Source organism: uncultured Brachyspira sp. (assembly GCF_944388875.1).
Lineage (GTDB): Bacteria > Spirochaetota > Brachyspiria > Brachyspirales > Brachyspiraceae > Brachyspira.
Genome location: NZ_CALXKQ010000005.1, coordinates 1 through 57,671, shown reverse-complemented (window position 1 = coordinate 57,671; position 57,671 = coordinate 1). Strand labels below are relative to the sequence as shown.

General features: G+C 27.9%; 53 protein-coding genes (1 of these 53 running past the window's edge). 25 read left to right on the top strand and 28 right to left on the bottom strand.

Features of this window, described 5'->3' with window-relative positions; translation table 11 throughout:
* The 13 genes from Q0J69_RS05515 to Q0J69_RS05455 form a co-directional block, all read right to left on the bottom strand.
* On the bottom strand, positions 1-684 hold the 5' portion of the coding sequence (locus Q0J69_RS05515; RefSeq protein WP_297204970.1) for a pitrilysin family protein. 582 nt of this gene lie to the left of the window's left edge; the window shows 684 of its 1,266 coding nt (coding positions 1-684); its start codon is at positions 682-684; its stop codon lies off the left edge, out of view.
* Positions 685-762: 78 nt separating this feature from the next.
* A complete protein-coding gene (locus tag Q0J69_RS05510) occupies positions 763-1,053 on the bottom strand; it encodes a hypothetical protein (RefSeq protein WP_297204969.1) in 291 nt (96 codons plus the stop codon).
* Positions 1,053-1,829 (bottom strand): hypothetical protein, encoded by a 777-nt coding sequence (locus Q0J69_RS05505; RefSeq protein WP_297204968.1) that lies wholly within the window; start codon positions 1,827-1,829, stop codon positions 1,053-1,055. The genes Q0J69_RS05510 and Q0J69_RS05505 overlap by 1 nt, the downstream gene beginning before the upstream one ends.
* A gap of 13 nt (positions 1,830-1,842) precedes the next feature.
* Positions 1,843-2,487, bottom strand: coding sequence for a HEAT repeat domain-containing protein (locus Q0J69_RS05500; RefSeq protein ID WP_297204967.1), 645 nt, complete (start codon positions 2,485-2,487; stop codon positions 1,843-1,845).
* A 7-nt stretch (positions 2,488-2,494) separates the two neighbouring features.
* On the bottom strand, positions 2,495-5,098 hold the full coding sequence (gene alaS, locus Q0J69_RS05495) for an alanine--tRNA ligase (protein ID WP_297204966.1): 2,604 nt from the start codon (positions 5,096-5,098) through the stop codon (positions 2,495-2,497).
* A gap of 248 nt (positions 5,099-5,346) precedes the next feature.
* Positions 5,347-5,787, bottom strand: coding sequence for a hypothetical protein (locus tag Q0J69_RS05490; RefSeq protein ID WP_297204965.1), 441 nt, complete (start codon positions 5,785-5,787; stop codon positions 5,347-5,349).
* Positions 5,784-6,374: a hypothetical protein gene (locus Q0J69_RS05485; protein WP_297204964.1), complete on the bottom strand. Its 591-nt coding sequence runs from the start codon at positions 6,372-6,374 to the stop codon at positions 5,784-5,786. The genes Q0J69_RS05490 and Q0J69_RS05485 overlap by 4 nt, the downstream gene beginning before the upstream one ends.
* A 449-nt stretch (positions 6,375-6,823) precedes the next feature.
* Positions 6,824-8,335 (bottom strand): Do family serine endopeptidase, encoded by a 1,512-nt coding sequence (locus Q0J69_RS05480; RefSeq protein WP_297204963.1) that lies wholly within the window; start codon positions 8,333-8,335, stop codon positions 6,824-6,826.
* Between the two features lie 206 nt (positions 8,336-8,541).
* Positions 8,542-9,474 carry a lysophospholipid acyltransferase family protein gene (locus Q0J69_RS05475; protein WP_297204962.1) on the bottom strand — a complete coding sequence of 311 codons (933 nt, stop codon included), beginning with the start codon at positions 9,472-9,474 and terminating at the stop codon, positions 8,542-8,544.
* 25 nt (positions 9,475-9,499) lie between these two features.
* Positions 9,500-11,452: a hypothetical protein gene (locus tag Q0J69_RS05470; protein WP_297204961.1), complete on the bottom strand. Its 1,953-nt coding sequence runs from the start codon at positions 11,450-11,452 to the stop codon at positions 9,500-9,502.
* Positions 11,453-11,486: 34 nt separating this feature from the next.
* Positions 11,487-12,266 carry an SDR family NAD(P)-dependent oxidoreductase gene (locus tag Q0J69_RS05465; protein WP_297204960.1) on the bottom strand — a complete coding sequence of 260 codons (780 nt, stop codon included), beginning with the start codon at positions 12,264-12,266 and terminating at the stop codon, positions 11,487-11,489.
* Between the two features lie 163 nt (positions 12,267-12,429).
* Positions 12,430-12,933, bottom strand: coding sequence for a hypothetical protein (locus Q0J69_RS05460; RefSeq protein ID WP_297204959.1), 504 nt, complete (start codon positions 12,931-12,933; stop codon positions 12,430-12,432).
* A 158-nt stretch (positions 12,934-13,091) separates the two neighbouring features.
* Positions 13,092-13,586: a hypothetical protein gene (locus Q0J69_RS05455; RefSeq protein WP_297204956.1), complete on the bottom strand. Its 495-nt coding sequence runs from the start codon at positions 13,584-13,586 to the stop codon at positions 13,092-13,094.
* A gap of 180 nt (positions 13,587-13,766) precedes the next feature.
* On the opposite strand from Q0J69_RS05455, the gene Q0J69_RS05450 reads away from it, so the two are divergent.
* Entirely contained in the window at positions 13,767-15,242 is a 1,476-nt protein-coding gene (locus Q0J69_RS05450) for a leucyl aminopeptidase (RefSeq protein ID WP_297204955.1), read from the top strand.
* Between the two features lie 63 nt (positions 15,243-15,305).
* Here the strand turns inward: Q0J69_RS05450 and Q0J69_RS05445 are convergent, their stop codons facing one another.
* Complete coding sequence (locus Q0J69_RS05445) at positions 15,306-15,905, bottom strand: sugar O-acetyltransferase (RefSeq protein ID WP_297204953.1); 600 nt, start codon at positions 15,903-15,905, stop codon at positions 15,306-15,308.
* Between the two features lie 121 nt (positions 15,906-16,026).
* Here Q0J69_RS05445 and Q0J69_RS14215 point away from each other — a divergent pair, with 121 nt between their 5' ends.
* The 5 genes from Q0J69_RS14215 to Q0J69_RS05425 all read left to right on the top strand — a co-directional run bounded on the left by Q0J69_RS14215 (position 16,027) and on the right by Q0J69_RS05425 (position 20,645).
* Positions 16,027-16,116, top strand: a complete 90-nt coding sequence (locus Q0J69_RS14215; RefSeq protein WP_199745314.1) for an AURKAIP1/COX24 domain-containing protein — start codon at positions 16,027-16,029, stop codon at positions 16,114-16,116.
* Between the two features lie 77 nt (positions 16,117-16,193).
* Complete coding sequence (locus tag Q0J69_RS05440; RefSeq protein ID WP_297204951.1) at positions 16,194-16,463, top strand: NAD(P)H-dependent oxidoreductase subunit E; 270 nt, start codon at positions 16,194-16,196, stop codon at positions 16,461-16,463.
* Entirely contained in the window at positions 16,460-17,599 is a 1,140-nt protein-coding gene (locus Q0J69_RS05435; RefSeq protein WP_297204950.1) for an NADH-ubiquinone oxidoreductase-F iron-sulfur binding region domain-containing protein, read from the top strand. The genes Q0J69_RS05440 and Q0J69_RS05435 overlap by 4 nt, the downstream gene beginning before the upstream one ends.
* Before the next feature lie 27 nt (positions 17,600-17,626).
* Entirely contained in the window at positions 17,627-19,009 is a 1,383-nt protein-coding gene (locus Q0J69_RS05430; protein ID WP_297204949.1) for a 2Fe-2S iron-sulfur cluster-binding protein, read from the top strand.
* 85 nt (positions 19,010-19,094) lie between these two features.
* Positions 19,095-20,645, top strand: a complete 1,551-nt coding sequence (locus Q0J69_RS05425) for an FAD-dependent oxidoreductase (protein ID WP_297204948.1) — start codon at positions 19,095-19,097, stop codon at positions 20,643-20,645.
* Between the two features lie 57 nt (positions 20,646-20,702).
* On the opposite strand, the gene hisH is transcribed toward Q0J69_RS05425, so the two are convergent.
* Entirely contained in the window at positions 20,703-21,326 is a 624-nt protein-coding gene (gene hisH, locus Q0J69_RS05420; protein WP_297204947.1) for an imidazole glycerol phosphate synthase subunit HisH, read from the bottom strand.
* A gap of 73 nt (positions 21,327-21,399) precedes the next feature.
* Positions 21,400-21,996 carry an imidazoleglycerol-phosphate dehydratase HisB gene (hisB, locus tag Q0J69_RS05415; protein ID WP_297204946.1) on the bottom strand — a complete coding sequence of 199 codons (597 nt, stop codon included), beginning with the start codon at positions 21,994-21,996 and terminating at the stop codon, positions 21,400-21,402.
* 124 nt (positions 21,997-22,120) lie between these two features.
* Between hisB and Q0J69_RS05410 the strand changes: the two genes are divergently transcribed.
* Complete coding sequence (locus Q0J69_RS05410; protein WP_297204945.1) at positions 22,121-22,576, top strand: hypothetical protein; 456 nt, start codon at positions 22,121-22,123, stop codon at positions 22,574-22,576.
* A 40-nt stretch (positions 22,577-22,616) separates the two neighbouring features.
* Here Q0J69_RS05410 and speB read toward each other — a convergent pair whose 3' ends face one another.
* The 8 genes from speB to Q0J69_RS05370 all read right to left on the bottom strand — a co-directional run bounded on the left by speB (position 22,617) and on the right by Q0J69_RS05370 (position 32,103).
* Positions 22,617-23,564 carry an agmatinase gene (gene speB / locus Q0J69_RS05405; protein ID WP_297204944.1) on the bottom strand — a complete coding sequence of 316 codons (948 nt, stop codon included), beginning with the start codon at positions 23,562-23,564 and terminating at the stop codon, positions 22,617-22,619.
* Positions 23,565-23,629: 65 nt separating this feature from the next.
* On the bottom strand, positions 23,630-24,757 hold the full coding sequence (locus Q0J69_RS05400; RefSeq protein ID WP_297204942.1) for a glycerate kinase: 1,128 nt from the start codon (positions 24,755-24,757) through the stop codon (positions 23,630-23,632).
* A 156-nt stretch (positions 24,758-24,913) separates the two neighbouring features.
* Entirely contained in the window at positions 24,914-26,428 is a 1,515-nt protein-coding gene (garD, locus tag Q0J69_RS05395) for a galactarate dehydratase (RefSeq protein WP_297204940.1), read from the bottom strand.
* Positions 26,429-26,463: 35 nt separating this feature from the next.
* Positions 26,464-27,357 (bottom strand): 4-hydroxy-tetrahydrodipicolinate synthase, encoded by an 894-nt coding sequence (gene dapA, locus Q0J69_RS05390; RefSeq protein ID WP_297204938.1) that lies wholly within the window; start codon positions 27,355-27,357, stop codon positions 26,464-26,466.
* Between the two features lie 23 nt (positions 27,358-27,380).
* Positions 27,381-28,793: a gluconate:H+ symporter gene (locus Q0J69_RS05385; RefSeq protein WP_297204937.1), complete on the bottom strand. Its 1,413-nt coding sequence runs from the start codon at positions 28,791-28,793 to the stop codon at positions 27,381-27,383.
* Between the two features lie 45 nt (positions 28,794-28,838).
* Positions 28,839-30,167, bottom strand: a complete 1,329-nt coding sequence (locus Q0J69_RS05380; protein ID WP_297204935.1) for an enolase C-terminal domain-like protein — start codon at positions 30,165-30,167, stop codon at positions 28,839-28,841.
* Positions 30,168-30,195: 28 nt separating this feature from the next.
* Positions 30,196-31,080 carry a 2-hydroxy-3-oxopropionate reductase gene (gene garR, locus Q0J69_RS05375; protein WP_297204933.1) on the bottom strand — a complete coding sequence of 295 codons (885 nt, stop codon included), beginning with the start codon at positions 31,078-31,080 and terminating at the stop codon, positions 30,196-30,198.
* 27 nt (positions 31,081-31,107) lie between these two features.
* A complete protein-coding gene (locus Q0J69_RS05370) occupies positions 31,108-32,103 on the bottom strand; it encodes an NAD(P)-dependent oxidoreductase (protein WP_297204932.1) in 996 nt (331 codons plus the stop codon).
* A gap of 270 nt (positions 32,104-32,373) precedes the next feature.
* Between Q0J69_RS05370 and Q0J69_RS05365 the strand changes: the two genes are divergently transcribed.
* Positions 32,374-33,486: a sugar diacid recognition domain-containing protein gene (locus Q0J69_RS05365; protein ID WP_297204930.1), complete on the top strand. Its 1,113-nt coding sequence runs from the start codon at positions 32,374-32,376 to the stop codon at positions 33,484-33,486.
* On the opposite strand, the gene Q0J69_RS05360 is transcribed toward Q0J69_RS05365, so the two are convergent.
* Positions 33,477-35,240 carry a tetratricopeptide repeat protein gene (locus Q0J69_RS05360; RefSeq protein ID WP_297204929.1) on the bottom strand — a complete coding sequence of 588 codons (1,764 nt, stop codon included), beginning with the start codon at positions 35,238-35,240 and terminating at the stop codon, positions 33,477-33,479. The genes Q0J69_RS05365 and Q0J69_RS05360 overlap by 10 nt on opposite strands.
* A gap of 219 nt (positions 35,241-35,459) precedes the next feature.
* Here Q0J69_RS05360 and Q0J69_RS05355 point away from each other — a divergent pair, with 219 nt between their 5' ends.
* The 6 genes from Q0J69_RS05355 (at position 35,460) to Q0J69_RS05330 (ending at position 41,025) form a co-directional block, all read left to right on the top strand.
* Positions 35,460-36,077 (top strand): carboxymuconolactone decarboxylase family protein, encoded by a 618-nt coding sequence (locus Q0J69_RS05355; RefSeq protein WP_297204928.1) that lies wholly within the window; start codon positions 35,460-35,462, stop codon positions 36,075-36,077.
* Between the two features lie 71 nt (positions 36,078-36,148).
* A complete protein-coding gene (locus tag Q0J69_RS05350; protein ID WP_297204927.1) occupies positions 36,149-37,348 on the top strand; it encodes a DUF262 domain-containing protein in 1,200 nt (399 codons plus the stop codon).
* 44 nt (positions 37,349-37,392) lie between these two features.
* On the top strand, positions 37,393-37,596 hold the full coding sequence (locus Q0J69_RS05345; RefSeq protein WP_297204926.1) for a hypothetical protein: 204 nt from the start codon (positions 37,393-37,395) through the stop codon (positions 37,594-37,596).
* A gap of 24 nt (positions 37,597-37,620) precedes the next feature.
* Positions 37,621-39,657: a DUF262 domain-containing HNH endonuclease family protein gene (locus tag Q0J69_RS05340; RefSeq protein WP_297204924.1), complete on the top strand. Its 2,037-nt coding sequence runs from the start codon at positions 37,621-37,623 to the stop codon at positions 39,655-39,657.
* Positions 39,654-39,905 carry a DUF167 domain-containing protein gene (locus Q0J69_RS05335; RefSeq protein ID WP_297204923.1) on the top strand — a complete coding sequence of 84 codons (252 nt, stop codon included), beginning with the start codon at positions 39,654-39,656 and terminating at the stop codon, positions 39,903-39,905. Before Q0J69_RS05340 ends, Q0J69_RS05335 begins: the two co-directional genes overlap by 4 nt.
* A 76-nt stretch (positions 39,906-39,981) precedes the next feature.
* Positions 39,982-41,025 carry a DUF3298 domain-containing protein gene (locus tag Q0J69_RS05330; RefSeq protein WP_297204922.1) on the top strand — a complete coding sequence of 348 codons (1,044 nt, stop codon included), beginning with the start codon at positions 39,982-39,984 and terminating at the stop codon, positions 41,023-41,025.
* A 158-nt stretch (positions 41,026-41,183) separates the two neighbouring features.
* Here the strand turns inward: Q0J69_RS05330 and scpB are convergent, their stop codons facing one another.
* Positions 41,184-41,828 (bottom strand): SMC-Scp complex subunit ScpB, encoded by a 645-nt coding sequence (scpB, locus tag Q0J69_RS05325; RefSeq protein WP_297204921.1) that lies wholly within the window; start codon positions 41,826-41,828, stop codon positions 41,184-41,186.
* Positions 41,829-42,024: 196 nt separating this feature from the next.
* On the opposite strand from scpB, the gene Q0J69_RS05320 reads away from it, so the two are divergent.
* Both Q0J69_RS05320 and flgN read left to right on the top strand, forming a co-directional pair.
* Positions 42,025-43,317, top strand: a complete 1,293-nt coding sequence (locus tag Q0J69_RS05320; protein WP_297204920.1) for a hypothetical protein — start codon at positions 42,025-42,027, stop codon at positions 43,315-43,317.
* Positions 43,318-43,410: 93 nt separating this feature from the next.
* Positions 43,411-43,920 (top strand): flagellar export chaperone FlgN, encoded by a 510-nt coding sequence (gene flgN / locus Q0J69_RS05315; RefSeq protein WP_297204919.1) that lies wholly within the window; start codon positions 43,411-43,413, stop codon positions 43,918-43,920.
* Positions 43,921-43,988: 68 nt separating this feature from the next.
* Here flgN and Q0J69_RS05310 read toward each other — a convergent pair whose 3' ends face one another.
* Positions 43,989-44,480: a GNAT family protein gene (locus Q0J69_RS05310; RefSeq protein WP_297204918.1), complete on the bottom strand. Its 492-nt coding sequence runs from the start codon at positions 44,478-44,480 to the stop codon at positions 43,989-43,991.
* 21 nt (positions 44,481-44,501) lie between these two features.
* On the bottom strand, positions 44,502-45,233 hold the full coding sequence (gene trmD, locus Q0J69_RS05305; RefSeq protein WP_297204916.1) for a tRNA (guanosine(37)-N1)-methyltransferase TrmD: 732 nt from the start codon (positions 45,231-45,233) through the stop codon (positions 44,502-44,504).
* A 214-nt stretch (positions 45,234-45,447) separates the two neighbouring features.
* Between trmD and Q0J69_RS05300 the strand changes: the two genes are divergently transcribed.
* The 9 genes from Q0J69_RS05300 (at position 45,448) to Q0J69_RS05260 (ending at position 57,538) form a co-directional block, all read left to right on the top strand.
* Entirely contained in the window at positions 45,448-46,746 is a 1,299-nt protein-coding gene (locus Q0J69_RS05300) for an MATE family efflux transporter (RefSeq protein WP_297204914.1), read from the top strand.
* Between the two features lie 507 nt (positions 46,747-47,253).
* Positions 47,254-49,218 carry an ankyrin repeat domain-containing protein gene (locus tag Q0J69_RS05295; RefSeq protein WP_297204913.1) on the top strand — a complete coding sequence of 655 codons (1,965 nt, stop codon included), beginning with the start codon at positions 47,254-47,256 and terminating at the stop codon, positions 49,216-49,218.
* A 139-nt stretch (positions 49,219-49,357) separates the two neighbouring features.
* Positions 49,358-50,935 carry a tetratricopeptide repeat protein gene (locus Q0J69_RS05290; protein WP_297204912.1) on the top strand — a complete coding sequence of 526 codons (1,578 nt, stop codon included), beginning with the start codon at positions 49,358-49,360 and terminating at the stop codon, positions 50,933-50,935.
* 42 nt (positions 50,936-50,977) lie between these two features.
* Entirely contained in the window at positions 50,978-53,248 is a 2,271-nt protein-coding gene (locus Q0J69_RS05285) for a tetratricopeptide repeat protein (RefSeq protein WP_297204911.1), read from the top strand.
* Positions 53,249-53,390: 142 nt separating this feature from the next.
* On the top strand, positions 53,391-54,716 hold the full coding sequence (gene flgE / locus Q0J69_RS05280) for a flagellar hook protein FlgE (RefSeq protein WP_297204910.1): 1,326 nt from the start codon (positions 53,391-53,393) through the stop codon (positions 54,714-54,716).
* Between the two features lie 61 nt (positions 54,717-54,777).
* Positions 54,778-55,002, top strand: a complete 225-nt coding sequence (locus Q0J69_RS05275; protein WP_297204909.1) for a flagellar FlbD family protein — start codon at positions 54,778-54,780, stop codon at positions 55,000-55,002.
* 36 nt (positions 55,003-55,038) lie between these two features.
* A complete protein-coding gene (locus tag Q0J69_RS05270; protein WP_297204908.1) occupies positions 55,039-55,830 on the top strand; it encodes a motility protein A in 792 nt (263 codons plus the stop codon).
* 17 nt (positions 55,831-55,847) lie between these two features.
* Complete coding sequence (locus tag Q0J69_RS05265; protein WP_297204907.1) at positions 55,848-56,648, top strand: OmpA family protein; 801 nt, start codon at positions 55,848-55,850, stop codon at positions 56,646-56,648.
* A gap of 17 nt (positions 56,649-56,665) precedes the next feature.
* The gene (locus Q0J69_RS05260) at positions 56,666-57,538 is read left to right on the top strand and encodes a class I SAM-dependent methyltransferase (RefSeq protein ID WP_297204906.1); all 873 of its coding nucleotides are present in this window, start codon (positions 56,666-56,668) and stop codon (positions 57,536-57,538) included.
* Positions 57,539-57,671 lie beyond the last annotated feature (133 nt).

The window sequence follows — 57,671 nt, the reverse complement described above, 5'->3', positions numbered from 1 at the left end:
TTTTTCTTTAGTTATTGTTTTATAGTAAAAAGGCAGACTTTCATTAAGCGTTTTAGATTTTTTTTCTAACTGTATTTTTGATAATCTTTTTACAGCATATTCTACATCAAAATTTCCAGCTACTGATATTATCAAATTATTTGAATTAAAATGTTCTTTAAAATAACTGTATACTTTATCTCTGCTTATTTTTTTTATATTGCTTATATTTCCTCCTATAGGAAAACTCATAGATGTTCCTTTATAGGCATTTGCAAAAAATTGATTTGCTGTTATTTCCTCAGGAGTATCATTTGACATTTTTAATTCTTCTATAATTACTTTTTTTTCTTTTTCTATATCATCTTCTCTAAATGCTGAGTTCATTATAACATTTTCCAATGTATCTATGGCTCTGTTAAAATATTTAGATATTATATTTATATAGAATGTTGTTAAATGTCTTGAGGTAAAAGCATTAAATATTCCGCCTACGCCTTCTATATGTCTTATTATATCTTTAGCTGTAAGATCATGAGTTCCTTTAAATAGCATATGCTCTATAAAATGAGTATATCCATTTTCATCTTTAGATTCATTAGCACTGCCTGTTAGGAATACGAATCCTATTGATACGGTGTCAAGCATAGGCATTCTCTCAAGAACAACCCTGATACCGTTTTTAAGTGTAAGTCTTTTTACCATATTTTTTATACCATAAAAAATTATTATATATTAATTTTAGAATTTTCGGCAATATTAATTATAAAAATAAAGTTAATATTATAAAATATCGCATATAGACTTTATAATATTAACCTTCTTTCTTTCTCTTTCACTTAAAGGAGCATATTTTGATTTGTACATAACATCATTAGCAAGTACTATAAATTGTTCCTTTAGCATTTCTGCCGCCTCTTTAGGAGTTTTTCCGTTTCCCTTTATAGCCAAGTCATCATTATTAATAACAAAGTGATCGTCAGCTATTTTAGTTATATATCCTTTTAAAGGAGCTTTAAAATGAAAATCATCTACATCGCTGAAGTTTAATTCAACTTTTTGTTTTTGTGCCATTAATTTATACCTGCCTTTTTTGCATAATCTTCATTGGTTAAACTAAATGTTTTTTGTGTAAATAAAATATCATTGGTGTTAAATGCATACGGTGTTTTGCCTTTGAGTTTGCTTACACCATTCGATATAGCTTGATCTATAATGATATATAGCTCTTCGGCATGTCTTTGCTGATATTTCATTACATCTGCAATAACTATTTCATAAGCCGTCTGCCTTGTAGGAGCTCCTGTGTCGCCTATAATATGATATGAATCTCCATCCAAGTAATCTATCCATAAATAGTTACCCTCATTATCATAAATCTCAAAATCTATATTAACCTTCTGGGACCAAAAAGACATAGAAGCATGAGCATACATTAGACCGTCAATATTTTTTTCTTTTAAAAGTGAAAAAACATCGCCGTCAACTGCAAGCGTTCCAGTAGCCGCCACATAATCAGACCCTAATACATAATAATAATCACTAGGAAGAGATGCAAATTCATCATCTCCTATAGCCTCTTTTAAGGTTACAAGTTTAACCATTTCATTTTGAGAATTAAAATTGCTTATGAAACTGTTTAATACAAAATCTGTATAAATTTCTGTGTTTAAATATTTAAGTCTGTCATAATACTGATTTGTCATGCTTTTTGGAAATGTAAAAGATGCAACTGCAATTGTTCTTTGTTTATTTATAATCTCATCAACTCTCACATAAGAATATTTGCTGGCACATGAAACAAATATAAATAATGCTGTTATAGCTAATATATAAATTTTTATCTTCATTTCTTATTATTTCCTATTCCTCTGCGTTATTATTATTTTCTTCTCTATAGCTTATAACCTGTTTTATTAGAGCTCTAACAGCTATATCCTGATCAGTAGAAGACAGCAAATTAAGAGATCTGTCAACTCTGGCATCATCATAATCTTTCAAAGCTTCAATAGCAGCCATTCTAACCCATTTATTTTTACTTGATAAACTTTCAAGTATTGGGTTTAAAAGCTCATTAGCCTGCAAACGTCCTGCAACTTTTAATCCCTCTATTTGTACCTGCAAATCTGTATCAGAAATCGCTCTCTTTATCCTATCTATAGCCTCAGCATTTTTAGCATCTAATTTTCCAAGCCCAAGCACAGCTAAGCATCTTACATTAAAATCAGGGTCTTCAACACTTGCACGCAGAAAATCACTATAAGCAATATCAGCCTCTATATTTCCTAAAAGCCATACAGCCTCAGCACGCACCTCTCTCCCGCCATTTTGTGCAGCATTAATAACTTCTAATATAACCTCTTCATCATTTGGGTTTTTAGCAAGTTTTTTCTCCGCCTTATGAACATCATCAAGCCTTCTTAAAGTAACATCCTTTTCAGAACATGATAATAACAGCATAGAAGCTATTATGAAAATTAAAATACTTAAATTCTTATTTATAATCATCTATATTTTATAACCATTTACTTTTTATTTTGTTAATCTCATCTTTAGCTTTTTGTACATTCTCTATAGAACCTTGTGCAAATGTATCTTTTCCGCCTCCGCGTCCGCCTGCAGCAGCAATAATATCTTTTATTATATTATTTGCTGATATATTTTTTTCTTTTAAAGCTTTTCCAGTAACCTGTACAAGTATAGAGTTAGATGAATCAGTTTTGCTTATCATTATACTAATACCATCTTTTACCCTTTCTTTTATAGTATCAGCATAAAGTCTTACACCTTTTATATCTTCATTAAACTCCAAGTTATAGAATCTAATTCCATTTAAATCTTCAAAATTCTCCATAAATGAAACAGCAGAAGCTCCTGAAGTTTTTAACTGCTTATTTTCTTTTTGAAGTTTTTTTACTTCATTTTGTAAGTTTTCAGCTCTTATGCTGAGTTCATCTACTTTAGTAGCACCAAGTATATGAGTTAATCCTTTTACTTTATTAAATAATTTTGTAGCTTCTCTTGCTGCCTTAAGCCCAGTTATAGCTTCTATACGTCTTACTCCGCTTGCCACAGAACCCTCGCTGACTATATGGAAATAACCAACTTCGGATGTATTTGTCAAATGACTTCCTCCGCAAAGCTCAACTGAAAAACCATCTCCAATATTGAGTATTCTTACAGTATCAGGATATTTTTCTCCGAATAATGCCTTAGCACCGCATGAAATAGCTTCCTCTTTAGGCATGTATTTTATAACAGCAGGCATTGATTTAAATACTACATCATTAACCTGATTTTCTATGATCATTAATGTATCTTCTGATATGGAGTCTGGATGAGTAAAGTCGAATCTTAGATAATCCTCGCATACAAAACTTCCAGCCTGATTTACATGGCTTCCAAGAGTAAGTTCAAGAACTTTCTGTAATATATGTGTTGCTGTATGATTCTTTCTTATAGAGTTTCTTCTGTCTATATTAACGAACAGCTTTACTTCTTCTCCTACTTTCAAAGTATGATTATCGCAATCAACTATCATTATAACAGTGTTTTCTTTTTTCTGTGTATCTACAACTTTTGATATTTCTCCTTTAGAGTTTTCTATATATCCGTTATCTCCAACCTGTCCTCCCATTTCTCCGTAGAAAGGAGATACATCTGTAATTATAACAGCTTTAGAACTTGAAGTACTGTCCTTCTTATTTCCTTCTTCATATATTGCTTCTATTTTGGCATTGATACCTTTAATCATAGCCTGATAATCTTCGCCTACATATTTGGTTTCGATTTTTTCTACATATCCAAATTTAGATTTTTTATCGCTGTCTGCACCTCTGCTTCTTTTTTTCTGCTCTTCCATAGCCTCTTCAAAGCCAGCTTTATCTACAGTAAAACCATGATCTGAAGCCTCTTCTTCTGTTATATCAAGAGGAAGTCCATAGGTGTCAAAAAGCATAAATGCATCAGAGCCTTTTATTATTTTACTCTCTTTATTTTCTTCCATTACAGCATAAAGTTTATTCATTCCAGCAGATATTGTATTTATAAATTTATTTTCTTCTTCTTTTAATATTCTTTTCACATTTTCTTCTTCTTTAGGAAGATTATCATATATAGTTCCGTATACTCCGACAACAGAACCAGTAAGCTCATTCAAAAAATCAGACTTATAACCAAAATCATTAGCCGTTTTTAAAGCTCTTCTTAAAAGTCTTCTTAATACATATCCTCTGCCTTCATTGGACGGAGTGCATCCTTCAGCTATTACAAAAACCAATGCTCTTAAATGATCAGCTATTAAATTAATTTTAGTTTTATTTTTATCATCATATTTAACATTTAATTTTTTTACTATAGCATCAACTATAGGCTTCATTACATCAGTTTGATAATTGCTTTCTACTCCCTGCGTTATATAGCAAAGTCTTTCAAGTCCCATTCCAGTATCTATACCTACATTTGGAAGAGGCGATAAGTTTCCATCAACATCTTGGAAAAACTCGTTAAATACCAAATTCCAAAACTCCAAATATCTCTCACAATCGCATCCAACAAAACAATCAGGTTTTCCGCATCCTTTCTCTTCACCCATATCAATGTAAAGCTCACTGCAAGGTCCGCAAGCTCCAGAATCCCCAGCAGGTCCCCAGAAATTATCTTTTTTGCCAAGTCTTACTATTTTTTCTTTAGGAACTCCTATATGCTCATTCCAAATCTTAAAAGCATCATCATCCTTTTCATAAATTGAAACATATATTTTTTCTATAGGAAGTTTTATAACCTGAGTAGAAAATTCCCAAGCAAATTCAATAGCCTCTTTTTTGAAATAATCTCCCATAAAGCAGAAATTACCAAACATCTCAAAAAATGTATGATGTCTTGCAGTTTTTCCTATATTTTCTAAATCAGAAAGTCTGAAGCATTTTTGTATAGTAGCAACCCTTGAATAAGGAGCTTTTTTTATCCCAGCATAGTACGGCTTAAATTGAAGCATTCCTGCAGTTGTAAATAAAAGACTAGGGTCATCTATTGGTATTAATGAAGATGATTTTTCTATAGCATGATTTTTACTTTTAAAAAACTCTTTAAATTTTTCTCTTAATTCTAAATGTGTCATATTTTAATTCTCCCCATTATATGAACACTATAATAATGTTTTTATATATTAATTTCCTATTAATAATATACTAAATTAATTATGAATGCAAGTAAAAAGCTAAAAATAGTTAACATAATTTTTTGATTACTAATTAAAAAGAGCTTCACAAAATACATTGCAAAGCTCTTTATATACAATTAATACTCGTTTCATAATGATTTCTTTAAACTAATATATAATTTTTTTTATATTACAAAATATGAATTTCATAATCCAATCTTTTTATATAAATTATCCCTAAATTTATCTCTTAATTTTCTAATAGGAATATACCAACATATTTTATTTATTATTTCTTTTATTTTTTTAGAAGATTTATCAAAATTATTCTTTATATCCTCTAAATATGTTATATACTCATCAGCATTTTTTAAACTAAATCTATAATAACATACATATTCATCTATATCTGTATTAGTTTCTATCACTTTTGGATGATTTATTGTATCTATATTATAGGTTTCAGTATTACCTAAATAATGATCTTTATATTTGCAATGAACACTATCTATTCCCCAACCTATATTACTTACTAAATTAATATTAGGATCTATACATATACCGTCATCTTGAATTATTGAAATAGTCCAAGTATATGACCAACTGTCAATTTTTCTCTCTTTTTGTACTTCAGGATGTTTCATCATATAAACTTATCTTTCCAGTACATTCTCATATATGCATCTTTATAAATATTATCTATTTTTTTGCATATATCTTCATAACTATATTTATCTAAATTTGTATCATAATGTTTCCAAGCTCTTCTCCAAGTAGCCCAGCCCCAGCACTGCATTATAGATGAAAAATAATAAGTATATTCTGAACAAGGCTCTCCATAATGAAATCCTCCTATACTCATAATTCTTTCATTATCTTTATAATAATCTAAAAGTTCTTCGCAAAAATAAAAAAAAGACTGACTAGGCAGACAATCATCTTCAAGTATTATTCCATCTTCTTCATTTTCAAAAAACCAATTAATACCTTCTGATATAGATCTGCGGCAGCCTATATTAACATCTCTAAATAAAGTTTTTACTTCACAATCCCAATCAACTTTTTCAATAATTTTCCTAGTAGCCATACACTTTTCATATTCATTTTCTACATTATTTCTAGGACCATCGGCTACTACGTATAAGCGAGGAGGTTTTGCTTCTCTTATAGCTTCAAAAACTCTATTAGTTAATTCCTCTCTATTAAAAATTAAAAAAAGCACAGGTTTATTCATATAAGAACTCCGATATTATAGCCTATATATTTTTCATAACAATAAACTTTGCATTTATAAATATATCATTTACTGCGATTCTAAAAACTTAATTATAACAAATTTACTTTGTAATTATAAATAAATAATATATATTTGTCAACGAGCAGCAGATATTAATATTTTTCATTTTCTTTTGCATATAAAATAGATTTCTTAAATACACATTGAAGTACTATTTAGTTATATTTCATAATTAAAAATTTATTTCTATTTTTTATTTAAATATTAACTCTATTAATAAAAAATCATACTTAAATAATTTTAAAAAATTTAAATTACATATGAACGCCTAATAATTCATATATATATAATTATTAAACATTTACTAATAAAAGTAAAAACATAAGAAAAGGGATTTACTTATTATAAAATTAGCAAATCCCTTTTTTATTATATTAATTTAATAACTATTCTATTATTATTACATAAGTCATTCTAGCACGTTTAATTGTTATAGTGAAAGACTTATCATTGCCGTAAGATTTAACAAACTCATTATAATCATTAGTATTAGATATTGTTATTCCATTTATAGCTTTAATAACATCACCTGGTCTAAGTCCAGACTGATATGCTTTAGAGTTTTGAGTCATATTAAGTACAACAACACCTCTTTCATTGCTTCTAATTTGAAGTCTTTGAGATATTTCAGGAGTTATATCAGAAACATCTAATCCCATCCAAGAACGTGCATTGCCTTGTCCGTTATTTTGCAAAGTTCTGTTAGGAACAACTGCTTCATCATCAACTCTAGCTTCAATAGTTACTTTAGTTGATCTTTCTCTGCCGTTTCTTAAATATTTAACAGTAACCTCTTTTCCTACTTTTGTAGTTGCTACTTTATTGAATAAATCACCTGATCTAGTCATTTTTTCGCCGTCAAATTCTATAATTATATCACCGTCTTCCAAACCGCCTTTAGAAGCAGGAGAATCAGGTATAACTTCGCTTACATAAACACCGCTGTTTTGCTTAACATTAAGTCCTCTTGATAGATTTTCATCAATATCCTGAAGGTATATACCTAAATATCCTCTAGTTACTTTTCCGTTTTCTTTTAAATCTGTCATAACAGAAGTGGCAAGATTAATAGGGGTAGCGAAACCTATACCAATACTTCCGCCTGAAGTAGAGTATATTAAAGTATTAATTCCTATAACCTGACCATGAATATTAAATAAAGGTCCTCCTGAATTACCAGGGTTTATAGCAACATCAGTCTGTATATATCTTTGGTATTTGTTAGCTCCTACATCGCTTCTTCCTTTAGCACTTACAATACCGAATGTTACAGTATTATTAAGACCATAAGGGTTTCCAATAGCAATGGCAAACTCACCTGGCTCTATAGCGTCGCTGTCGCCTAAAGCAACATAAGGGAAAGTTCTGTTATCAGCTTCTATTTTTAATAAAGCTAAATCATAAGCTTCATCATACCCTATTAACTGTGCAGGAAGCTCTCCGTCCTCTCCATAAAGAGTTATCATTATTTTAGTAGCACCTTTAACTACATGATAATTAGAAAGCACATAACCATCTTCATTAATTATAAAACCGCTTCCTAAAGATTTTTGGCTTCTTCTTTGTCTAGGTACCTGATCTCCAAAGAAGAATCTAAAGAAATCATCAGCATATCTGTCTTGTTCAGTCTGACCTGCTTCAATTTCTGTGGATATATTAACAACAGCAGGCATATTTCTATCAACTACATCTCTTATAGCACTTTCAACTTCTAAAGCTCCATCTAATGAACCAGAAAAAGCTGTTTTTTCAGGTGCTGCCTGTGCATGAACCAAGAATTCATCTTTCTTATAATTTTTTTCATAAGAAAAAATAAAGAATGAAATTATGATTCCAACTAAAGTAAAAGTAAGTCCAAGATTTAAAAAGAACATAAAAGAACGTTTTTTTTGCTCCATATATGCATAACCTCCATAAATATATAATATATATTAACCTTTTTTAAATTACTAAAAATTATATGAATTGTCAAATTTATAACAGTTAAAATTAATATTTATAAAAAAATTATATGAAATGTAATCCCCTAAGAAACAAAATAATGACAATCATATCAGTTTTAGTATATAATATAAACCTAAATCAAAAAAACAAGGTAAAAATATTATTTATAATTATTATTATCATAAAATATTTCAGGTTCGCCTTTTGGTCTTGTATTCCACCTAGTATGAACCCAAAGCCAATTTTCAGGATGCTTAGCAATAATTTCTTCCAGCTTTTTTGTGTATCTTTGCACATTATGTCTTAATGTTTCTTCTTTTGTTTCTTTTTCTTCTATATACATAATATCATAAACTATAATTTTATGATGTCCGTATCTGTCTGGCAAATCATAAAGTATAGCCATAGGAAGTTTTGTTTTCATGGCTATTGCAACAGGTCCAACAGCTGTTGCACATGGATATCCAAAGAAGTCTACAAATATTCCTTGTGTATAATTTTGATCAGATAAAAAAGCTACAGGAGTATTTTTGTTTAAGGCATGAAATATATCTCTTAAATCTCCCCATCTTGATATGCATGTCATGCCTCTTTTTTCTCTCCATGATTTCATATAGGCATCTAATTTAGGATTATCAAGAGGTCTTACTATAACACTTGGATCATATCCATGTATTGCAAAATAAAATGCTATATATTCCCAATTTCCAATATGACCTGTAATAGCTATGATTCCTCTATTCTTTTCATGCATAGCTTTATCAAAAATATCCTGACCTTCTATCTTTATACGTTTTAAAATCTGCTCATTAGACATTCTTGATGCTTTTATAAATTCGGCAAAAGTCATAAGCATTGATTCCATAGAACGCTTTGCAATTCTTTTTCTTTCATGAAAACTTTTTTCAGGAAATGCCTGCTTCAAATTTATTAAAGCTACCTTTCTGCTTTTAAAAGCAAAAATATACATTAATATGCCCATTAATTTAGCAAATAATACAACAATTATATAAGGCATAAATGATATTATTTCCATTAGTATGCGTAATGGAACATATTCAAGCATAATAACTTTTGGTGATTTATAAGCCAAAATAAAACCTCACATCAGCACGAAATTATTTTTTATCTTCTTCACTTTCATCAAATCCATCCCCTGGTTCATCTTTTATCTGTTCTTCATTATTATTTTCTGTGTCTTTATTATCATCATTATCTTCTGTTTTAATTTCTTCTTCATTATTACTATTGTCATTTTCTTCTGCTTCTTTTTCTTCTTTAATAGTTTCTGTATTTGCAGAATTTTCTTCTTTTACAGAATCATCTTTTATAGGCTCATCTGTTATAGATCCAATTATAGGCTCTTCTTCATCAGCTCCCTCAATTAATATCCCAGCTCCAGATAATTCTCCCTGAGTGATTAAGTAATTAAAACCAGATATAAAGTAATAGGCTTCAGTTAATGCTTTCATAACATTATAGCCTTGTATTCTTTTTTTGCTTTTACCTATATCAGCAGAGAAAGTTAATATATCATTAGGATTTTCTATTATTCTTTCTCTTTCCTCTTTATCTAATAAAAGTTTATCTAATTTTTTCTTGAACGGTGTTATTATAGAAACAAAAGTATTTCTTAGATTTTTAGCTAAATATGAACGCTGACCATTTTTATCTGAAAGCATTGATACTCTTTGCTCAAAACGCATAGTTTTATCAGCTTCTACTTTTTCTATTGTTTTGCAAAGTTCACTGTATTCATTTAATCTAGAATTAGTATCTGATAATGACAAGAATATATTATTAAAATCATTTTTATAATCTGTTCTAACCTGATTATCATACACTAAATTATATCTAACCTTATTAGATACAAATACAGCAGAATATTCTCTGTCCAAGAAATCTATTAATACTTTTATTCTGTAAATTTTATCTTTAGTAGAAACAACAAAGAAAGGGTCTGCTTCATATTCTATTCCATTGTCTTCTTTCTTGAAAGATACGCATTTATTGATAAGTTTAACACCTATAGATTCAACTTTGCTTAATTTATCTTCTTCTGAACCTTCTTTATTTTTTCCTATGTTTTCTTTTGCTTCTTCTATTTTTATTTCCTGAAGTTTTTCTTTATCTTTTTTCAATTTTGTGTGATATCCTAATATATCAGCTTCAGTAATATTAAAAAATCGGTTAAAATCATTTATAGTTTCAAGTTTTTCTTTAGACGCATATTGTAATAAAGCAAATAACTTAGGATAATATTTTGAATATATAAGCTCAACAGCTCTTTTGAATGCTGATATTCTTGAATTTACTATTCCTTTGCTGATATTATCAACCATAGCATAAGCAAACATTGCCTTTTCCCCAGCTATCTTCATTCTTGAAGAATAAGTATGAAGTACATATAATGGTCTGAACATAGCTTTTATTTCTTTTACATAACTTTCAGCCATAACATTAGTATTTAGTTCTTTATATGGTCTTAAAAAATCTTTATAAAGTTTTTCATCATATTGATCTTTTATTCTCTCCAAAAGCTCTAAATCTTCCAAATCTTTGGCAAACTGAGATACTATTTTATCATGCTTAATCTTAGAATCTATATTTGAAGATTCAACAGGATTTAAAGCATTAAAAATTAGGGTATCCATTTCAAGTAAAGCAGCTATTACATTTTTATCTATAAAGTTTAGAAATTTAGGATTAACATTTCCTCCTACAAATGTAATAACACCTGCACTAAGAGCATTGAACCATAATTTCATATTATAAAATACGCCGTTATCTTTTTTAAGAGTAATAGTATTATTAGAAGCAGATGTTTTTGTTTTTGCTTTATTATCAGAAGGCAAAGATCTATTATTAGAAGATGAATCCGATTTTCCTCTTGAATCTGATGAAGTACTGCTTCTTCTTCTTGAGCCTCCTACTACCCCTGTATTTACTTTCTTTTTATCTGCTATTACCTCACCGCCTGCATCGACAAATTTATTAAACAAGTCTTTTCTTGTATTTTGTTCAAGATTATCTAATTTTAATCTATCTCTAGTATTGTCTATATCACCCATAGAAAAATAGCTCCCTTTATTAATAAATTATATTTTATTTTTCTCTATGTATTATAGTAGCAGTACCTTGGTTTTCTGCCATAATAGTCATGCTTGATATTTGAACATGACTTTTGCGAGTTAATACATACTCTATATTATCGGCTATATCTTCAGCATATAAAGGATTAAATCCTTTATACACATTATCTGCTTTTTCTTTATCACCCTTAAATCTTACAGTAGAAAATTCTGTATTAACGGCACCAGGCTTAATATTTGTTACTTTTACAGGTTTATCTATTAATTCAACTCTTATACTATCTCCAAACATCTCGACAAATGACTTTGTAGCACAATATATAGCTCCTCCGCTGTAACCTTCATCGGCAGCAGTAGATGATAAATTTACTATATGTCCATGTTTGCTTTTTATTATGAAAGGAAGAAGCATTCTAGTTAATACTGCAAAGCCTTCGCAATTAACTCTTATCATCTGTAAAACATCTTCCATACTATTATTAGAATATACATCTTTTCCTAAAGCTAATCCAGCATTATTTATAAGTATGTCAATATTTTTCCACTCATCTTCAAGATTGTTCACAGCATTAATTATTTCATCTGTTTTTGAATAGTCAATCTTTATTACTTTTACTTTTATATTATAATTTTTTTCAAATGATGATTTTAATTCATTAAGTTTTTCTATTCTTCTAGCAGTTAAAATTAGATTAACACCATTAGAAGCAAGCATTTTAGCAACAGCCTTTCCAATACCCGCACTAGCACCTGATACAAACGCTAATCTTCCGCTTATATTTTCTGTATACATTTATGACTCCCAATTTTTACTATAAATTTAATAATTATTTGCAGTATTATATATTTTGAATGCTATATTGCAATAGCATATAAAAAATATTTTTTATTAAACAAAAAGGGATATATTTTTATAAATATATCCCTTGTATTTTTATACATAGTAATGATTATTATTATTCATAAGTTCTAACCATGCCTGCAACATCCTGAGCTGTGTACTGCATTCCAACTTCATTTAGGTATTTAGAAACCAAAGCATCCATTTGACTTTTAAGTCCTTTAGAATACAATTCCATAACTACAGTACAGTTCTGCTGAGAATCCCATTTGCTTTCTACAACAGAAGCTCCTCTTATTCTTCCGCCCACTCTTTCCTGTATAACATATTCATCTATCATACCTTTTTCTGTGGAGCTTAATGATTCTACATAAGAACCTACTATCTTAGCTACTATTTTATTTTTTGCATCCAATTCAGCAGCCTGTTTAGAAGTTAATTCTCTTCTAAACTTATCAGTTGATTCTATATCAGCAGCAGGAGAACCCATTCCCATTACTCTAAATGTATCATCATTAATCCATCCTTCAGGGCTGCTTTTGCTTATTCCTGTTCCGCATGACATTATAAATAATGATAGTGCTAGGGCAGTAATATAGTATTTTATATGTTTTTTCATAAAACTCCTCCTTTCTCAAAACTATATTATTATATATATTATATATTATGAATATTATATTGCAATAGTAATTACAAATTAATATCTATAGTATAATATAAATATGCATTATTTATCGGATTATTTTAAATTTATTTATAAAAGATTATTATTTGCTATTACTCATAAGTTCTAACCATACCAGCAACATCCTGAGCCGTATACTGCATTCCAACTTCATTAAGATATTGAGAAACCAACTCATCCATCTTGTTTTTAAGACCTTTAGAATACAATTCCATAATAACAGTACAGTTTTGCTGATAATCCCATTTGCTTTCTATAACTGATAATCCTCTTACCCTTCCTGCGACTCTTTCCTGTATAACATATTCATCTATCATGCCTTTTTCAGTTGAACTTAATGATTCTATATAAGAGCCTACTATTTTGGCTGCTATTTTGTTTTTTCCGTCTAATTCAGCTGCCTGTTTAGCATTTACTTCTCTTCTGAATTTGTCTGATATATCTTTTGAAGGAGAACCCATACCCATTACTCTGAAAGTATCATTATTTATCCAGCCTTCTGGATTGTTTTTACTGATACCAGTTCCGCATGAAGTTATAAATAATAATGAAGAAATAAAGATTATAATTAATATTTTTTTTATCATAAGTATCTCCTATTTATTAAGATTATATGTATAATTAATCTTTAAATTATGTAAATTATATATTTTTAATATCATATTTCAATATGGTTTATTAGAATTTTTAAGATTATAATTGACATAAAATAAACATTATATATAATTATTAACTAATATTATCTTATTTAAAATCAAGGATCTAAAATGAAACTCAAACATACAATCAATTTTATTAAAAAACATACTGTAGCTGTTTTTGTAAAAGTTGAAAAAGAGGAACCTAAAGTATGTACATTCAATGAAGAATATATAAAGTTATTTAATAGTTTGGTGAAAGATAAATATTATACAACTTCTACTCCTTTTGCTTTCGCTTTTGCAAGCAATACTAGAGTTATTTTTATTACATATAAGGAAGTAAAAAATTATATGTATGAAACTTGGAAAAATGCGGGAGCTTCTTTAATAAAAATAATGAAAGATTTGCATATTGATGATATAGAAGTTGATATGGCTGAATTGTTTTCTGAAATAGCTTCTGAGGAATCTTATATACAGTTTTGTTTAGGAATTATACTTTCTTCATATAGTTTTGATAATTACCTAGGTGATAAAAGATTAAAAGAGCAGACTCCTATAAAAAATATTCTTTTGGTTTCTGAACATAAAAAAGATACTGAAAATGCAATAGCTAAGGCAAGTCAGATAGCAGATAATATATTCTGGGCTAGAGATATGATTAATGAACCAAGCAATGTTATAAACTCATTAACATTCGCAGACAGAGCTAAAAAGCAGGCTGAAAGCAGAAAAATTACAACAACGATATTAACAGAAAAAGAATTAAAATCTGCAAATATGAATGGAATATTAGGCGTTAATGCTGGAAGTAAGAATCCTCCTAGAGTATTTATAGCACAATATAAAAAAGCTAAAGCAAAAAGAAATATTTTATTGGTTGGAAAGGGAATAACTTTCGATACAGGCGGAATGTCATTAAAACCTGCTGATAGTATGCTTGGAATGAAGGACGATATGTCTGGAGCTGCTGCTGTATGCGGGGCATTATTTTTAATATCAGATATGGGATTGGATGCCAATGTTACTGTTATATGTCCTTTAACTGACAATAAAACAGGAAGCGGAGCAATAAATCCTGGAGATATATTAAAAATGCATAATGGCGTAACTGTAGAGGTTGTAAATACAGATGCTGAGGGAAGACTAATACTTGCTGATGCTTTATCTTATGGAATAAAAAAATATAATCCAGACTTTGTTATAGATATAGCTACTTTAACAGGTGCTTGCTCCATAGCTTTAGGTAAGCATGCCACAGGTTTAATGTCTAATGATAAAGCTTTGGCAAATGCTATAAAAGAAGCAGGCGATGATACTTATGAAAGAGTTTGGGAACTTCCTATGTTTGATGAGTATAAAGAACAAATCAAATCGGATATAGCAGATATAAAAAATACAGGCGGAAGAGAGGCTGGAACTATTACAGCAGCACAATTCTTATCATATTTTACAGAAGGTTCAAGATGGGCACATTTGGATATAGCATGCACATCATACAGTAATGCATCAAACAAATATATTACAAAAGGCGGTACAGGTGTTGGGGTTTATCTTCTTGCTAAAACAGTAGAAAAACTTGTTGATATAGATAAATTTTAATTAAATAACAAAATATATTTTAATTTTTTAAAAAATAATCATAGCATAATCAATTTGTTATGATTATTTTTTTATATTTTCCCAATTTAAGCTTTTTTCTCTATCTTTATCAGTTATATCCCTAATCACCTTGCAAGGATTTCCAAAAGCAACTACATTATCAGGTATATCTTTTACAACAACACTTCCAGCACCAATTACAGCACCGTTTCCTATTTTTACCCCGCCCAAAACAATAGTATTAGCACCAATCCATACATCATTCCCAATAGTTATAGGGTAAGCATATTCTATATAGCTGTTTCTTCTTTCTATATCTAAAGGATGACCTGCTGTATAAAAACCGCAGTTTGGTGCTATAAAAATATTATCTCCGAATTTCACATTTGCACAATCTAATATTACACAATTATGATTAACATAAAAGTTATTTCCTGTTTCTATATTAAATCCATAATCACAATAAAAAGGTGCTGTAATAAAAAAATCTTTTCCTATTTTACCGAATAACTTTCTTATAATATCTTCTCTTTCCTTTGACTGATTTGATTTTAAAAAATTATATTCAAGACATAAATCCTTAGCCTTGTTCCTCATTTTTTCTAAATCTTTATCTGAGCTGTAATACTCCATTCCTTTAATCATTTTTTCTAATTCTTTCATTTCTATTTGCCCTCCTAATAATAATTATAAAAATAAAAATTAGTTTTTCAAGTTTAAACTTGAAATTATTTATGTAAAATGTTATAATGAATGTTCAAATTAGATAAAAATGGGAGTGTATATGCCTTCAGGAAGAAAAAGACTTCGTCAAAAGATGGCTACGCATAAACGCAAAAAACGTTTACGCAAAAATAGGCATAAAAAGAAATAATATATTTTATATAACATTATACTCAATATAATGTTTTCATCTCTTGAATTTATAGTTATTTATTGGGAAAGAATATTATGGCAGTTAATGTAAATACTGTTATAGAAGTATGTGTGGGGCTTCATTGCTCTATGAATGGTGCTTATGCTCTTTTAGAGGCTATTCGTTCTCATTATGACTTAGAAATAGGCGTGCCGTCTTCCGATGGTATGCTGCTTAAAGAGATGGAATGTATGCATGATTGCCGTAATGCCGTGCCTGTACTTGTTAATGGTATGGAATGTACAAAATCGTCTTATAAAAGTATTATAAAGTATATAGAAGCTGTACATGTAAGAAAAAGATGAAAGAGTTTGTACTGCATACCCGAAATTGTATCAATAATATTAGTTTATACAAAGATCATTTTGGGGATTATTTGATAAATGAAGTGCTTGTTGAAAGCATATTGAAAGACCTTGAGAATTATCCTATATTTACTAGGGATATTTTTCAGAATTCTCTATATGAAATATTAATAAAAGATAATGGCAGCAAAAAAGAAGATAATATTTTAATAAATGCCTGTTCATTTGATTATTTAGTTTTTAAAGATAAGTTTTTAATAAAAAATAATCCTCATCTTATTTTAGACGGTTCAGTATTCATAGCTAAGATGCTTAATATAAGCAATTTAGATATAGTATTAAAAGATTATTATTTAGAAGAAAAAGATATATTATTAAAGGCTATTGCTGAATTTGAAGATGCAGATTTTAAATATAAAATAAATATTTCTATATATGATGAAGATTCATATTATAAAGATAAAAAAATCAGAATAACACCTTCATATTTAGAAAGCAAAAAATATGTATTTGATTTAGAAACTATAGCTCAATTTACATATTTAGCACATATAGGAGAACTGAGCGGTTCTTCTGATATAAAAGGAACATATATACTGTCTTTATCAGGAGATATTAAAGAACCAGATATATATGAATTTGAAATTGGCAGATCATTTAAGGATATAGTAAAAACTGCAGGAAATTTTGATAAAGATTACAGTATAAAGTGCGTATTTACAAATGGTTTTTTAAATCCTCCTATGGATATTGATACATTTTTAAAAATGAATTTAGACTATAGCTTTAATACAATTATTGGAAATGGCGGTATATGCTTTATAAGAGAGGACAGATGCATGATAAGGGTTGTATTAAAGATAGTTAAATTTGCCAAAAGTATATCATGCGGCAAATGCATGCCTTGTAATTATGGTTTTGATTTATGCGAGTATTATATCAATAGAATACTTTTAGGGAAATCTATTTTTAGTGATTATTCAAATTTAAAAGATACTGCTGCAATGATACATAATATGTCATCATGTTTATATATAAAATCTTTAGCTCATTGTATATTATCAACTATAGAAATGTTTAAAGATGAATTTCTTTATGCCGTAGAAAATAAGATAACTTTGTATAGTTTTATATAAAAAATCATTATTTTTGGGGATTTTATTATGATAATAAAATTTACTGCAGATGGAAAAACAGTTTCTGCCCAAAGAGGATATACTATATTACAGGCTTTATCATACGCCAATATAGATGTACCGCATTTATGTTCATACAAGATAAACAGCACTAATACTTTTGAAGAAAAAAATAATTTGCTTAGATGCAGATTATGTGTTGTTAAGGTAAAAAAAAAGAATGAGGAAAGCTATAGTTTAAAATATGCATGCAATGAGATAGTTGAAAACGGCATGAGCGTATTAAATAATAATGATGAGGATATAATAAAATACAGAACGGCATTATTAAATTCAATACTTTATATGCATAAGCCTATATGTGAAAGCTGCGATGCTGATTATATTTGCAGATTAAAAAAATATTTAGATATTTATAATATTTCTATAGAAGCATCAGAAAATGCATCTGCTGATAATATCAATATAGATGAAATAAAAAGTATTATATCAAATATAGGTTTGCCTGAATATATTAAGGCAGATTATGACAGATGTATCAGCTGCGGAATATGCGAAGATTATAAAACTATATGCGGTTATAGTTCTATGATAGCAGATTTTTGTCCTACTCATGTATTTTATGCAGTAAGACCTATAGACGATAAAATAAAAGATGATTTAAGCAAACCTAAAAGCATAAGAAGTTTTTGTATAGGATGCAATAGTTTATGCGATGCCGATTATATATATATTAATAACAGTATAAAGGATATTTCTTCTCCTTTTGGTAAAAAGTACGGATTATGCGATTACGGAAGAAAAATGGATTATTATTCAAATAATACATTTGAGCTTCCTTTAAATAATGGTATTCAGTGTAATTTTAAAGATGCTAAAGATATGTACCTAAAATTTATGGAGGATATAGATATTGATTCATGTTTGGGTATATATTCGAGCATGTATCCTATAGAGGATATTAAGGCTTTTGATGAATTGATTTATTCTAACGGTATACTTAATATTATTTGTAAAAAAAATAGAATGGCTACAAATTCTGAAGTTATAAGAGATAATTATACAAATATTAATGATTTTTCTATCAAAGAGTTAAAAAATAAGGATTATGATGCTAATATTAATGATGATAAATACAGTAAATATATAATACTAGGAGATGTTTTGGATGATAATAATGATGAAATAATATCTTTTTCCAAGAAGCATAAAGGAAATTATATAGTATTTAGTCCATGTTTTTCTGTATTGGCGTATAATGCATATTTAGCTTTTCCAATATCAGGTTTAGGAGAGTTTAGCGGACATTATATAGACAGGCATGGAAAGAAAAAAGAAATGCCTTCATTTTTGAAGATTAATAAAAATAGATTAAATTTAAGAGATTTGTTAAAATATTTGTATTTATAAAAATTTTGTTCTATACTATATACTAGAAGGTTTATGATATATTAGATTAATTTTATTGTGTTTTTATATAAAAGGAGATTCATTTATGGCAAGAACAAGGTCTGATATACTCCATAATGATAAAAATTACGATATCATTATTATAGGCGGAGGTGTTATAGGTGCTACAGTGGCATTAAAAACATCACGTGTAGGAATTTCAACACTTCTTTTAGAAAAACATGACTTTTCTTACGGTGCTTCTTCGCGTACTTCTAAGATGCTTACGGGCGGATTCAATGATATGAACAGCAGGAATATTATATCTACCGCTTTTAAAGTTAAAGAAAGAAATAATCTAATGTATAAAAGTTCTTTTGGTTCATTTGGAATTGTAAATCCTATATATGATCATGGAGGAAGCGGAATATTTAGAGAAGAAATTAAAGCTTCCTTATATGATGTATTATCATTATTCGGAAAAACCAAAAGGCATGTTTCTCACAGCAGAAATTCCACTTTAGAATGTCTGCCAGACTTAATTAATAATGATGTAATAGCTTCTATAGAGTATAACGAAGGTTTACTAGATGATTCTAGATATGTTATGGAAATACTTTTAAAGGCTGAGAGTTATGGTGCTGATATACTGAATTATGCAGAGGTAAAAGCATTTGAATATAATCAAAAAGAGATACAAAATGTTGTATTCAGTGATAATGTTACTAAAAAAATTTATACTGCTTCTGCTAAAACTATACTTATAGCTGCTGGAGCTTGGGGAAATAAGATTAGCTCTTTAGTTCCTAATGGATATTTTGAGAATAGGGTTTCTTATGTCAAAGGTACTCATTTAATTATTGACAGCGATGCTATTCATATTAATAAGGCAGTTGTGCTTCCTAAGATAAAATCAAGACCTAATGTTTTTTTAATGCGTTGGAAAAATACAACGATAATAGGTCCTACTATAAAAAAATATAATTCAGATTTGGACTGCATATATGCGGCAAGCGATGAGGCTGAGTATTTGCTTGATGTTTATAATACGTATTTTAGTTCTATAGTTAATAAAAATCATATAGTAACCACTCAGTCTGGTATGATGCCTGTAAATCCTTCAGATATAAGAATACATGCTCACCCTAATTATAGGTTATTTTTGGTTGAAGGCGGTAATTTTACAACTTCGTCTTTAGTTGCAGTTAAGACTTTAATAAAGATGTACGGAAAGCCTTATAAATGGTTCAGCAATCAAAAAATAATGACAAATAAATTAGAAAGGAACATTGAATGGGTGCTTAATGACGGCATTGTGAAATTTTTAATAGATTATTACGGCTCTGTTGATTTGGTGTTACGCCTTAATGATTTTTGCAAAAATGATTCTTCTTTACTTGTTGAAGTTGGTCTTGATTATAGAATCAATAGGGGGTTAATAAAGTATTTTGTAGAAGTTGAACATGCTGTTCATTTAGATGATATTATGATGAGAAGATTAAGATTTATATTGACTGAAAATGACTGCGGAACATTGATAGCTGAACATATTGCAGAAGAGATGGCTAATATTTTAGGCTGGAGTAAAGAAAGACTTGAATGGGAAATAAAAAGATACAGAACAGAAATAAAGAGGGCTAGAGTTTCACTATTTTAATATTATAAAAACTATAAAAGAGCAGAATTATAATCTCTGCTCTTTTTTATTATTTTATTATATTAATTCTTTAAAGCCTTTTAATATATTAAGACCAGTACTTCCGCTTTTTTCAGGGTGGAATTGTATGCCGTATACATTATCATTTTTTACTACAGCAGGTATATTTATTTCATATTCGCTGTCTGCTATTATGCTTTCTTCACAGTATTTTCCATAATATGAATGAACGAAATAAACGTATTCCATACTATTAATGTATTTGAATAATTTATCTTCTTTTTTGATATTTAAATTATTCCATCCCATATGAGGCACTTTTAGAGATTTATTTTTTAAATCCTTATCTATAGGACAAATGCTTCCTTTTATTAAACCAAGTCCGTTATATTCACCATATTCATAGCTTTTATCAAAAAACATCTGCATACCTAAACATATACCTAGAATTAATTTTCCATTTTTAGCTTCATCTATTATAGTGTTTTTAAGAACTCCGTTATTTCTTTTCTCTAATTTTTCTATGGCATCCCTGAAAGCTCCTACCCCAGGAAGTATAATTGAATCAGCATTTTTTATAATTTTTTCATCATCTGTAAGTTTGGTATTTATTCCAACATATTCAAGTGATGACATAAGTGAAAATAAATTTCCAACTCCGTAATCTATTATAGCTGTCATATTAATGTCCTAATTGTTAATTAAAATCTATTTAAGCTATTATACTGAAATAAAATATAAAAGTCAAAATCTATTAATTATTTTCAATCATTCCTTTTGTTGATAATACTTCATCCTTATATCTTTCATCTATTTCACAAGCCTGAGCCAAAGCACGTGCCACTCCTTTAAAAATAGATTCTATTATATGGTGAGTATTTTCTCCATGAAAAGTTTTTATATGCAAAGTTATATTCATAGAGTTTACAAAAGCAGTAAAAAATTCTTTTACAAGCTCCGTATCAAAATCTCCGACTTTTTCATGTTTTAAATCGCTTTCAAAAACTAAATGACTTCTGCCGCATATATCAACAGCAGCCAATGTTAAAGCCTCACACATAGGCATGCAGAAATTGCCGTATCTTTTTATACCTTTCATATCTCCTAAAGCCTCAGAAAAACATTTTCCCAAAACTATTCCCACATCCTCAACAGAATGATGATAATCCACCTCTATATCTCCAAAGCATTCCGTATTTAAATCGAATCTTCCATGTTTTGCAAATAAATCAAGCATGTGATTAAAAAAACCGATATGTGTATTATTCTCATATTTACCTGTTCCATCTATATTTAATTCAATTTTGATTTTTGTTTCTTTTGTATCTCTTTCAATATGTGAAGTTCTCATTTTATTTTAATCTCCTAAAATAATATTATTTATTATATAATATAATGATGCTTTAATTTTTTTTCAATATCTATATATAAAGTTTTATAGATTTGATATATAATTATTATATTAGGAGTTAATAATGGGAACTTTAGAAAATTTTAATGTACATGATTTAGGAAATTACAATTCAAGAATGACTAAGGAGCAGGTTAGGGATAAAGTTTATAAAGATAAAAATATTGAGATTGCTATAAAAGATGGTGTAGAAAATTATTTGGACTCTATAATGAAGCAGCTTTATCCTAGTACGGCATCTGCAGAATATGAATATTTAAGCGATTATACTCTTATTACAACAGAAATTTTTGAAGAAGGTTATGTTATTTCAGATGTTCATATAGATGTTAATATGATTATATATGATTATTCAAGTAAGGATGATAATAAAAAAGAGAGATATATTGCCTTAAATAATAATTATTTAATGGGACTTAATTTAAAATTTACATTAAGGAATATAGATGATGATATAGAAGATATTGAAGTTAGATACTTTAATATATACGGTTTTACAGATAATTTGAAAAATAATTAATAGCTGATAACTTATAAAAAATAAAGCTATCAGCTGTAATTTAAGATTTAGTTTTTTTCTTCAAAGCAAGTATTGAAATAAACTCAAAAGCTATATTGGCTGCTAAATAAGAAGTTATTTCAGAACTGTCATAACAAGGAGCAACTTCTACTACATCAAATCCCACATAATTAACATTTGATAAAGCTCTTATCATAGTTAAAGTTTCATAAGAAGTAAATCCTCCAACTTCAGGAGTTCCAGTACCTGGGGCATAAGCAGGATCAACAAAATCTATATCAAATGTTAAGAAAGTTTTATTATTTCTTACTCTGTTTAGTATTTCCTCATTTAATTTTTCAAATCCCATTTCTCTTACTTTATGTGCTGGTATGAGTTTTAAACCAAGTTCAGCGGCCTTTTTAAACTCATCAGGATCATACAAAGAACCTCTCATTCCTATTTGTATAGATTTATGAGGATCTATTAAATTTTCTTCTATAGCACGTCTAAAAGGTGTTCCATGATTATATTTCTGTCCGAATACCAAATCATTTATATCAGCATGAGAATCAAAATGTATTAATGATACAGGACCATGTTTTTTAGCTATAGACCTTAATTCTGCCAAAGTAATGCAGTGATCTCCTCCGAGTGAAATAGGTATAACATCATTTTTCAATATTTCATCCATTTCGGATTCTATATTTTTATAAGTTTCTAAAATGTATCCAGGTATTATATTAATATCACCATAATCAGCACCATTTAATTCTTTTAAAACGTTAACTTCAAATATAACATTATTGGGCTTAATCATTGTTGATATTTGCCTTATAGCACTAGGACCGAATCTTGCTCCTGTTCTGTATGAGCATGCAGTATCAAAAGGTATGCCTATTATAGCAAAATCTAAACTGCTTAAATCAGAAGCTTTAGGAAGTCTCATAAAGTTTCCTGTATTGCAGAATCTAGGAGAACTTAATGCACTTAATGGTTTATTTTCCATAAAAACGTCCTTAAAATGAAAGTAATTATAGAAATAAAATTATATTATAAAATATATTTTGTCAATTATATATTTATAGATATAAATCGGCATGCTCTTTCTGCGGCATCTTCTATTAAAAGTTTAGAATTTTTTATAGCTTCTTCCAATGGCATAGCTCTTTTTAAAGCAGGCATAATTGAAGCAATACCCATATTATAAACAGCTTCAGCACCGTCCCTTATATCTCCTACTATAGCAATTACTGGTATTCCATTGGCTCTTCTGGCAACACCTACAGGAACTTTTCCTTTTTTAGTTTGTCCGTCAATAGCACCCTCTCCAGTTATAATAAGAGAAGCATCTTTTATTTGATCCTCAAAATCTATAATATCAAGTACAGCATCTATACCGCTTTTTAACTCAGCATTGCAGAAAGCTAAAAGTCCGCCTCCAAGTCCTCCTGCAGCACCTGCCCCTTCTATATAATCTATTTCTTTACCATATTTTTCTTTTACAACTCTAGCTATATTTTTAAGACCATTATCAAGTATATCAAAACTCGCTTCAGTAACTCCTTTTTGCTTGCCATATATTGCAGTAGCTCCGTTTTCTCCGTAAAGAGGATTTTTAACATCGCATGCAGCACTTATTTTTATATCAAATATTCTTTTATCTACATTGCTGTCATCTATAGCAGAAACTTTTATCATATTTTCAGCAATAGCATCAAGTTCATTGTTATCCTTATCTAAAAATCTATAGCCCAAAGCATTAGCCATTCCGATTCCGCAGTCATTAGTGGCACTTCCGCCTATTCCTATTAATATTTCTTTTATATTATTATTAATAGCATCCTTTATAAGCTCACCAGTACCATAAGTAGAATATTTTAAAGGTTCTCTGTTTTTATCATCAACCAAAGTAATACCTGATGCTTCAGCCATTTCTATAACAGCCTTATCTTTATTAATAATACCATATTTAGCTTCTACAATTTTTCCTTCAGGATTTTTTACTTTTATTTTTCTTATATTTCCTCCTGCAGCATAAAGTATTGAGTCAACTGTGCCTTCACCTCCGTCTGCAACAGGTATTTTTTTTATATTGGCATCATTAAACACCTTTAATATACCTCTTTCTATACAATCGCAAACTTCCATGCTGCTTGCACTTCCTTTAAATGAATCTGGTATTATTATTATCTTTTTCATTATATTTCCTCTTAATTATAATTAATAATCACTATTATTTTATCATAAGTTTTATTTTTTCATAATATTAGAATAAAATTTATTATAAATAGACTTGTTTCATACTAATTAAGATATCATAATTATGAAACAAGTCTTATTAAACTTCAATATTAATTAAGTTATAGGTGCAGGATTAAATATACACATATCATTAGAAAGATGATATTTTTCAGCAAATGTCTTCTTTGTTCCGCTTGCCACATCTATTATTTCATTAAACAGCTTCTCTCCAACTTCTTTTATATCAGCATCTCCAGTAACAATATCTCCAGCACTAAAATCTATTAAGTCGCTCCACATATCTCTCAAATCATTTCTTGAAGATACTTTTATAACAGGAGCTTCAGCCAATCCGTATGGAGTACCTCTTCCAGTCATAAATACCTGTAATGTAATTCCAGAAGCCAACTGAGAAGGACCGCATACTATATCGCTTGAAGGAGTAGCAGCGTATATTAAACCATGCTTGGTAGGAACTTCACCAGGAGAAAGAACTTCAATTATAGGAGCAGTTCCAGATTTAGCAATAGAACCTATAGCCTTTTCAACAATATTTGCAAGCCCTCCCTTTTTATTTCCTGGTGTTGGGTTTGCACTTCTATCTGCTTCTCCAACAGATAAATATTCATCATACCATTTCATCTCTGAAGCTAATTTTTTTCCTACCTCATCATTTATACATCTTTCCGCCAATATATGAACACCATCTCTTGCTTCTGTAACTTCTGAAAACATAACAGTAGCACCTCCAGATACAAGCATATCCGAAGCATAACCTGCTGAAGGATTAGCACTTATTCCAGAAAAAGCATCACTTCCCCCGCATTGCATACCTATGCAAAGTTTAGATAAAGGCAAAGATGTTCGCTTTCTTTGATTTAATCTATCAAGTTTCTTTTCTGCCATTTCCATAATAGAGTTCATCATACTATGAAAACCTTTTTTATCCTGAAGTATAATAACATTATCATCATTTATCAATTTTTCATCTAATAACTTATCTACAGTAAGCTTTTCACAGCCTAATCCTATTACCATAACTTCAGAACCAAAATTAGGATTTTTTACTAAATTTCTTAAAGATCTTATAGGAATATCTGAGTTTTTGGCATTTATTGCTACACCGCATCCATAAGCATGATTAATAGCTACAACATCATCAACATTTTTATACTTAGGAAGAAGTTTCTCTTTAATCTCTTTCAAAGCAGCATTCAATACTCCAGCAACGCACTGCACTGTAGTACTTATAGCAAGTATATTCCTAGTACCTGCGAATCTGTCATCACCATTATCATAACCATAAAATGTAGTTCTTGAAGGCTTAGGCAATTGAGTAATAATATTTTTGGCAAATACTAAATCATCTAATTTAGGTGCAGAAGGAAGCCTCAATATATGTTCATTTACCCAATCACCTTTATTTATGTCTTTTAAAGCATAGCCAATACAAATACCATATCTTATAATAGGCTCATCTTTTTTTATATCTCTCAAAGCTATTTTATGGGACTGAGGTATATCATCGTTAATCTTAAAGCCGTCATCTATATAAGAATCTTTTTTCAAATCCTTAATTGCTACAACTACATTATCATTTTCATTAATTTTTATAAAAGACTTTTTCATTATCGCCCTCTTTTAATAAATCAATTTAATAATAATTATTTTATTAATCCTGCTTCTCTTAATACAGCTCTTAATTTTTCTATCTCATCATCTTTAAGTCTTTGTATAGGGTCTAAACATTTTCCAACATTTATTCCTTGCTGTACAAGACCTTCTTTTATAACAGCAGGGAAAGTACCCATATTGCTTATTATTCTGATAGGAGCAAGAGCAAACTGAGCATCCAAAGAGCCTTTTAAATCTCCTGCCATAAACTTATCATATATATCAGCAGTTAGTCTAGGAGCAACATTAGCACATGAAGCTATAGCACCTTTAGCTCCGCAGCATAATCCAGCATATATTAAAGTATCTCTTCCTAAAAGAACACTGAAATTCTCATTATCTCTAGTTAAACGTATATATTCTGTTGTATTAGTCATATCCCCAGTACTATCTTTTACACCTACTATATTTTCTATTTTAGCAAGTTTAACAACTGTACTAGGCTCTATAGTAATATTGGTTTTAGGTTTATTATTATACATTACTATAGGCAATGAAGAATGAGAAGCTATAGTTTTATAATGCTGATATAATTCATCTTGTGTTTGAGATATAAACATAGGTGTTAGTACAGAAATGGCATCCATACCTACATCTTCACATATTTTTAATAATCTTAAAGCACCCCTTGTAGATATGCTATTAACCCCGCCGTAAACAGGTACTCTTCCAGCCGCTGCTTTTTTTACAGTTTCCAAAACTTTTCTATATTCTTCTTCATCAACAGCATAAAACTCTCCTGTAGTTCCCATAGGGAATAGACCATGAACACCTTCTTTTATTAAGTGATCAGATAATTCTTCTAAAACTTTATAATTAATATTTCCATTATCGTCTATAGGAGTTACTATAGGCGGAATAATTCCTTTTGGTTCAAAACTCATAATTATATCCTCCGAATAATTTTTTATTTAACAAATATCTGCATTATGAATAATACTGCCAAAGCTAATATTGACATTATCATAGATACAGCAAATTTACACATAACTTGATCTTTTAATTCATTTATACCAAACATACCATTAAATACCCAGAAACCGCTGTCATTAAAATATGAGAAAGATATAGCACCAGCACAGCAAGCCTGAGCCAATAGTATAGGAGAAGCTCCTAAACTAGACATTAAAGGTGCTGTTAGAGTAGCTGCAGTTGTAATTGCAACGGTTGCAGATCCTAAAGCTATTCTCATTAATGCTGCTATTACAAAAGGTATTAATAAAGCAGGTATTGGCATATTAACTACAGCATCTCCCAATACATCTCCTAATCCGCTTACTTTTATTACATTACCTAAACATCCGCCTGCTCCTGTAATAAGCATTATCATACCAGTGGATTTTACTGAATCTTCCAAAACTTTTAATACATCTTTTTTACTGTATTTAAAAGCAAGCCCATAAATAGCTATAAGAGTTCCTATCATCAAAGCTACTATAGGACTTCCTAAAAAATCTATAATACTATTTAAAACACCTGCTTCTATATTTGCTACATCAAAGATAGTTTTAGCAAAAATTAATATTAAAGGCACTACTATAGGAGCTAATGACATAATAAAAGGAGGTAATTGTTTAGTTCCCATTAGTTTTTCAAGTTCTGACATAGAACGTATATATTCTGCTTTGAATTCTTTTCTGTCAAATCCGCCTTGTTCATTTGGAACTTGATATATTTTTGTACCAAGCCATTTTGTATAAAATATAGCAGCAATAAGAGGAACAATAGATACTATAATACCTGTAAGTATCATAGCTCCCATATCTACATTAAGGAGTCCTGCTGCTGTAAGAGGTCCTGGTGTAGGCGGTATTAAAGAATGTGATAATTGAAGTCCAGCAGCCAATGAAAGTGCTAAACCTACAACTGATTTTCCAGTAACCTGCGACATACCCTTTAATAAAGGTGTAAAAATTAAAAGTGCTGAATCAGCAAATACTGGTATAGATACTATTAATCCTGTAATACCTAAAGCCCATTCTTCTTTTTTCTTTCCGATAAATTTTATAAATGTAAATGCAAGCCTTTCAGCTCCTCCTGATTTTTCTAATATACCTCCCATCATAACACCTAAACCTATAATGATTCCTGTGCTGGATAAAGTACTTCCAAAACCAGATTGTATAGCTGTTATTAATCCTGTTATTTTTTTGCCGTCGGCATTTGTCATATCAGTTATAGGCATGCCTCCTATTATACCTGTTATCATAGCTGCTATTAATAAAGCTATGAATGTATGTATTTTTGTGCACATTACCAAAAATATCATTATGCCTACACCTAGTATAAGACCTAATATCATTCTTGTTGCTTCATCCATATTAATACCTCTTTAATAATTTATTAGTTTTTTATTAATTAGTTTTTATCTTACTAAGCAAGGTTTTTTAGGGTTGAATTTCCAATTAGGAATTAAATACTGCATTCCTATAGAATCATCTCTAGCACCTAAGCATTTTTCTTTATATAGTTCATTTGCTTTTAATATTTGATCCATATCTGGTTCTATTCCTAAACCAGGTTTTTTAGGTATATTCACATATCCGTTTTCTATTTTTAAAGGTTCTTTTGTAAGTCTTTCTATACCTTCCTGCCATATCCAATGAGTATCTATAGCATTAATATTTCCAGGTACAGCAGCTGCAGTATGAGAGAACATAGCTAGAGAAATATCAAAGTGGTTGTTTGAATGCGATCCCCAAGTCAAGCCGAAATCATGGCAAAGCTGACCTACTCTTACAGAACCAGACATAGTCCAGAAATGAGGATCTGCCAAAGGAATGTCTACTGACTGAAGTATAATAGAGTGGCTCATCTCTCTCCAGTCTGTAGCTATCATATTAGTAGCTGTAGGAAGACCTGTTGCTTTTCTAAACTCTGCCATTATTTCTCTTGCTGAAAATACGCCTTCAGCTCCGCAGGGATCTTCACAGTATGTTAATATTCCATGCATATCTTTACATATTTCTATAGCTTCTTTTAAAAGCCATCCGCCGTTAGGGTCTAATGTAATTCTTGCATCAGGATATGCTTTTTTTAATGCTTTTATAGCTTTTATCTCTTCTTTGCCTTCTAAAACACCGCCTTTTAATTTGAAATCATTAAAGCCGTATAATTCCTTTGAGGCTTTAGCTAATTCTACTATAGCTTCAGGTGTAAGAGCTTCTTCATGTCTGATTTTATACCATTTGTTAGCAGCACTTTCATTATGATAATATTCTAAATCTGTTTTCTTTCTGTCGCCTACATAAAATAAGTAGCCTAACATTAATACTTTATCTCTTAATTGTCCGTTTCCCAAAAGAGAGGCAACAGGAACTCCTAATGTCTGACCTAATAAATCTAATAAAGGAGCTTCTACGGCTGTCATAACATGAACACCTGTTCTTAAATCAAATGTCTGTGCTCCTCTTACATCATTTTCATCTTTTAAAGAATTTTGTATTTTTATAAGAGTATTTTTATATTCTCCTATACGGCTTCCTTCAACTATTGATTTTATGCTTTCAAGTCCCTTAGTGATTTTTTCTCCGCCTGGAACTTCACCAACACCTATTTTACCTTCGCTGTCTTTTAGTATAACTACATTTCTTGTAAAATATGGAGCATGAGCACCGCTTAGGTTTAAAAGCATACTGTCTTTACCAGCTACAGGGTATATATCCATTTTTTCAATTTTTATATCAATACTCATAATATTTTATCCCCCTAAACTTTTTTATTTATTTTTTTAAAGAAACATTTGTTATTTTTTCATAGTATTTTAATATGGCACTATGGTCATCAGCAGCACAGCCGTCAGATTTTAAATACTGCATTATTTCCATAACTTGAGCAGTTAAAGGCGAATAAGAATTCACAGCATGAGAAGCATTTAAAGCATTATTTAAATCTTTTATATGAAGTTCAATTCTAAAACCAGGTTTAAAATTATATTCAAGCATCATAGGAGCTTTAGCATCCATTACTGTAGAACCAGCAAGTCCGCCTCTTATAGCTTTATAAACTAATTCAGGATCAGCACCTAATTTTTTAGCTAATATTAATGCTTCTGAAACAGCTGAAATATTGATGGCAACTACAACCTGATTAGCTAATTTAGCAACATTACCAGAACCTAAATCACCAACATAAACAACAGATGCAGCCATAGGTTTTATTAAACTTTCAACTTTATCAAATATTTCTTTTTTACCGCCAACCATAACAGATAAAGTTCCGTCTATAGCTTTAGGTTCTCCGCCAGATACTGGTGCATCTAAAAGTTCTATGCCTTTTTTAGCAAGTTCTGCCCCTATAGCTTTTGATTCTACTGGGTCTATTGAACTCATATCTATAACTATAGTTCCGTTTTTAGCTCCTTCTATAATTCCATTTTCAGCTAAACAAACTTCTCTAACTTGAGGTGAGTTTGGAAGCATAGTTATTATGATTTCGCATTCCTTAGCAACTTCAGAAGGATTATTAGCTGTTTTTGCTCCTTCTTTAGCAAGCTCATCCATAGATGCTTTTGATCTGTTATAGACAACAAGTTCATGTCCTGCTTTTATTAAATTTTTGCTCATAGGTTTTCCCATGATTCCTAGTCCTATAAATCCTATTTTCATTTTGTACTCCTTTTTTATTTATTTTTTTTATTTAATAATTATTTCATTTTGGCAGTTATCTGTTTTTAAAAATGCTAAAACATTATTTAATGAAGTTTCTATTTGATTTCTTACAGCCTCATCTGTAAAAAATCCAATATGCGGTGTTACAATAATATTAGGATGTCTTAAGAGTTTTGAGAAAATATCATCTTCTATGTATTTTTCTCTGTAATCGAATCTAAAATATTTATTTTCATTCTCATAAACATCCAATGCCATACCTGCTATTTTTCCGCTTTCTATGGCATTAAAAGCATCTTTAGTATTTAATATTTCACCTCTTGAAAGATTTACTATAAATACTCCGTCTTTCATTTTTGATATAGAATCAGAGTTAATTAAATATTTAGTTTCTTTTAATAATGGAACATGATAAATTATCACATCGCTATTATTGTATAATTCATCTAATGATACATATTGAGCTATTGATTTTAATTCATCTTTTTCAAATGCATCGTTTATAAATATTTTTTTGGGAGAAAATCCGCTTAAAGTTTTTACAGTAAGAGAGCCTATCTTTCCTGCACCTACAACACCTATAACCTGATTTCTTATTTCTTTTGCTAATAAATTTTTTATTGTGAAATCCTGATTTTGAACTCTCAATATGTATTTGTTATAATTTCTAAGTAAAGAAAGAACACATAAAACAGCGTACTCACTTACAGAATTAGGAGAATAGCTTGGAACATTAGCAAATCTTATACCAAATTCTTTTGCCGATTTCAAATCTATATTGTCAGTACCAGCAGATTTTGTTGCAGCAAATTTTATATTAAAATCATGCATACATTCTATTACGTTTCTATTTACATTTCCTGAGCCTGTAAATATTACAGCATCAAATCCTTTTGAAGCATTAATACTATTTTCATTTAAATGATCTGTTACCAGTTTTATTTCTAAATTTAATTTGGAAGAAATTGAATTAAATATTTCTATTTCTTCTTCACGAACGGAATAAGCTATTATTTTCATTTTTATGTCCATTAAAAAATCTTAATTTTATAATTTTAATTATATTCAAATCGGACATATTATCTTTATACATTGTATATAATAATTGAAGTGTTTTTTGTATGATATATACAAATTAAGATAAAATTACATAATAATAATATGTATTTTTCTTTTTTATTATAATGACTGGTTATATTTTATAAGGAATGTCTATATATAAAATCGATTATAAGGAACAATTATTATGTCTATTGATATAAAAATAGCACAAAGATTATTAAAAAAATAATGGATAATATTAATTATGAGGTAAATATTAATATTATGAATGAATATGGGGAAATTATAGCAAGCGGAGATGAAAAGAGAATAGGCAAAATACATTTGGGGGCATTAGAGGTGATAAAGAATTCTAAAAGTATGGAGTATTTTGATTATATAGATAATGATACAGAAAGCAGCAAGCCAGGTGTTAATATACCATTGTTTATAAATGGTGAAATTATTGGTGTTGTAGGTGTTACTGGAAATCCAAAAGAAATTAGATTAATAGCAAATATGGTTAAAATGATTACTGAAATATTGATAGAAAGGGAAATAGATATAGATAAGCAGATATTAAAACAAACCACTTTAAATAATTATATATATAAAATTATTTCAAAGGAAAGTCATAATTATATATCTTCTATCAATATTTGGGCTGAAAATAATAACTATTCATTTTCTATAGATAGAACTGTATGTTTAATAAAAATTGAAAAAAATGATAAATATGATATGTACAAAATATCAGAATATATAATAAATAAACTTCAAGTTATAAAATATTTTTATAAACAAGATATTATAACATATATTGGAAATAGACAATTTATTATAATAAAAAGTTTCAATGATAAAGAGAAAATACATGATAAAAAAAAGATAATTATTTCATTTTTTAAGAGTCTTAAAGAAGCTGTAAAAATAGATATTAAATTTTCTGTTATGTGCGGATGTATAGTAAATGACTTGGAAGGGATACATGATAGTTTTGAACAGGCTAATTTTCTATTTAACTATATAGAACAAACAAATAATAAGATTTATTTTATAGAGGATTATGTTTTGGAGTATATTATTTTAAATGAGGGATATTTTAGTTCTAGTATGATATTAAGAAATATATTAAATATTATAAATAAAAATATGACATTAAAAGAAACTATAATAACTATGAGTAAATTTGATATGAATATAAATAAAACTTGTGAAAAACTAGCCGTTCATAGGAATACTATTCTTTATAGGATGAAAAAGATTAAGGATGTATTGAATATGGATCCTATTAATAATCATTTAGATAGAATTAAATTTTATATAATAGCTACTATCTTGAAAAATAATAATTATAGATGAGTTGTTATTAAATTCATAAGTATATAATAAAGTTCTATATCATATTTATTATAATAATTCTGCATAGAATTTAATATACACTCTGATATATATTGGAATAATTCTTCTATGTTTTTTATAGTTTCTTTTATATGCTTTTCATTAGATTTTATTTTATAATCATCATAAAAGTTCGGAGTGATATTTTTTATAATACTTATTTTATTATCATTTGTGAAATTTTCATTTAGAGTATTTTCTATAATATTTTTATAAGATAGAAAATTATCTATATTGAAATCATCAAAATTTATATAATCTTTTTTTTCTGTGTTTGAAGAATACAAATTGTATAAATCAGAATCTTCTATTCTTTGAAATAAAAAATTTATAAAGTATATTATATCTATTTTTTTTGTTTCATTGAATGACATTATGCTGTTAATAAATTCTGAAGAAGGGTTATTATGACTTACATTTTCATTATTAAATATAATACTGCTTTCAGATTCGGAATCAATTTTTTTAAAATCATCGTAATTTTTTCTATCTTGCTTTTCCTGCTTTAATAATTTCTTATATATATTTATATATTCGTTGTATTTATCTTTTTGACCAATGGACATATATATTTTTGCTATTGATTTATGAGTTTCTGCTTCATCATATTTTAGGTCTATGGATCTATTTAAATTAAATAATGCTTTTTTATGATTTCCTAATTTAAAATAGGAATTTCCTAGCCATAGCCTATTTAAATAATTATCTTTGTCATCATTCAATTTTATTGATTTTTCTAAGTATTTTATAGCCTCTTCATATTCGCTGTCTATATAATTAATATATCCAATCCAGTAAAATGCTAAATAATTGTTTTCATTATCATTTTTCTCATTTATATCTATTGATTCCAAAAGATGATGTACAGCATCCTTATAGCTTTCTAATCTTGCATAGCAAATACCAAGATATAAATGATTTAAGTACTCATTTTCTTGTACTTCCATAAGTCTTGTAAAACATTCAGCTGCTTTTTCTATATCTTCATATTCTAGAGCAATATTTCTTGCTTTTTCAAAGCATTCTTTTGATAGAGTGTCATCTTCTATAACCTGATAAAGTTCTCCTATAGTAAACCAAGTATCAAATTCATCATCCTTCAATCTTATAGATTCATTTAAATGTTTTAATGCTTTGTCATATATTTGAAGAAGAAAATAAGCTGAACCTAGATAATATCTTATAAGATAATCATCATCTTTTAATGAAACAGATTTTTCTAAATGCATAACAGCTGCATCATAATTCTTCAATTTTATATGGCAGTATCCCAAATATCCGTATACTAGATAATCTTCTGAACCTAATGACATTGACAAATATATTAAAGCATTATTATAATCAGCATTTTTAGCATAAGTGATGCCTAGCCATAATGTATAATATTTGTTGGAGGAATCCAAATTATATGCCTCTATAAAACATTCTAATGCTTCTTTATGTGAGTGAAATATATCATAGCATCTTCCTATATAGTATTTGTATATAGCTTTGTTTCTAGAATTTTTTTCTAAATATAGAACTTTTGTAAAGTTCATCATTGCTGTATCATATTTCTGCAATTTATAACAGCAGTATCCTGCTTTAAATATAGCTTCTATATTATTAGAATCGATATTATCTAAAACATTATTGCATAAGGTAAATGCATCATCATAATTTTTATCATTTATAAATTCATCTATTTCTTGCAGATATTTATTAATATTTTTCATAATCTCACTTTCATCTAATAAAATTATATTATAAATGATTATTTAGAAATTTAAACCTTTTAAGTTTTGTAATTTTATACAATTATTAATAATATACAAATTTTTGTATAAATTACAACTTAATAATATGTATGATATGTTGTTTAAATATTTATATTAGAATAATTTTAATAAAATGTTATATTTTAGGTATAGAAAAACATATTAGGATAAGAAATAATGAAGAGTTTAACATTTTTTAAGATTAAAGACAAAGACAACTATTTTGAAAGCGATATAGATGCATATATTAAACCGCCTAAAAAAATATCATTCTTTTTAAGACTTCCAATGTGGATAGCGAAAAAGAAAGTAAAAAAAGATTTGCTTCTTCCAAAGATTTTAGCTTGGAATCCCAAAACCGCAATAAGCTCTGGCATAATGGAGGCATTAATTACACATGATGATAAGGAAGTACCTAAAAGACTTTTAAAACTTATAAGAATACAAATATCTATAGACATAGCCTGCCCATTTTGTATAGATATGAACAGCTTTGAATACGATAAAGAAAATGTAACTGAAGAAGAAATAAAGTATTTACAAAATAAAGATATAGATTCATGTCCTACAATGTCAAGCAAAGAAAAGATTGCTTTAAAATATATTTCAGCCATCACAAAAACACCAGTAATAATATCAGAAGAGTTAATAACAGAAATAAAAAAAGAGTATTCAGAGCGTGCAATATTAATACTAGCCTCCACTGCCGCACAGGTAAATTACTGGGCAAGGCTTATAAGGGCTTTGGGAGTGCCTACTGCTGGGTTTACAAATATATGCAAAATTAACAAATAAAGCATAAAAACATTGACTATAAACTTAAAATTTACTATACTTATAGCATTATATTAAAAAGGTTTTTATATATGAATGATGAAAAAATAAAAAAAGATATTGATGTAAATGTTGTAACTTTAAAAAAATTATTGAGAAAAAGATTAGTTATTCCTGAATACCAAAGATTTTATGTATGGGATAAAGAAAAAATAAAAGAACTGATAGATGATTTTAAATACTTTTTTGAAAATAATAAAGGAGATTTTAATAAATATTATTTAGGTACAATTTTACTTCATTTAGAAATTAAAAAAAATACCAATAAAAGAATATATAATATAATAGATGGGCAGCAAAGAATAATAAGTTTATTAATAATTGCTTATATTTTAAAAAAGAAGAAATTTAAAATTACAGCCAAATTTAATGCTAATATTACTTTAAAAAATATTAAGAATAATTTTAATTATCTATGTTCAGAAAAAATTGAAAATATACTTCCAAAAGAATTTTTAAATAGAATAGTGTTTACAGTAATATATACAAAATCAGAAGATGATGCTTTTACTTTTTTTGATACTCAAAATGGCAGGGGGGTAAATTTATCAGCTGTTGATTATTTAAAAGCATATCATTTAAGAGCAATAAAAAATACAGATTTGTTAAATGACATAGCACAAAAATGGGATAAAAACAATAGAATAAAAAATGATAGGGAAAATAATAATCTTAACATATTATTTTATAATATATTATGGAGAGCAAGAAAATGGAAAGGAAATAATCTTTATTTTGAAAGTAAAGATGAAATATTAAAAGAATTTCAGAAAAACACACATAAAAATTATGGAGATGATAAAATTAGATATTGTTATCAAATTAATAATTTGTGTGATTTTTATAAAAATCAAAATAAATTATGTGTAGAAAATAGTATAACTGATTTTAGTAAAAATGATAATGAAAAAGAGTATTATTTTATGTTAAGACAGCCTATAGTAAAAGGTATTAACTTTTTCTTATATACAGATAAATATAATGCTATACATGATTATCTATTTAATTCTAATGAAAGTAATGATAAACAATTTCAATACTTTTATAATTTATATAATCATGTTTATAAAAATAACATAAGTAATTATTTTAAATATTTTTTTGAGATGCTTTGTGTTGTGTATTATGATAAATTTAAGGAAAATGATTTTTTAAAATTTGCTTTATATTGTGATTATCTAATAGGAAATCATCGTATAATTAAAAAAAGATATATAAAGAAAGTATTATAAAAATAATAAAAGACAGCAGTGAAAATATTATAGATGTTATATTTATGGCATTTGACACAAAAGATATTATATCTTTTATTAAAGAGAATATTCCAAAAATTACTAATTACTTAGAAGTAACTGATAAAGGTGTAATAGGGCAGTATAGAAAAAGTTATATTAATTTTATAAATGATATAGGTATAAATTTAGAAAATGATTTAGATAAAGAAAACATTATTAGTACAATCATTAGTAGTATCAAATAAGTTATAATTAATGGAGAATTATTTATGCATGAATTAAGCTCAGAGCAATTTTCTTTAGATAAAATTATCAAAGAAAAACAATATTTTTCAATTCCTATTTACCAAAGATTATATGTTTGGAAAGAAGAGCAAATATTAAAACTTTTGCAAGATATAAAAACTGCAATTGAAGATAAAAAAGAAAATTATTATATAGGATCTTTAATAATATTAAAATCTGATGATAAAAGGTATGATTTAATAGATGGACAGCAGCGTTTTACAACAATATTTATATTATTTAAAACTATAAAAGAAATATTTACAGATAGAATAAATGATAAAAATTTATTATTTATTAATAATTTTTTATATGGAGAAAATAATGTTAGATTATTATTTAGAGCTAGAAAATTTGCTGATGATTTTTTTAAAAAAGTTAATATAGATGATCAAAACAACAGCAATGAAGAAAAGGAATTGTTATCTCCATTTTTTCAAGCTATAAACGTAATAAAAGGTTTTTTTGAAGATACAAATAATAATATTAATTTAAATGACTTTATAGACTTTATTTCTACAAAATTAATATTTATAATAACCCAAATGCCTGAAAATACAGATGTTAATAAATTATTTGAAACTTTTAATAATAGAGGTGTACAATTAAAGCAACATGAAATATTGAAAGCCAAATTATTAGAAAAAATTGAAAAAGATAAAAAATATGTATATTCTATTATATGGGATTGTTGTTCTATAATGGATAATTATATTGAAAAGAATTTAAAAGATGCTCTAAATATTACTTGGAAGGAGTTTATCGATAGTAAACAAAAAATTATTAATACTTCCAATATTAAGGCAAATAGTGAAAGGGAGGAAGATATATCTGATAATATAAAATATGTGAAAGATTTAATAAAAAGCAGTAATATAAATAATAATCCCAATAATTATAATTTATATGAAATTTTAGATAAGAATAATGATTTTTATTTTGACAAAAATGAAGATGATGAAAATGAATATGAAGCACCAAATATAAGAAGTATAATAAGTTTCCCAATGCTTTTATTACATACTTTAAGAATTTTTGTTCTTAAATATAAAATAACAGATGAGTTAATTGATGTAAAAGAAAAAGAACTTATTAATATATTTAGAAAGGTATTTACGAAGAAAACTAAAAGCAAAGATATCAAAAATTTTTTAAAGCTTTTATGGAAAGTTAGAGTAAGATTTGATAAATATGTAGTTAAATGGGTATATATAAATGATAAAGAGGTGTTAAATATTAGTAAAATATATTGTGTAAAAAATGATAATTCCAAAGTAATACAAAGAAGACATAATATAAATGCAGATGGATTTACTATGCTTCAAACTATGCTGTATCATTCACAGGAATATATAACACAGTATTGGTTAACACCTTTTTTAAATAAAATGCTAAATAACGATACAAATGAAGATATTTTATATAGATATTTAATGAAATTAGATAATTTATTATATTTTTATGAGAGTGATAAAAATTTAAGTGAAAGAACTAGAAATATGTGTTCTGAAAAAATTAATGCCTACTATAATAAGAATATTGATACAATAAAAGCTCTATTAATAGAAGAGCTCAAAATGCCAAAAGGATTAAAATTTTATAGATATTGGTTTTACAAATTAGAATTTATTTTATGGTATTATTGGAATAAGAATAATGATTTTTTTGAATATAAGAATAATAAATTAAATGATATACTCCCAAATTTCAGAATTACAGCTAAAAATTCTATAGAACATGTATATCCTCAAAATCCTGAAAACTCACCAAAATGGGAAGATATATATTTGGATAATTTTGGGAATTTGGTTCTTATTAGTCAAGGACTTAATTCAGAATATAGTAATAAACCATATCATGAGAAGTTAGCTAAATTTATAACTAATATCCTCGATAAAGGAAATATAGAATCATTAAAATCATTGTTGATATTTACAAATAAAGAATGGAATGAAGAAACTTGTGAAAAACATTTAGAAGAAGTTATTAATTTATATGTAGACTATTATACAAAATTATGAATATAGAAATTAAAGTAACAGCGGGAGCTAAATCCAATAGTTTTAAATTCGAGAATGGTGCCTATTCCATTCGTATTATGGCTAAGGCTATAGACGGCAAGGCTAATAAGGCTATAATAGATTTTTTGGCTGATGAGCTTAATATAAAAAAAAGAGATGTTGAAATATTAAAGGGAGAGAAAAACAGCAAAAAACTCATTTCTATTAATATAGATGAAAAAAATCTTCAAAAATATTTGAATAAATAGTGAATTTTTTAAATTGCTATTGATTATTTTGTATAATTCTATATATTAAATGTTATAAAGAAATAGAGGTTTGTATATGCCTAAAAAAATTATATATTTATTTGCTATTATGTTTTTAATTTCATGCAATAATAAAACTGAAACAGTTTCTAAAATCGATGATAAATCAGAAATACAAAAATCAAAATTCTATTTGCTTTCTGGCAATATATCAGGCGAAGATGCTTCAATGTATTTATATGTTAATAAAAATAATAATTCTGTAAGCGGATATTATTATACAAAAAATAAAAAAGCAATGATTACAGGAAAAATTAATAATAATAAGCTTAATTTGCAGGAAATAGATGAAAATAATAATATACATGCAAGCATAAAGGGAAGTTTGAGTGATAATATAGATTTTAATGCTGAAATAAGATACGATGAAGATAATACTGTAAAAGATATGTCATTTTCTCTAAATAGAAATATCCCAGTATATTCCGCTGATATAGCTGATTACTATAAAAATGAAAGCGAAGGCAATGCAATATTTTCTTATCATAGAACTTTGCTTTTATTTAGTAAAAACAATGATAATAATTCATTAGATATGGAATCATCTATTAATTATGCTAAGGAAGAATGTGAAAATTATTATAATGAATGGAAAACACTTTTGGCAGACGGAGTTAATTCCAATACAACTTATGAGATAGATAATACTGTGAATGTAGGCTATATAGACAGCAGAGTAATAGCTCTTGATAATTATTCATCAATGTATACAGGCGGAGCACATGGAGAGAAAGCAAATATTCAGGAAGTATATTCTTTGGAAAGTTCAAACCTTATTACAATAAGAGATTTAATTTCAGACTTTAATAATACTAATTTAATATCTGTAATGAGAGATAAAATACTTAAAACAGGAAGTACAAAAGAGGATTATTTTGATTTTAATTCTATAACATTAGAAAGCTCAACATTTAGAATACTTCCAAATTCCATTAATTTTGTATGGCAGGCTTATGATATAGCTCCTTACTCTACAGGTGTAACTGAGATAAGTTTTACTTTTGATGAGTTAAAACCTTATGTTAAAGAAGACTCTCCATTGTATTATTTGTTTTTATAAATTTTATGCGTAAATATTTTTTTATTTAATATACTGTTTCAAAAGTACTTGATAAGATTACCAAATTAGAATAGTATAATTTATCTATTAATCTAGCTTTGAAACAAGTTTAATAAACTATGAACATATTTTCAATTTATTTAAATTAAAAACTATAATTATTCATTTTTATTGAATTCTAAATCTTTTAATTCTCTTAATTTAGGAAGATCATCTAAACTGTTTATACCAAAATGCATAAGGAATTTATCAGTAGTTCCGTATGTTTGTCTTTTATCTAAATAATTCTTTCTTCCCTTCCAAGCTATAAATCCGTCTTCCATAAGTGCCTTTAAATGATAACCGCTGTCGCTTTGTCTTATATCATCTATCTCAGCTTTTGTAAGAGGCTGTTTGTATGCTATTATTGATAGGGTTTGGAGCATTGCTTTAGATATTTTTTTCTTACGTTTTTTATCATAAATTGCAGATAATGTACCAAAAGTTGAAGGTATTATAGTCATAATAATAGAATTTCCAACTTCAAGTATTTCTATAGCACTTCCTGCATTTCTGTATTTTTTGTTAATATTTTCTATATAATTTATTATATCAGAATTTTCACATTTAAAAAGATTTCTTAATCTGGCTATATCTATACTGCCTTCCACATATATTACAGCTTCCATTACTCTTTCAAGCTCTTCCTTATTGGATAAAACAGAGTCATCTATTTCTAAGGTATTTTTTTCTGATTGAACAGCAGCATCTTCTTTTTTTTCAGCTTCAGCAACATTTTCAGCAGTTTCTTTTATATCATCCATAATATTTCCAAAAATCCTTTTTTATTTTGTATTTTTAAATTATAACATATATAAAAGTTTTTTCAATGGTATATATAAGTATTTCAAATTCCTGTGTTTTATGCTGTAAATTGGTATAATTATAAAATAAATGTTGCTAAAATAATAAAAAATGTTATTATATTTTAGTAAAATACTAAAAAAATAGAATATATATATGAATATAGAATTTTTACTTTCGGCTAAATTTGATAATAGAAGGGTTATTCCTACGCAAGACAGATTATTCAGAGCAATAGTATCCTCTTTAAATGAAGTTAATATAAACCCTTTAGTAATGCTGTCAGAGTTTTCTATAATAGAGGATGGCAATACATTAATATACTCTTTTCATCCGTCATCAGACCCTATATATTTTGAGTTCAAAAATGATACTATTTTTATAACAATAAGTACTGGTACATTCGGTGCTGGATATCATAGATTTATAGTAAGTGTTTTAGACAGAATAGCAAGAAGACTTGATATTGAGTTTAGAGAAGATGATGCCCATAAAGACCCTAGCGGATATTTTAGGGACAGAGATTTTAAATCCTTGCAAAGATTCTTTATAAACTCATTAGCAAGTTATGCCCAAATGCTTATAGCTCATCATGACAACGGCTTCAGCAATTTTATGATATCAATGCCTTATGATTATCCTATGATAGAAAAAGAGTATTTTGCTCTCTCATCTTTGGGATATTGGGGCAAAAGTTGGTTTACAGATTTAATAGAAGCAAATGAAGAAGACAGATTAACATTAGCTGAAGATTTCTTTATATGGAATACTGAAGAGATGAATGCTAATTTTTGGTTTAAAAGTTTTATTAGTATGATTTGGCTTTATTTTCCATTTAGAGAAATTATAGATGACAGAGAAAGAACCATGTATAAAAAGATTATGTATTCTTTTCAAGAGGCATATAAAAAAGACAGTAATTTAAAATATCCATGGGACATACTTATCAGTATAGCTAATTATTTAGATGATGAAAACATGGTTAAATTTATAGAATCTAAGAAAAATACTCATCAGCCTAATATGGAAATAGGTTTTAGACTTGAACAGGCACGTTATTCAATAGCAGCAGGATTTAGTATAAAACTTCCTATGCGTATGAATGTATTTAAAAATGATAAAACTTTAATAGAGTTTAAAGATATAAATGTATATATAGCCATGCAGGTTTATTCTTTTGCCAATGAAGAGCTTGATGTTATAATGGAATATGTATTAAAACAAATAGATATAGCAGGAGAATATAAAGGCGATGCTATAGATGTTAAAATAGAAAGCAGCAATATAGAGAGTTTAGTTTATGAGAAGAGTCTTGAAGAGGATGATTATATGATTACTCTTGCTGCTGTTACAAAAAAACTAGCATTGCTTGCTTGGTTTACTTATTCAGGTAAAGAAAACAGGGACATCTGTATAGAAGCTATAAAATCAATAGAGATAGAAAATTAAGAAAAATTATGTAAAGTAATCATAACAAATACCGAGAATTTTATTATAGTTAACTAATAATTAGGTTGGCTATTAACTTAAAGGTGGTATTTTATGTTTAACTTATATGAAGAGCTTACAAAAATAGAGATACTTCTTTCTAAAGAAATAGAAGTTTATAAAATTATATTGGATGATGAAGAAAAGAAGGTTAATTCTATCATCAATACTAGACTGCAGGATATACATTTATACTGCGATCATCAGAATGAAAAAATGACAGAGGCTAATGAACTTAGAAAATTAAGAGAAAGTGTTATAGATTTAATAGTATTGAATAAATTTCCTCATCTTTCAGAAACCGCAACATTATCAGATATCATTAGAAGAATACCTCTAAATAAAACTGCAAAAATATCTGCATTGCGTCTTGAGTTAGTAACATTGATGGCACGTTTAAGACATTTAAACAAATTAGCTCCTAAACTTTTTGATGAAGCTTTGGATCTATTTGCAAATATGAAAGAAGTTTTGCATGAAAGTAAAAAAGTGGGATATAACAATAAAGGCAAAGAGCATGTTGTTAATAGAAAATTATCAGTATTAGTAAATAAGCAAGTTTAATATAGAATATTTATATCTTAATAAAAACACATAGCATTTTTATGTTATGTGTTTATTTTTTTATTTAATTATTTAACTTTTTGAAATGCTATTCTCTCATCATTATTTCTTTGAAGTTTAATTATACCGCATTTTATGAATCCTTCTTTCTCCAAAAATTTCTGCATAGGTATATTATCTTTATGAGTATCTATTCTTATATTATTATGAATATTAAAACAATAATTTATACAAAAAGAAGCAGCACCTTTTCTTCCATGCAATGATGCTATTCTGTGTACAACAGCATATTTATCATTATTAAGCCAAGCACCATTGTATATATTATTATAATTATTATCTATTCCAATATAAAAACAAAAAGTGCATATTATATTATTGCTGTCATCCAAACATACATAACTATGTCCTTTATCTATATCTGACTTTATGTCATCTTTTGAAGGGTATCCATTAGTCCATTGATTTGGATTATTATTTTCTTTCATAAATTTTCTTGCATATTCAAATATTTCTGATAATTTATCAATATCTTCATAATTAGCTTTTCTTATTAACATGTAATTATAATGCTCCTGATATTAAATATTTTTATTTTTTAAATAATCAAATATAATTTTTAAATCTTTTTTATTCAAATCTATTTTTGAAAACAAATCAGCCCTATTTATAAATGTTTTTATCAAACTTCTCTCTCTTCTATATTCATCTATATTTTTATGATTTCCAGATATTAATACTTCAGGTACTTTCATATTATCTATTTCAGCTGGTCTTGTATACTGTTCATATTCTAAAAGTCCCATAGAATTTTCTTCAAAAGTGTCGCTTGGTACAGATGCATCATTATTCAAAATTCCCTTATATCTTGAAATTGCATCTACAATAAGCAAAGCAGGTATCTCACCTCCGCTTAATACATAATCTCCTATACTTAAAGCTTCATCAGCGTATTTATGTTCAACTCTATAATCTATTCCCTCATAATGCCCAAGTATCATTGTTATATGTTCTTTATTAGAAAGCTCTTTTATTTTTTTTTGAGTAAGAGTTTTTCCAGAAGGAGAGAAAAATAAAGTATATCCATTTTTATTATTGTCAAAGTATTTTTTGAAAATATTATAAGTCATAATCATTCCAGGTCCGCCGCCGTAAGGATAATCATCGCATCTTTTATAATTGCCTTCGCCATATACTCTCATGTCAATAATATTTAAATTTATTTTATTTTCTTTAACGGCACTTCCTATCAGTCCCACGGAAATAGGGCTTTCATAGAATTTAGGAAAAAGTGTCAGAATATCTATTATCATTTACTTATTATACTTAATTAATATTAATTAGGCAAGTTAACAATATAATAAAAAAAATTGACTTATATTATTTGTTGTTATATAATAATATTATTAAATAATTTATAGAAATAATAAAATTTGTCGCCGGATAAATTTTTTTTAACGTTTGTATTCATACCGTAGGCCTTAGAAAGTATGAACGCAAACGTTTTTTTATTATGGGGTATTTTTTATGAATATATTAAATTTATTTATTAAGTATGTATCTTTAAATATAATAGGAATGATTGGTTTATCATGCTATATACTTGCAGATACTTTTTTTGTTGCAAGAGGTACAGGTTCTGAAGGTCTTGCTGCTTTAAATATTGCTATACCTATTTATAATTTCGTTAATGGTTTCGGTCTTATGATTGGTATGGGTTCTGCTACTAAATATTCAATACTAAAAACACAGAATAAAAATAATGAAGCTAATATAATATTTTCTAATGCTTTTATTTATATTATATTTTTCTCTGCATTCTTTATTATTGCAGCCGTTTTTTTTACTCAGAAAATAGCTTATGTTTTAGGGGCTAGGGATAATGTTTATATTATGACTGATATATATTTAAAAGTAATATTGTTTTTTTCACCTATGTTTATGCTTAATAACTTGCTTCTTGGATTTGTAAGAAATGATAATCATCCTAAACTTGCAATGCTTGGAATGATTATGGGTAGTTTATTTAATATAATATTTGATTATGTTTTTATATTTCCTTTTAAAATGGGAATATTCGGCGCTGCTTTGGCTACTGGTTTTTCTCCTATTGTAAGCATGTTTATTTTATCAATTTTATTTATAAGAAGGGAAAACACTTTTTCAATTACAAGGCCTAATATAAATTTTAAAAAATTTTTTGAAACGGCTTCATTAGGAATTTCATTTTTAATAACAGAAGTTTCTTCAGGATTTGTTATAATAGCTTTTAATATTGTAATACTTAAAATAGCAGGTAATATTGGTGTTGCAGCTTACGGTATAATAGCAAATATTGCCTTGGTTATTATAGCTATATTTACTGGAACAGGACAAGGTATACAGCCTATAATAAGCAGCAATTTTGGAAACATAAAAAATATTAATAAAATATATAAATATGCTTTGATTTTATCTTCATCTATTGCGGTAATAGTTTATATAATAACATCTGTATTTGCTGATGATATAACAAGTGCATTTAATAAGGATAATGATATGGAGCTTCAAAGAATAGCAGTTGAAGGACTTTATTTATATTTTACTGCTTTTATATTTGTAGGATATAACATTATTACATGCGTATATTTTTCTGCTATGGATAAAGCTAAGCCTTCATTTATAATATCTATGCTTAGAGGTTTTATATTTATAATGCCTTCTATATTTATCCTCTCTTCAATCTTTAATATGATAGGTGTATGGCTTTCTTTTCCTGCTGCTGAAATTTTAACTGGTATTTTTTCTTTTATATTTTTTATAAATTTTAATAGTTATAAAAGATAATAAAATTGACTATTTTTTCATTGATATGTAATTATCTCACTAATAATGTATAATTTTATGCTCAAACAAAAAAACAATATTTCTATACATTCAAAAGTTTTACTTTATTAAACAAACCTTTTTTCTGTAAAATATGATAATATACTATTTAGAAAATATGTATTATTATTTATTGGTATTTTATTTTTGAAACAATACCTAATAAGTAAAACTTAAATAATTTTTTATAGTGTCATAAACATCTTTTAAGAAGAGTTAAATATTATTATCTTTTAATGATTTTGAACTATAGATAATGAAAAGTCAAAAGTATAATTTTTACTCATAGCAGTATACTTACTTTAATTTTATAAGCAAGAATACTATAATAAGTATATTATTTTTTTGTTTTAAAAAATCCATAAAAACTCATACACCTCAACAATAAATTTATTGATGTACTTGATATTTATTTATTATCTAATATACTTATAAAAAGTATTATTTTCTGAGATTGGAGTATCAAAGGTGAAACATATTAAATTTTTAGCGGTATTTTTAATTCTTAGTTATTCTATATTTGCATTAACAGCAGATGAGGAAAAATTATTTCAGGCTATTAATTCTAAGAATTCCGCCGATGTATCAAGTATTTTATCAGCTTCTAGTGATATAGATATTAATATATTAGATAATGAAGGATATAGTCCTTTGCATAGAGCAGTTTATAACAGTGATATAAATACTATAAATGAACTTTTAAAAGTAAGAAATATAAATATAGATTCCAAATTGGATATGAAAGTAAGTATAGATAATTGGTTTTTAGGCGGTTCTACCCCTATGATATTGGCTGCATTTATGGGGAATGCTGATATTGTTTCTTTGCTATTAGATAATAAGGCTAATATAAGAGCTAGAGATGGCGTTGACGGAGCTATGGCTATACACCTTGCTGCTGCTAATGGAAGAAATGATGTAATAAAAGTTTTGCTTGCTAAAGATCCTCAATTAGTGAATATAGTAGATAATAGAGATAATACTCCATTGCATTGGGCTGCTATGAAGGATAAGAAGGATACTATCGAGCTTTTAATGGAAAATGGTGCAGATATAGAGGCTAAGGATGCTGACGGATGGACGCCTCTTCATTATGCTGCAGCTTTTTCTTCTGTTGATACTGTTCAGACTCTTGTTGATTTGGGAGCTGATAAAGAAAGTAAGGCAAAAGACGGAAGCAATCCTATGGACTATGCAAGACAAGATGATGTGAAAAATTATTTAGCTGGAAATGATAATATAAAAAGGGAAGATGCTGAAGAAGAAAATTTGGAAGAAGAAACTGTTTTAGCTGATAATAATACTGCAGAAGAGGAAATGGCTGAAGAAGAAATAGCAGAAGATGAAGAAATGGCTGAAGAAGATGTTCCCGATAAATCCATACAGGAAGGCGGAGATACTTATGCTAAAAATCAGGAAAATCAAACTCTTGATGTTAAACAGCTTGAACTTTTAGTTGCTGTAAAAAATAATGATATAATAGCATTGAATAATCTAATAAAAGAAGGAGTTAATCCTAATTTTGCTGATGAGAATGGATATTATCCTCTTCATTTGGCTGTTATTAATAATAGTCTTGATTCTGTTGAAGCTTTACTTTCTTATAAAGATATAAACAAAGAGGCAAAACTTCCTTACGAGGCTACTTTAGACAGCTGGTATTTGGGAGGAGCTACTCCTTTAATAGTTGCTTCATATATTGGAAATGCTGATATAGTTTATACGCTTATCAATGCAGGATGCGATATCAAGGCAAGAGATGATATAGACGGATCTATGCCTATACATGTAGCTTCAGCTAATGGAAATGATGATGCGGTTATATTATTATTGGAAAAAGATAAAACATTGGTTAATGAACTTGATAATAACGGAGGAGATACTCCTTTGCATTGGGCTTCTATGAAAGATAAGCCTAGTACCGTTGCTCTTCTTTTGAAATACGGTGCAGATACAAAAATAAAGAACTCTGACGGAAATACAGCTTTGCATTATGCTGCTATGTATGCTTCTGCTGAAGTTATAGAGAACATAATTTCTTCTGATAAGTCAAGCGTGAATATGGCTAATGATGAGGGAATATATCCTATACATTATGCTGCTTTGGAAAATAATGTTGATGCTTTAGTAGTTTTAGTTCAAAAAGGAAATGCTGATGTTAATACAACTGATACAGCTAAGGATACTGCTCTTCATTATGCTGCTGCTTATGGAAATATAGATGCTGTTATGACTTTAGTTGAAAAATGCAATGCAGATAAGACATTAAAAGACAGCGACGGATTTACTGCTGCTGATTTGGCTGCTGATAACGGATATGATAATATAGCGGCTTATTTAAGAGGCAATACCGAATATATACCTGAAAATAATACTAAATTAGTATTGCCTGAATATATAAGAAAACCTGACTTAAGTAAAAAATGGTGGTAAGTTTTATATTATAATTGTGATTAATTAAGAGGCTTAGAAATATTAATTTTTAAGCCTCTTTTTTTGCATTATTTTGCGACAGTTTTTGTCATAGCATTACTTTATAATATTAATAAAGAGTTAATAGGAGCTAATGATTATGTATAAAACTAGAAAAGAAAAAATTAAAGAAGCAAAAGAAATATTATCAAATGAAGCAGAAAATAAAGAAGCATTAAAAACACTATACACATCATATATGCAAATTGAAGATTATAAAAAATCAAAAATATATTTAAAGAAGTATTTGGAGATAGAAAAAAACGATTATAATGCTTGGAAAATATTAGGTAATTACTTGAATAATGATGATAATAATTTTAAAGAAGCTGAAAAAGCCTATTTGAAGGCTCTTGAAATTAATGATAAAGACATAAGAGTATTTGCTAATTTAGCAAGAACTTATATTAAATTAGATGATAAAGATAATGCCTATAAAACTATACAAAAAGCTATTGAATTAAAAAGCAGCGATGAAAAAATGACAATAGAAATATCAAATATTCTATGTTTGATAAACAAATATGATGAAGCTATTAATCTGCTTGAAAATTTTTACAAAAACTATTATTCAAAATCTTTAACTGAACAATTAGCATATATTTATGAAACAGTACATAGTTATGATAATGCTTTAGAGTTATATAAATTATTAGATGATGAAAAATCACTTTTAAATATATATCTATACTCAACAAATCAATTCAAAGAAGCAGCAAAAATTTGCAGAAAAAATATATATATGGATTATAACGATTACGGATATAAATTAGCTTATATATATTTATTTTTAGGATACAGTAAAAAAGCAATGAAAATACTGAAATTGGCTAAAGATAATGATAAACATTTTTATATGCTAGCTTATATGGAAAGATTAGCTAAAATTTATGAGGCTTCTAAAAAATATTCTAAAGCAGCATATATGAGAGAACAAATGGCTAATATTGATCCTGATGAAGAAATAAACTGGGCTTATTTATCAAAATACAGATTTTTATCTAATGATTATGACAGAGCAATAGAAGCAGCAAAAGAAGCATTAGAAATAGATAAAGACTATAGAGTTCCTTTATATTATCTTGCAGCAAGTTATAAAAAACAGGGAAAAGATAAAAAGGCTTATAAAATATACAATAAATTAATAAGTAATTTTGAAAACAGATCGGAAATATATAAAAACTTTTATTATAAAAATCTGTATAAGTACTGTAAAACAGAAGAAGAAAAAGAAAATTTTCATAATACAGATTGGAAATATGAAAGACTTAGTAAAGAAGAATTATTATACACATTATTAAGCTATAAAGATTTAGAAGAATATCAAAAAATAAAAGAAGTTTTTAATGATTACATATACAGAGAAAAAGATAATAATAAAAAAGATATACATTTTTTTGAAAGTAAAAATATAAAAATATACATGAATAAATTTCATTATAATGATGGTTATATAACTTCTATTGAAATTGGAGAAATATTTGAAGAATTAGAAATGTATGAAGAAGCTTTATTTATATATTTTGATGTTCTAAATAAATATTCTTATGATGAAAAAATAGGCATTTATCATAGACTTTACAGCTGTTATAAAAAATTAAATAAAGATGATTTGGCAAAAGAAATATTGAACATGGCAAAAGATATAGGAATTAATACAAATAATTTTGATGAGTAATAAAGTTATAAATTAATTTTTTAGAAAAAAGAGGAGAATAAAATGCAAGATAATAAAAAAAATTACACAATAGAAGAAATAAAAGAATTAATAAATAAAAAAATAAATAATGAAGAACTTGAAGATGACGATGTGATTTATTATGAAGAAACTCAAGAAATATTAAAGAAGCATTTAAAAAATGATCCTAATAATAAAGAATTATTATTTTTATTAGCTCTGGTGCAGTATGATGGTTCATATTTTAATGATGGATATAAAAAATTAAGAATAACATTGAAAAAACTTTTAAATCTTAATTATAAAAAAGATAAAGTATTATACTATTTAGCAGCATCATATTATTATGACAGTGATTATGATGATAATAAAAAAATACAGAAAGAAATTATTGAATTATTAGAAAATGCTATTGAATTAAATAATAAAGATTCTGAATATTGGTATTTACTTGGAAAAGTACATTTCTTTGTTATAAAAGATTATGATAAAGCTATAGAGTTTCATAAAAAAGCAGCTGAAATAAATTATACAGAAACAATTAATAACTATAAAGAATATTATTATTATACATTGGGGAAAATAAATTTATATTTAGGAAAAAGCCAAGAGGCTATAGAGAATTTTAAAAAAGCTATAAAAGATTCAATAGATTATTTTAATGATTTTTATAAAGCGTCTGATTGTTGGCATTATTTAGGATTAAGCTATGAAAAAAACGGACAGTATGATGAAGCTTTGGAAAGTTATGAAAAGGCATTATATATAAATGTAAGAAGCGAGTTAGATGATTATTTTTATGATTGTTTAAAGGCATTAAAATCATTGTATGATTTATATAAAAAACTCGGTAAAAATGATGAAGCTATATATACTTTGAAAAATAGTATAGAAAAAGATATATCAGCACCATTTATGATTATACCTTTTTGTGATAAGGATTTTAAAGGAAGCGAAACTTATAATGATATAGTTCAGGCATATAATGATAGTTGGCATTATTGTCATTCAGCTGCAGCATACCGAGAAATGCTTGCAGAACTTTATATAAGATATGGAGAATATGATAAAGCTATAGAATTATATAATCAAATATCTATAGAAAATTATAAAAATATAGCTAAAACATATAGAGAAGGCAAAAATTATAAAAAGGCAATAGATACATATAAAATGATTATAAAAATGTATCCTGATAATGCATTGAATTGTTATATTGATATTGCACGTACTTATGAAGAGGCAGAAAATTATAATGAGGCTATTGATTATTACAATAAAGCTATAGAAATTGACAGTGAAAATTCAGAATATTATATTAATATTGCTGAAATATATAAAAAATTAGAAAACTATGAAGAAGCTGTTAATTATTATAATAAAGCTATAGAAATTTTAAATGAGCCATGCAAATATCATGAAAAATTAGCAGAATGTTATGAAAGGCTTGGAAAATATAATAATGCTATAGAAGCATATAAAGAATATTTTAAAATAGCTGATGATATACTATACCAATATATATTATATATAAATGGCAGTAAACTTGATATATTAAAAAAGATTGCTTCTTTATATGATAAACTTAATGATATAAAAAATAGGAATTTATATTATGAAAAATCTATTGAAAAATACAGAGAACTCATAAAAAAAGATAAGAGAAGCGAAAAAGAATATTTAGAAAAAATAGCAGATATTTATATAAAAATAGGAAATAAAGAAAAAGCATTTGAAATATATAATGACTTAATAAAAAAGTATAATAAAGAAATATCAAGAAATAAAAATGATTATGAGCTTTTTGAAATACAGGCAGATTTATATTTGAAAATTGATGATAAAGAAAGTGCATTAGAAACATACAATAAAGCTATAGAAGTATGCCTTAAAAAGATAAAAAGTTTTGAAAATAAAAAAATATCGATTTCAGATAATGATGATAAAAATAAAATAAGTTCTTATATGGAAGATTTATCATATTTAGCATTTTTCTATCAAAAAGTTTCAAAACCAGATAAAAGCATACCTATTTATGAAGAGCTTATAAAAATATATAAAGAAAATATAACAGATGATGAAGATAGTATATTTTATTTAAAATCTATTGCACAGCTTTATATAAAATTAAATCAAAAAGATAATGCTTTAAAAACATATAAAAGGATTTTAGAAATAGATAAAGATAATAATGAAGCAAAAGAAAAAATAAAAGATATAGAATCAGGAAAAGAAGTAGAGACAGCATGTATATTCGGATTATCGTATAATAAATACAAACAGCATTGTAAAACAAAAACAGTATTTAAATAATAAAAGTCTAATATGTTTTATTCGTATTAGGCTTTTATGATAAATATATATTTATTTAAGCATTAAAAAAGTATTAAGCAAATTTTAATTATACCGAAAATATTTTATAAGAAATATTAAAATTTTTGGAGGAATACGCCTTATGATGCGTTCATTATTTGCCGGCGTGTCTGGTTTACAAAATCATCAAACTCGAATGGATGTAGTTGGAAATAACATTGCTAACGTTAATACTTATGGATTTAAAAGAGGCAGAGTTACTTTTAAGGATATGATAAGCCAATCTTTAAGCGGGGCAGCTAAACCCCAAGAGGATAGAGGCGGTATCAATCCTCAGCAAGTAGGATTAGGTATGATGGTTGCAACTATAGACACTATACATACTCAAGGTGCTTTACAAGTTACTGGTGTAAACACTGATTTGGCTATACAAGGAGAAGGATTCTTTATTGAAAAAAGAGGCAACAACTCTTATTATACAAGAAACGGTGCTTTTTCTTTAGATAGAGATGGTTACTTAGTTAACCCTTCTATAGGTTATAAGGTACAAGGCTGGAATGCTGTACTTAATCCAGAAACAGGTGAAATGGAATTAAATACTGCAGCTGGTGTAGAAGACTTGATTATACCAGTAGGTTCAAAAGACCCAGCAAGAGCTACAGCAAATACACATTATTTCTGTAACTTGCAAAAAACAGGAGAAACACATCAGTCAGATTTAACTATATATGATTCTACAGGAATACCTCGTCAATTAAGAGCAACTTTCACTAGAACAGATGTTAACAGATGGGATATGACAATAGATATACCTGATGCTACAGAAGGAAGCGTAAGCGTATCAGCAGGAGATCCAGTAGAAGGCGGCGGAAACAATACTTTCCAATTAGTATTCAATGATGCTGGTTCATTAATATCAGTAAGCGATGGTACTAATACACAAACAGAAGGTATGTTAATGCCTAATGTATCTTTCACTTATCAGGGAACTGAAGGCGAAGTAAATCAAACTATTAATTTAACAATGGGAGAGGTTGGTTTATTCAATGGTATTACTCAGTTTGAATCACCTTCAACTACTAAAGCTATAGAACAAGACGGTTATACTATGGGTATGCTTGAAGGCTTTAGTTTTGATGACAGCGGAGTAATAACAGGCGTATTTACTAATGGAAACAGAAAAACTTTAGGACAGGTTGCTTTAGCTAAATTCAATAATGCAGGCGGTTTAGAAAAAGCAGGAGATACTTTATTTGTAGCAAGCAATAACTCAGGTGCTGCTAACATAGGACCAGCTGCAGCAGAAGGCAGAGGATCAATCAAAGCAGGTGCTTTAGAGATGTCTAACGTTGACTTGAGTGAGCAATTTACAGATATGATAGTAACTCAAAGAGGTTTCCAATCTAATGCCAGAACTATAACTACAGCAGATCAAATGCTTCAGGAAGTTATAGCACTTAAGAGATAATTTTAGGTATTAGACTTATTTATAATTTTATAGTATAATAGAGTTAGGAGTTTCTGATATTATGATACATATAACAAGATTTGATGGAAGTATATTATATGTTAATCCGCATCAAATAGAATTCATGGAGGAGACTCCTGATTTGGTAATAACAATGTTATCTGGAAGGAAGGTAGTAACTAAAGATAGTTTTGATACTGTGCTTAATAGGATAATAGAGTATAGAACTAGAATAGTTAATGAAAATAGTGTAAAAAAACCTTCATTCTATGGTAATGAAGATTAGTAAAATAAAAAATAAATTTTAGTTAGAGGTCAAAATATGGATATATTTGTACCATTAGGTGTTGTATTAGTTATAGCTATTAACTTATTCGGTATCATTTCAGGAGGCGGTAATGTAGGTCATATGGTTGACTTTGCATCTGTAGTTGTTACAGGTTTGGGAGGTACAACTTCGCTTTTAGTTGCTAATGACTTAGGAACTATATTAGGTGTTCCTAAAGCTATAAAAGTTCTTTTGAAAAAACCTGATTATGATGAATCTCAAATTATCATAACGCTTCTAAGTTTTTCAGAGAAAGCTAGAAGAGAGGGTTTATTAGTATTGGAAGATGATATACAGGAAGTATCAGATCCGTTTTTGAAAAAGGGCATGCAGCTTGTTGTAGACGGTACAGACCCTGAATTAGTAAAAAACATATTAAATACAGAAATAGATAACGTAGAAGCAAGACACGATACAGTAAAAAAGGTTTTTGAAGATGCTGCTTCATTATATCCTGCATGGGGTATGATTGGTACATTAATCGGACTTGTAATCATGTTAAGAAGCTTGGGAGGCGGCGGTGGTGTTGAAGCCATCGGTTCTGGTATGGCGGTAGCGTTAATTACTACATACTACGGTTCTGTTATAGCTAACGGTTTTGCATTGCCTATAGCTGGTAGACTTGCTGCAAGACACGCTGCAGAAGCTACAGTTCAGAGCATCATGCTTGAAGGTATACTTTCTATACAAGCAGGCGATAACCCTAGAATAGTAAAAGATAAATTAGTATCTTTCTTGCCTCCTGCTCAGCGTCAGAAAATAAATGAACAAGTTGGAGATAGATAATTTTTAGAGGTAAATAAATGGCTACTATTAAATTTGGTAAAAAAGCTAAAAAAGTCGGAGATAAGGCTCAGGTACCTGGTCCTTCAGCCCCTTTATGGCTTCAAACTTATGGAGACTTCGTAACATTGGTATTGACATTCTTCGTAATGCTTCTTGCAACAATGTCTAGTTCCGTTAACGATTCTTCTATACAGCTTATCGCTACAGCATTCCAAGGATCATTTGGGGTTATGCCTGGCGGTGCTACTCTTTCACAAAGCAGATTAGTGTACGGCGGTGCTAATGTTGATACTTTGCCTTCAACAGACAGGGGTTATTCTATGGGTAAGAGTATTGATAAAGCTATGGCTGTATTGGAAGCAGAGATAAAAAGCAAGAAAGTAAGGGTAGAAGAGGATGAGAGAGGTTTCGTTATAAGTTTAGGTGCTGACCAATATTTTGAATCTGGAAGTACAAATTTAATTGATAATCAAAATAATACAGAAACATTTATTAAACTTGCTTCAGTACTTAGTGCTGTTCCTAATGATGTTAGAATAGAAGGTCATACAGATTCTGGAGCTATAATACCGGGAACTTTGACTGAGCAGAAATTTGGAAACAACTGGGGACTTTCTTCTGCCAGAGCTATAGTTATATTAGAAAAATTATTTGAAAATGATCAAGCAGGAAAGTTAGATAGAAATAAATACTCAGTTGCAGGCTATGCAGATACAAGACCAGTAGCTTCTAATGATTTACCCGATGGGCGTGCATTGAATAGAAGGGTTGATATTGTAATTGTTAGAAATGATGTTACTTATTATAATCAGAGGTAACCTAACTAAAAATTAATATGCTATTAGCTGATAAATGGAAAGACTATAAAATTATAGATTGCGGTGAAGGCGAAAAACTTGAGAATATAGGCGGATTTTTAGTATCACGTCCGGATTCTCAAGTTATTTGGTCTAAACAATTAGCTAAGTGGGATAATTTAGATGCTGTATATCATCGTTCAGATAAGGGCGGCGGTTATTGGCAGTATATTAATAAACCAAAAGACAATTTTATTATCAAATATCAGGATTTATCATTTCAGATAGAGTTTACAAATTTTAAACATATAGGGCTTTTTCCAGAGCAGGCTGTTAATTGGCAGTTCATTATAGATAAAATAAAAGAAAAAAAGCTGTCTTCTCATAAAAATAAAGAAATAAAGGCTTTAAATTTGTTTGCCTATACAGGCGGGGCAACGGTTGCTTGTGCTTATGCTGGCTGCGATGAAATTGTTCATGTTGATGCTTCTAAAAAAATAGTAGGACATGCCAAAAGAAATATTGAAATTAATAATCTTCAGAACAAGAAGGTAAGATTTATTATAGAAGATGTTATCAAATTCGTTTTAAGAGAAGTTAGACGTGAAAGAAAATATGATATTATAATAATGGATCCTCCTGTTTACGGCAGAGGACCTAATGGTGAATTGTGGCAGATAGAAACGAGTTTAACTAGACTTACAGAGGAATGCGTTAAATTACTTTCTGATGAACCTATACTTTTTTTGATAAATTGCTATACTGCAAATTTTTCTCATGTATCTTTAAAAAATATATTATCAACTTTGGTAAAGCATAATGGAACTTTTGAAAGCGGAGAAATCGGCATGCCTACAGAATCTTCAAATATTATACTTCCTTGCGGAATATATGCTAGGTTCTATTTGTGATGAATAATTTATTTTATTTGACATAATATTATTTTTAATATACAATTTTAATATGAAACAACACAACACAACACAACACAACACAACACAACACAACACAACACAACACAACACAACACAACACAACACAACA

Excerpts from the sequence above, each read along its gene's own strand:
- Q0J69_RS05480 (WP_297204963.1), bottom strand. The coding sequence starts at position 8,335 with ATGGAGCAAAAAAAACGTTCTTTTATGTTCTTTTTAAATCTTGGACTT.
- Q0J69_RS05355 (WP_297204928.1), top strand. The coding sequence starts at position 35,460 with ATGAAGAGTTTAACATTTTTTAAGATTAAAGACAAAGACAACTATTTT.
- Q0J69_RS05465 (WP_297204960.1), bottom strand. The coding sequence starts at position 12,266 with ATGTATACAGAAAATATAAGCGGAAGATTAGCGTTTGTATCAGGTGCT.
- flgE (WP_297204910.1), top strand. The coding sequence starts at position 53,391 with ATGATGCGTTCATTATTTGCCGGCGTGTCTGGTTTACAAAATCATCAA.
- Q0J69_RS05290 (WP_297204912.1), top strand. The coding sequence starts at position 49,358 with ATGTATAAAACTAGAAAAGAAAAAATTAAAGAAGCAAAAGAAATATTA.
- Q0J69_RS05285 (WP_297204911.1), top strand. The coding sequence starts at position 50,978 with ATGCAAGATAATAAAAAAAATTACACAATAGAAGAAATAAAAGAATTA.
- Q0J69_RS05510 (WP_297204969.1), bottom strand. The coding sequence starts at position 1,053 with ATGGCACAAAAACAAAAAGTTGAATTAAACTTCAGCGATGTAGATGAT.
- Q0J69_RS05490 (WP_297204965.1), bottom strand. The coding sequence starts at position 5,787 with ATGATGAAACATCCTGAAGTACAAAAAGAGAGAAAAATTGACAGTTGG.
- garD (WP_297204940.1), bottom strand. The coding sequence starts at position 26,428 with ATGAAAAAGTCTTTTATAAAAATTAATGAAAATGATAATGTAGTTGTA.
- Q0J69_RS05380 (WP_297204935.1), bottom strand. The coding sequence starts at position 30,167 with ATGAGTATTGATATAAAAATTGAAAAAATGGATATATACCCTGTAGCT.
- Q0J69_RS05435 (WP_297204950.1), top strand. The coding sequence starts at position 16,460 with ATGAAAGAGTTTGTACTGCATACCCGAAATTGTATCAATAATATTAGT.
- hisB (WP_297204946.1), bottom strand. The coding sequence starts at position 21,996 with ATGAGAACTTCACATATTGAAAGAGATACAAAAGAAACAAAAATCAAA.
- Q0J69_RS05485 (WP_297204964.1), bottom strand. The coding sequence starts at position 6,374 with ATGAATAAACCTGTGCTTTTTTTAATTTTTAATAGAGAGGAATTAACT.
- Q0J69_RS05385 (WP_297204937.1), bottom strand. The coding sequence starts at position 28,793 with ATGGATGAAGCAACAAGAATGATATTAGGTCTTATACTAGGTGTAGGC.
- flgN (WP_297204919.1), top strand. The coding sequence starts at position 43,411 with ATGTTTAACTTATATGAAGAGCTTACAAAAATAGAGATACTTCTTTCT.
- Q0J69_RS05445 (WP_297204953.1), bottom strand. The coding sequence starts at position 15,905 with ATGAAAGAATTAGAAAAAATGATTAAAGGAATGGAGTATTACAGCTCA.
- Q0J69_RS05370 (WP_297204932.1), bottom strand. The coding sequence starts at position 32,103 with ATGAAAATAATAGCTTATTCCGTTCGTGAAGAAGAAATAGAAATATTT.
- Q0J69_RS05335 (WP_297204923.1), top strand. The coding sequence starts at position 39,654 with ATGAATATAGAAATTAAAGTAACAGCGGGAGCTAAATCCAATAGTTTT.
- Q0J69_RS05340 (WP_297204924.1), top strand. The coding sequence starts at position 37,621 with ATGCATGAATTAAGCTCAGAGCAATTTTCTTTAGATAAAATTATCAAA.
- Q0J69_RS05320 (WP_297204920.1), top strand. The coding sequence starts at position 42,025 with ATGAATATAGAATTTTTACTTTCGGCTAAATTTGATAATAGAAGGGTT.
- dapA (WP_297204938.1), bottom strand. The coding sequence starts at position 27,357 with ATGAGTTTTGAACCAAAAGGAATTATTCCGCCTATAGTAACTCCTATA.
- Q0J69_RS05310 (WP_297204918.1), bottom strand. The coding sequence starts at position 44,480 with ATGTTAATAAGAAAAGCTAATTATGAAGATATTGATAAATTATCAGAA.
- Q0J69_RS05505 (WP_297204968.1), bottom strand. The coding sequence starts at position 1,829 with ATGAAGATAAAAATTTATATATTAGCTATAACAGCATTATTTATATTT.
- Q0J69_RS05470 (WP_297204961.1), bottom strand. The coding sequence starts at position 11,452 with ATGGGTGATATAGACAATACTAGAGATAGATTAAAATTAGATAATCTT.
- Q0J69_RS05365 (WP_297204930.1), top strand. The coding sequence starts at position 32,374 with ATGGATAATATTAATTATGAGGTAAATATTAATATTATGAATGAATAT.
- Q0J69_RS05300 (WP_297204914.1), top strand. The coding sequence starts at position 45,448 with ATGAATATATTAAATTTATTTATTAAGTATGTATCTTTAAATATAATA.
- Q0J69_RS05440 (WP_297204951.1), top strand. The coding sequence starts at position 16,194 with ATGGCAGTTAATGTAAATACTGTTATAGAAGTATGTGTGGGGCTTCAT.
- Q0J69_RS05360 (WP_297204929.1), bottom strand. The coding sequence starts at position 35,240 with ATGAAAAATATTAATAAATATCTGCAAGAAATAGATGAATTTATAAAT.
- hisH (WP_297204947.1), bottom strand. The coding sequence starts at position 21,326 with ATGACAGCTATAATAGATTACGGAGTTGGAAATTTATTTTCACTTATG.
- garR (WP_297204933.1), bottom strand. The coding sequence starts at position 31,080 with ATGAAAATAGGATTTATAGGACTAGGAATCATGGGAAAACCTATGAGC.
- Q0J69_RS05450 (WP_297204955.1), top strand. The coding sequence starts at position 13,767 with ATGAAACTCAAACATACAATCAATTTTATTAAAAAACATACTGTAGCT.
- Q0J69_RS05460 (WP_297204959.1), bottom strand. The coding sequence starts at position 12,933 with ATGAAAAAACATATAAAATACTATATTACTGCCCTAGCACTATCATTA.
- scpB (WP_297204921.1), bottom strand. The coding sequence starts at position 41,828 with ATGGATGATATAAAAGAAACTGCTGAAAATGTTGCTGAAGCTGAAAAA.
- speB (WP_297204944.1), bottom strand. The coding sequence starts at position 23,564 with ATGGAAAATAAACCATTAAGTGCATTAAGTTCTCCTAGATTCTGCAAT.
- alaS (WP_297204966.1), bottom strand. The coding sequence starts at position 5,098 with ATGACACATTTAGAATTAAGAGAAAAATTTAAAGAGTTTTTTAAAAGT.
- Q0J69_RS05265 (WP_297204907.1), top strand. The coding sequence starts at position 55,848 with ATGGCTACTATTAAATTTGGTAAAAAAGCTAAAAAAGTCGGAGATAAG.
- Q0J69_RS05430 (WP_297204949.1), top strand. The coding sequence starts at position 17,627 with ATGATAATAAAATTTACTGCAGATGGAAAAACAGTTTCTGCCCAAAGA.
- Q0J69_RS05260 (WP_297204906.1), top strand. The coding sequence starts at position 56,666 with ATGCTATTAGCTGATAAATGGAAAGACTATAAAATTATAGATTGCGGT.
- Q0J69_RS05350 (WP_297204927.1), top strand. The coding sequence starts at position 36,149 with ATGAATGATGAAAAAATAAAAAAAGATATTGATGTAAATGTTGTAACT.
- Q0J69_RS05455 (WP_297204956.1), bottom strand. The coding sequence starts at position 13,586 with ATGATAAAAAAAATATTAATTATAATCTTTATTTCTTCATTATTATTT.
- Q0J69_RS14215 (WP_199745314.1), top strand. The coding sequence starts at position 16,027 with ATGCCTTCAGGAAGAAAAAGACTTCGTCAAAAGATGGCTACGCATAAA.
- Q0J69_RS05400 (WP_297204942.1), bottom strand. The coding sequence starts at position 24,757 with ATGAAAAAGATAATAATAATACCAGATTCATTTAAAGGAAGTGCAAGC.
- Q0J69_RS05500 (WP_297204967.1), bottom strand. The coding sequence starts at position 2,487 with ATGATTATAAATAAGAATTTAAGTATTTTAATTTTCATAATAGCTTCT.
- Q0J69_RS05330 (WP_297204922.1), top strand. The coding sequence starts at position 39,982 with ATGCCTAAAAAAATTATATATTTATTTGCTATTATGTTTTTAATTTCA.
- Q0J69_RS05410 (WP_297204945.1), top strand. The coding sequence starts at position 22,121 with ATGGGAACTTTAGAAAATTTTAATGTACATGATTTAGGAAATTACAAT.
- trmD (WP_297204916.1), bottom strand. The coding sequence starts at position 45,233 with ATGATAATAGATATTCTGACACTTTTTCCTAAATTCTATGAAAGCCCT.
- Q0J69_RS05275 (WP_297204909.1), top strand. The coding sequence starts at position 54,778 with ATGATACATATAACAAGATTTGATGGAAGTATATTATATGTTAATCCG.
- Q0J69_RS05345 (WP_297204926.1), top strand. The coding sequence starts at position 37,393 with ATGGCATTTGACACAAAAGATATTATATCTTTTATTAAAGAGAATATT.
- Q0J69_RS05270 (WP_297204908.1), top strand. The coding sequence starts at position 55,039 with ATGGATATATTTGTACCATTAGGTGTTGTATTAGTTATAGCTATTAAC.
- Q0J69_RS05425 (WP_297204948.1), top strand. The coding sequence starts at position 19,095 with ATGGCAAGAACAAGGTCTGATATACTCCATAATGATAAAAATTACGAT.